Source organism: Massilia frigida (genome assembly GCF_011682175.1).
GTDB lineage: Bacteria > Pseudomonadota > Gammaproteobacteria > Burkholderiales > Burkholderiaceae_D > Telluria_A > Telluria_A frigida.
Genome location: NZ_WHJG01000047.1, coordinates 1 through 48,743, shown reverse-complemented (window position 1 = coordinate 48,743; position 48,743 = coordinate 1). Strand labels below are relative to the sequence as shown.

Below are 48,743 nucleotides of genomic sequence, written 5' to 3'. Positions count from 1 at the left end.
ATGCGCTCGCCGGCGTCGAGGCGGAAGAAATCGCGCGCGACCCGTGTGTGGCGCGCCAGGGCGTCGTGGGTGATGCCAACGCCCTTCGGCTTGCCGGTCGAGCCGGAGGTATACATCACGTAGGCCAACTGCTGGCGATGCACCGTCACGGCGGGATTGTGCGATGGCTGGCCGCCGCAGTCGGGCAGCGTCTCAAGCAGCAGCGCGACGCCGGCATCGTCGGCCATGTAGGCAAGGCGCTCCTGCGGATAGTTGGGGTCGAGCGGGACATAGGCCGCGCCGGCCTTGAGCGTGGCGAGGATGGCGATGACCATGTCCGGGGCGCGTTCCATGCGGATGCCGACGCGCGCGTCGGCACCGGCGCCCGCGCCGATCAGGTGGTGCGCGAGACGGTTCGCCCGCGCATTGAGCTCGGCGTAGCTGAACGCCGTTTCGTCGAATACCAGCGCAATCGCGTCCGGCGTGGCGGCGGCCTGCAATTCGAATGCGCGGTGCACGGGCGGCAGCGCATCCGGAACGGCGTCGGCAAGAGCCCAGTCGCGGGTGACCTGGCGATACTCCTCGTCACCGAGAATCGGCAGCTCGCTGATGCGCGCCTGCGGCGTGGCGGCAATCGCACGCAGCAGGTTGGTGTAGTAACCGGCGAAGCGGCTGGCGGTGGCTGCGTCGAACAGGTCGGTACTGTAGGTCAGGATCGCATCGAGCCGGCCATGACGCTCCACGATGTCGAGCGACAGGTCGAACTGGGCAGCGCCGCTGTCCTGCGACAGCGGCTGCACGCGCACGTTCCCCATCAGCGCGTGAGCGCCGGTCGCCGACGCCTGCACATTGAACATTACCTGGAACAGCGGCGAGTGGGCCAGGTTGCGCTGCGGCTGAAGCGCTTCCACCAACTGCTCGAACGGCAGGTCCGGGTTCGCCTGCGCACCCAGTGCGCATTGCTTGACGCGCGCCAGCGATTCGGCAAAGGTCATGCGGCCGTCCACCTGCACGCGCATTACCTGGGTATTGACGAAGAAGCCGATCACGCCTTCCGTTTCGACGCGATTGCGGTTGGCGGTCGGCACACCGATCCGGATATCTTTTTGACCGGACAGGCGGTGCAGCAGGACGCCGAAGGCTGTCAGCGTCGTCATGAACAGAGTCGCACCTTGCTCGCGCGAGCGCTGGCGCAGGCCGTCGGCCAGCGTGTCGTCCAGCGCGAAGCGGATTCGGCCCCCGCGCCCGCTTTGCACCGGCGGCCGGGCGCGGTCGGCCGGCAGTTCCAGCACCGGATGCTCGTCGCCAAGCTGCGTTTTCCAGTAATCGAGTTGGGTCGCCAGCAGATCGGCGGTCAGCCATTCCTGCTGCCACAGCGCGTAATCGGCATACTGGATGGGCAAGGCATCGCGCCCGGCGCCCTCGCCGGCGTAGTTGGCGGCAAGCTCCTTCATCAGCAGCGTCATCGACCAGCCATCCGCGACGATGTGATGGATGGTCAGGGCCAAGATATGCTCGCTGTCCGCCAGTTTGAACAGGGTGGCGCGCAGCAAGGGGCCGGCGCGCAGGTCGAATGGCTTGGCCGCTTCGGCTTGCAGCAGGCCTGGCGCATCATCGGCCGTCGTGTCGATCACGGACAGCCTGACGTCGACGGCCGGGAGAACGACCTGCCCCGCCCTGCCATCGACATCGCGAAACACGGTGCGCAGCGCCTCGTGGCGGCTGGTCACCGCGCACAACGCGGCCTCCAGCGCCACAACATCGAGCGGACCATCGAGCCTGAGGGCGGCCGGAATATTGTAGGCTGCGCTGTCCGGCTCCAGCTGATCCATGAACCACAGGCGTTGCTGTGCGAACGACAGCGCAACGTGGGCCGGACGCTCCGCCAGCGGCACGATCGGCAGGCTGGCGCCATCGACGCCGCTCTCGCGCAGGCGCTGCCTGAACAAGGCGCGCTTGTCGGGCACCAGGCCGGCGAGACGGCGCGCGATGACCAGCATATCGTGTTTACTATTTTGTTCCATGACTATTCCAATTCATTGAGCAGGTCCGCCATCAGCGACACGTCGCCGGCTTGGCCCTGCATTTCACGCCTGAGCGCAGGCGCCAGTTCCGCAATCGTCGCTTTCTGGAAGATCGTCGCCAGCGCGATTTTTTTGCCGAATACGAGCGAGGCCCGCGACGCGACCTGCATCGCCAGCAGCGAATGGCCGCCGAGGGCGAAGAAATTATCGTGAATGCCCACTTGCCCGACGCCGAGCAGGTCGCTCCAGATGCGCGCCAGCGCCGTTTCGGTGTCATTGCGTGGGGCGGCATACGACTGTGCTGCGGCGCCGTACTCCGGCGCAGGCAGGGCGTTGCGGTCAAGTTTTCCGTTCGGCGTCAACGGCCAGCTCTCGACCCGCACGAACGCCACCGGCACCATGTAGTCGGCCAGATCCAGCGACAGGCGCACCCGCAGCTGGTCGGCCGCAAGGTGCTCGCCCAGGTAGTAGGCCACCAGGCGCTTGTCGCCTGGACGGTCTTCGCGCGCGATCACGACCGCATCCCGCACGCCCTGGCAGGCGGCCAGCCTGGCTTCGATTTCGCCCAGCTCGATCCGGAAACCGCGAATCTTGACCTGGAAGTCGTTTCGCCCCAGGTATTCAATGTCGCCGTTCGCGCGCCACCGTCCCAGGTCTCCCGTCTTGTACAGGCGCGCCTGCGGATCGTCACTGAACGGATCGGCGATGAAGCGTTCGCGCGTCAAATCCGGGCGATTCAGGTAGCCGCGCGCCACGCCGGCGCCGCCGACATACAATTCGCCAGTCACGCCGACCGGGACCGGCCGCCGCTGCCCGTCGAGGATGCAGATCCGCAGGTCGGGAATCGGCCCGCCGACCATGCTGCCGTCGGCCTCGTCGATATCCTGGCGCCGCAAGCGGCGGTAGGTTGCGTGCACGGTGATCTCGGTGATGCCGTACATATTGGTCAGCTGGGTGCGATCCGGATCGTTGCGCTCGATCCAGGGCTTGAGCGTGTGCAGTTCAAGCGCCTCGCCGCCGAAAATGACGTGGCGAAGCGCATGCCTGTCGTCGCTGTGCGCCTGCGCCACGGCCAGCGCACGAAATGCGCTCGGGGTCTGGTTCAGGATGGTGACCCGTTCGCGGCACAGCAGTGCGTGGAACTCGTCAGCCGAGCGCGCGCAGGCTGCCGGCACCACCACCAGCTTGCCGCCGTAGGCAAGCGCACCCCAGATCTCCCACACCGAAAAATCGAATGCGAAGGAATGGAACAGCGTCCAGACATCGCTCGCGCCGAACCCGAACCAGGCGTCGGTGGCCAAGAACAGCCGCGTGACGTTGCGGTGTTCGACCATCACCCCTTTCGGCTTGCCGGTCGAGCCGGAGGTGTAGATGACGTAGGCCAGGTGCTCCGGCCGCAGCCCCACTGCCGCAGGGTCGGGATTGGACGCGGGCTGCCCGGCCAGCGCCGCGGCGTCGTCGTCGACGTACAGCAGCGGTACGCCGGCGGCAGGCAGGCCGGCGCCAAGTGCGCAAGCGGTGATGATCGCCATCGGAGCGCTGTCGTCCAGCATGTAGGCCAGCCGGTCCGCCGGGTAGGCCGGATCGAGCGGCACATAGCCGGCCCCCGACTTCAGCACGCCAATGATCGCCACGACCAGGTCAAGGCCGCGTTCGAGGCAAATGGCGACTCGTGCATCGGCCACCGCACCCAGTTCGATCAGCCGGTGCGCCACCCGGTTCGCGGCCAGATTGAGTTCGCGATACGACATCGCCTGGTCGCCATGCACGAGCGCGACCGCATCCGGCGTTGCCGCGGCCTGGCGCGCGAACCTGTCGTGCACCGCACCGCCGTACGGATAGTCGGCGACGTCCTTGTTCCAGTTCCGGGTCAGGCTGCGCCATTCGGCATCGTCGAGCAAAGGCAGGTCGCCGATGACACGGTTGTCCTGGTCCACCAGGCCTTCCAGTACCCGCAGCAAATGGCCTTGCATGCGCGTGACCGTCGCGTCGTCGAAATGGGCGCGGTCGTGGACGAAGTCGATCCGCAAGCGCTCGCCCGGGACCACCGTCAGCGATAGCGGGTAGCTGGTCAGGTTGTGGGCATGGACGTTTTCAATGGCCAGCCGCGCCTGGCGATGACGCGCGGCCGCGTCGACCGGGTAGTTTTCAAAGACGAACAAGGTGTCGAACAAGGCAGTGCCGCCGCCGCTGCTCCAGCGCTGGATATCCGCCAGCGCCGTGCTCTCATGCTGGCGCAGGGCCGCGTTCGCGCCTTGCAGTTGGCGCAGCCAGGCGCCGATTTCCTGTCCCGGATCGAGCCGCTGGAACATCGGCAGCGTGTTGATGAATAGTCCGAGCATGGCCTCGATGCCCGCCACGTCAGCCGAGCGGCCGGATACGGTGACGCCGAATACGACGTCATCGCGCCCGCTATAGCGCGACAAGAGCAGCGCCCATGCCGCCTGCAGCACGGTATTGAGCGTCACCTGCCCGCCCTGTGCAATGCCTTGAAGGGCGCCGCTCAGCGCGGCCGGCAGGTGCAGCACCTTCTCGCCATGCCCTTGCGGCGCGCCGGATGGCCGCGCCACCGCATCGGCCAGCCGCAGGGGAGCGGACAGGCGGTCCAGCGTGTCGCGCCAAAAGCGCTCCGCCACGTCGTGCGGCTGGCGGCCGATCCATTCGACATAGTCGCGGTAGCGCGCTGGCTGCGCCGTTGGCGCTCCCTGCGCGCCATCGAAATAGCGCGCCAGGATTTCGCCGATCAGACGCGCCGAGCTCCAGCCGTCCAGCAGCAAGTGATGTTTGGTCCAGACGAATTCGGTGGCGCCGTCGTGCCGCGCGATCAGGGCCACGCGGATCAACGGCGCCCGGGCCAGGTCGAAGCCGCACGCACGTTCCTGGTCGAGGAAGTGCGCCAGCCGCGCCTCGTGTTCGGCCGCGTTGAGATCGCGCCAGTCATGCACGGCGAATGGCAGCACGGCGTCGCGCCACACGATCTGGATGGTCTGTCCCGCGCGTTCGGTCAAAAAGCCCGTACGCAGGATCGCATGCTCGCCCACTGCCGCGATCCAGGCCGCCTGGAAGGCATCGACGTCGAGCGCACCTGTCAGGGTGCCGCGCAGCTGATTGACATAGATATCCTGCTGCGGCGCGTACAGGCTGTGGAACAGCATCCCCTGCTGCATGGGCGCCAGCGGATACATGTCCTCGATGGCCGCCACGGGCAAGTGGTCGATTTCGCCCTGCGTCAAGCCGGCGAGCGGGAAATCGGACGGGGTGGCACCGCCTTGCGCGGTCACGCAATGCGCGACCAGGGCGCGCAGCCTTGCCAGGTAATCCACGGCCAGCCTGTCGATCACGCCGCCGTCCACCACATCGGGACTGTAGTTCCAGCTCACGGCCAGGATGCCATCGCTGACCTGCGCCACCACGTCGAGGGCGTGGCTGCGCCGGTTGCCGGCGGCGCGGTTGACACCCGTGCCCTCAGTCGCGAGGCGAAAGCCGTGCGCGCCCTGCTGCGCGCCGAACTGGCCCAGGTAGTTGAAGCACACTTGCGGCCGTGGCAACGCCTCGATCGCGGCGCGTGCCGCAGCATCGCCCCCATGTTTGAGCAAGCCGAAGCCGATGCCCTTGTCCGGAATGGCGCGCAGCTGCTCCTTGACCGACTTGATCGCGTCCGCCGGCTCGCGCGCGGCATCCAGGCAGACCGGAAAGCGGCTGGTGAACCAGCCGACAGTGCGGCTCAGGTCAAGGTCGTCGAACAGGTCTTCACGGCCATGGCCTTCCAGTTCGATCAGGGCATGCGCGCTGCCGCTCCATTCCTGCAGCGTCTGCGCCAGCGCGGTGAGCAGCAAATCATTGATCTGGGTGCGATAGGCGCCCGGCGCCACTTGCAGGAGCTGGCGCGTTGCCTCCGCGTCGAGCGCAAGCTCCACGCGGCGCGCATCACCGGCGCGGCGCTCGCCATCGGCATTCCAGGCCGGCAGCGGCATTGGCCGAAGGGCCGATTGCCAGTAACTGAGCTGCGCTACGGGTGCGTGGCTGCGCAACCTGCCCGCCCAGTCGCGCCAGGAAGTCGGGCTGGCCGGCAAAACGGGCACCTGCCCCGCGCAAGCCTGGGTGTAGGCGGTCTGCAGGTCTTCCAGCAAAATGCGCCACGAGACGCCATCGACGGCCAGGTGGTGCACCGCGATCAGCAGGCGTTCGCCGCCGCTGTCGATGCGCAGGAGCGCGGCCGCCAGCAAGGGACCGTGCGCGATATTCAGGCCGGCCTGCACGCGCGAACAGGCGTCAGCGATGTCGGCTCCGGTGCGCATTGCGATGGTTTGCAGCAGCGTGTCCGGCACCTGCGGGTCATGCCACTGGCGCACCTCAACGCCGTTCTTGACGAAGCGCAGGCGCAAGGCATCGTGATGGCGCACCAGCGCGCGCAGCGCGGCGTCGAGACATGCCGCATCCAGCGCTTCCGGCGCGGCGAGCAGCACCGACTGATTCCAGTGATCCGGTGCGGCCAACCGCTGCTCGAAGAACCATGCCTGGATCGGCGTCAGCGGCACATCCCCGCCCGGCGCGGGCGGCGCCGCCTTCGCCTTGGCAAGCAGCGGCACCGCCACCTGGGCGATGGCGGCAATGGTCGGCTTGTCGAACATCTGTTTCGGGGTCAGCTTCAATCCCTTGGCGCGCGCCTTGGCGATCACTTGCAGCGACAGGATGGAATCGCCACCGAGCGCGAAGAAGCTGTCGAAAACACCCACCTCGTCGAGCTTCAAGACATCGCGCCAGACCATGGCCAGCACGGCTTCCACATCGTTGCGCGGCGCCACCCGGCCGGCACTGGCGGTGGCTGGGGTTTCCGGCGCCGGCAAGGCGCGCCGATCGAGCTTGCCGTTGGCGGTCAACGGCCACGCGTCGAGGCGCACCAGCGCGGACGGCACCATGTAGTCCGGCAGGCGCGCCGCCAGCCGCTCTTTCAGCAGGGCGAGGTCGCAATCCGGCGCCGCCAGAATATAGCCGACCAGGCGCGCCACGTCGCCGGACTTGGCCAGTACCACCACGGCGTCGGTAATGCCGGGTTCCGAGGTCAGCTGCGCGGCGATCTCTCCCGGCTCCACGCGGTAGCCGCGGATCTTGACCTGGTTGTCGGCGCGGTCCATATACTCAACGTTGCCGTCCTCCAGAACGCGGGCGATGTCCCCGGTGCGGTAGAGGCGCGAGCCGTCGCCGAAGGGATTGGGGATGAAGCGCTCCGCCGTCAGGTCCGGGCGCTCAAGGTAGCCGCGCGCCAGCTGCGCGCCCGCCACGTAGATTTCGCCCGGCACGCCGGCCGGTACCGGGTGCAGGTGCGCATCGAGCACGTACACCTGGTTGTTGGCCAGGGGACGGCCAAGGGGCAGGATGCGGCTGTCCGGGCGCGCCGCATCATGAGCGAAGGTCAGCACGCCGACCGTGGTTTCGGTCGGCCCGTAATGGTTCAGCAAACGGCAGCCGGGTGCCAGCATCCGCAACCGTTCGACCAGTTGCCAGCTGCTTGCCTCGCCGCCCAGCACCAGGCAGCGGCGCGGCAGCACCTGCGCCGGATCGGCGGCCTGCAACAAGCCTGCCAGGTGGCTCGGAACGATCTTGAGCGCGTCGATGCGGTGCAGCGCCATGTATTCGGCAAAGCGGTCCGGATCGAAGGCACGCTCCTCGGAAATCACGTGCAGGCATGCGCCGCTGGCCAGCGCCCCGAACAGGACGGTATGCCCCAGGTCCGCAGCCACCGTCGATACCCAGGCCATGCTGGCGATATCGTCTTCGCCGAGACGGGCACGCACGGCCGCGACGTAGTTCGACAGGGCGCCGTGCGTAACGACGACACCCTTGGGTCGTCCGGTCGAACCGGATGTGTAAATAATATAGGCCGCGTTCGACGCGATGCATTGCTGCGGCAGCGGCGTCGCGGCGCAGGCGGTGGCATCGAACGAGGCGTCGATCGTCAGCACGGCACGCGAATCGGCGCGCTGGAAAGCCAGGCGCTCGGCGGGCATCCTGGGGTCGAGTGGCACGGCCACGCCGCCCGCTTTCAGGATCCCTAACAGTGCCACCACCATATCGAGCGAGCGTGGCAGGCAAACGGCAACCCGCACTTCCGGCGCAACGCCGTGCGCGGCCAGGTAGTTGGCCACGCGGCTGGACCGCTGGTCAAGTTCGCGCCAGCTCAGTTGCTGGTCTTCGTAGCGCAGGGCCGGCGCATCCGGCTTGTCGTGCGCGTGATCGGCGATGTGCGCGGCGATGGTGCGGAAAGCGACATCGGTCCGCTCGCCGGCAGCCTGCGCGACGATGCGGCCGCGCTCGGCCTCGCCGCACAGGGTCAGCGACGCCAGGGTCGCATCGGGCCGCAGGCGCAGGGCGGTAAGCACGGCGCCCAACTGGCGCAGCAAGCCCGCGACGACGGGATGGGCAAAGCGGCGGCCATCGTAGGCCAGCAGCAGTTCCATTTCCGCCCCATCCTTGACTATCAGGCTCAATGCGTAGTTGTTGCGGCCGCCCGTGAGGCGCACGCCATCGGCGCCGGCGCTCTGCTGGCCGCGCCGTACATGGCGCATGCGGATCGCCGCGCGCCCCTCCGTCAACGATGCGTCGATCGGATAATTTTCAAAAACGACGATGCTGTCGAACTGCGCCGGCACCTCGCCCGGGGGCAGATAGTCGAACTGGCGCTGCGCAACCGCTTGCTGCTGCAATCCACGCAGCCACTGCGCCACCGGCAGCGCCCCCGGCATGGAGACCCGCAGCGGCTGGGTATTGATGAACAGGCCCGCCATTTCCTCGACGCCGGCCAGATCGGCCGGACGGCCGGACACGGTGCAGCCGAACGTCACTTCATCGTTGCGCGCGTGGCGTCCGAGCAGCACGGCCCATGCGCCCTGCACGACGGTGTTCAGGGTAAGCTGCTGCGCCGCGGCGAAGGCGCGCAGCGCCGCCGTTTCACCCACGGCGAGATGCAGCACTTGTTCCGCATGGCCGTCGCTTGCACTGCCGCCCGACACCGGCAGCGGCGTCGGCTCCGCGCCACCGGCCAGCGCGCCGCGCCAGTAGCTGCGCGCCGCTTCCATGTCCTGGCCTTGCAGCCACTGGAGATAGTCGCGGTAGGGACGCGCGGACGCCAGCTGCGGCGCCGCGCCGCCGGCCGCGCAGCGATAGGCCGCCAGCACGTCGCGCAGGATCAGCGCCAGGCTCCAGCCGTCGAGCGTGATGTGGTGATAACTCCAGACCAGGCACTGGCGCCGCTCGGACAGCCGTACCAGCCGCAGGCGGTTGTCGGCCGCGCGCCGGAAGTCGAATCCCTGTTCCCGCTCCTGCGCCAGCAGTGCCGCCAGCTCGCGATCCTGCCCGGCCTCGCTGTGCTCGCGCAGGTCGAGCGTTTCGCAGTGCGCGGCGCCGGCCCGATACACAATCTGCACCGGCCGCGCGATTTCTTCCCAGCGGTAGTCGGTGCGCAGCACGGGGTACTTGGCCACCACCGCCTGCCACGCCTGCCCGAACGCAGCGATATCGAGTTCGCCCTCGATGTCGAAGGTGGACTGATAAAAGTACGGATCGGCCGTGCCCTCTTGCAGCGCGTGCGCGAGCATGCCTTGCTGAAGGGGCGAGAGATAGCTGATCGCCTCGATATTTTGCTTGTTGCGGAAGTTGCTCATTACAGGATCTCCTCCAGGAAGCGGTCAAGGTCATCCTGTCCAATATCAATATCCGGAAAGTCGGACGGTGTCACATCGCCTTCGGCCACCAGGCAATGGTCGATCAGTGCTTCGAGCGCGTCGCGGTAGGCGTTGGCCAGGCCCTCGATCTGCTCCCGCGTGTGGATGTCCGGGCTGTAGGTCCAGCTCAGGGACAGTGCATGGTTCGCGACCTGTCCATTGACCGTCAGCCAGTGGCTACGCCGCGCCAGCGGGCTGAAAGACTCGCCCGCCCCTTCCGGCGCCAGGGCAAACAGGCCGCCGAAACTGGTGTCGAGCTGGCCGAGGTAGTTGAAGCAGACCTGCGGCTGTGGCAGCGCGCGCACGGCCCGATGCCCGCTTGCATCGAGGACGCCCCAGCCGATTCCCTTGTTCGGAACAGCGCGCAAGCTTTCCTTGACGGCCTTGATGGCCGCGCCGGGATCGGCGTGCGCGGCCAGGCTGACCGGGAAGCGCGAAGTGAACCAGCCGACGCTGCGCGACAGGTCGATGCCATCGAACAGATCCTCGCGGCCATGCCCTTCGACCTCGATCGAGGCCTGCGCACTGCCGCTCCAGCCGCACAGCGCCTGTGCCAGCGCGGCGAGCAGCAGGTCGTTGACCTGGGTGCGGTAGGCGGCCGGCGCCTGTTGCAGCAGCTGGCGCGTGCGCCCGGCGCTTAGTGCGATCTCCACGCGCCGCGCTTGGCCCGCCAGATTGGCGCCCTGTGGATTGGCGGCCGGCAGCGCCATCGGCCGGACGGCAGTGGCCCAGTAGGCCAGTTCGTTCTCGGACGCGTAAGCGCGCACCTGCCCGGCCCACGCCTGATAAGAACTGGTCTTGGCAGGCAGCTTTACCGGCACCCCGGCGTCGAGCTGCCCGTAGGCGCTTTGCAGGTCGTCCAGCAGCACGCGCCATGACACGCCATCGACCACGAGGTGATGAATTGCCAGCAGCAGGCGCTCCTCGCCGTCACTGAGGCGCAGGTGCGCCACGGCCAGCAGCGGACCGCGTGCCAGGTCCAGGCTGCCCTGGATCCGGGTGCAGACCCGGTCCAGCTCCGACGCGGGCACATCGCGCGAGTGCAGCGCGAAGTGCGGCCCCTGGGCGGCGTACGACTGCCGCCAGGCGCCGCCGGCATCGCGCGCGAAACGCAGGCGCAGGCTGTCATGCTGTTCGACCAGTGCATGGAGGGCCGCCTCCAGGCGCGCCACGTCGAGCGCTTGCCGCGCTTGCAGCAACACGGCCTGGTTCCAGTGGTGGGGCTGCGCCTGTTCCTGGCCGAAGAACCAGGCCTGGATCGGCGTCAGCGGCACCTCGCCGCTGGCAGCACCTTGCGCAATGCGCGCACCGGCCTGGCCGGCGACGAGGGCCAGCATGGCCACGGTCTGGTACTGGAACAAGTCCTTCGGCGTGACCGACAGGCCGGCCTGGCGCGCGCGGCTCACCATTTGCAGCGCCAGGATGGAGTCGCCGCCGAGCGCGAAGAAGTTGTCGTGGATGCCGACCTGCCCGACGCCCAGCACATCGCTCCAGGCTTGCGCCAGGAGCGCTTCGGTCTCGTTCGACGGCGCCACGAACTGCCCCGCCGCCGCGCCGTATTCGGGCGCCGGCAAGGCCTTGCGGTCGAGCTTTCCGTTCGCGCTGAGCGGCATCGCGTCCAGCAGCACGAAGGCGGCCGGCACCATCGCCTCGGGCAAGGCTTGCCGCAGGTGGCTGCGCAATTGGTCGTCCGTCACCGCCGCGCTGGCGACCGCATAGGCAACCAGGCGTTTGTCGCCCGCTTTTTCTTCGCGCGCCACCACCACCGCCTCGCCGATGGCCGGATGCGCCAGCAGCCTTGCTTCGATTTCGCCCAGCTCGATGCGCACGCCACGGATCTTGACCTGATGGTCGGTGCGGCCAAGGTAGTCGAGCGCGCCATCGGCACGCCAGCGCGCCAGGTCGCCGCTGCGGTACAGGCGCGCGCCCGGCCGGCCGAATGGGTCGGGCAGGAAGCGTTCGGCCGTCAGCGCCGCGCGCCGGTGATAGCCGCGCGCCAGCTGCACGCCGCCGATGTACAGTTCACCAACCACGCCAACCGGTACCGGATTGAAGCCGGCATCGAGCACATACATCCGGGTATTGGCGATCGGCCGTCCGATCGGCACGCCAGCGCCCGCATCGGCGGCGCTGCACGTCCACGCCGTCACGTCGATCGACGCTTCGGTCGGTCCGTACAGGTTGTAGAGCGTGGCCTCACTCTGCCGCAAGAAGCGCGACAGCAGTTCGGCGGGCAAGGCTTCGCCACTGGCCAGCACGCGCGTCAGCGAGGTGCATTGCGGCAGCGCGCCATGGTCGACAAACGCCTGCAGCATCGAGGGAACGAAGTGCATGGTCGTGATGCCGTGCCGGACCACCAGTGCGGCCAGTGCAGCCGGGTCCTTGTGCGCGCCAGGGCCGGCCATGACGAGCGTGGCGCCGCTGATCAGCGGCCAGAAAAATTCCCAGACCGAGACATCGAAGCCGAACGGCGTCTTTTGCAGGACGCGGTCGCGCGCATCGAGGCGGTATGCTTCCTGCATCCATGCCAGGCGGTTGTTCAGGCCCGCGTGCGGCACGCCGGCGCCCTTGGGCTGCCCGGTCGAACCGGAGGTGTAGATGGTGTAGGCCAGCTGCTGCGGGTGAACCTCGACATGCGGCGCGTCGGCCGGCCAGGCGGCATCGCCATCCAGGTCCAGCGGCAGCACCCGGGCGCGGGTCGCCAGGGCCAGGTGCGCCCACAGCGGCGCTTGGGTGAGCAGCACGTCAAGGCCGGCGTCGTCGATCATGTAGGACAGCCGTTCGGGCGGATGGTCCGGGTCAAGCGGAAGGTAGGCGGCGCCGGCTTTCAGAATGGCGAGCAGGCCGACCACCATCTCCAGCGACCGTTCGGCGCAGACGCCAACCAGGCTGTCGCGCCCCACGCCGGCGGCGGCCAGGCGGTGCGCCAGGCGGTTGGCGGCCATATCGAGTTCGCGGTAAGACAACGAACGCTCTCGGAACACCAGCGCCGGCGCATCGGGCGTTGCCACAGCCTGGCTGGCGAACAGTTGGTGCACCGGTTTGGCTTGCGGGTACGCCCGGTCGGTATCGTTCCAGCCCTGCGTGACCAGGTGACGCTCGGATGGCGCCAGCATCGGCGCGTCGCCGAGGGCCAGTTGCGGCTGGCCGGCAAAGGCTTCCAGCAAGGCGAGATAGCAGGCGCCCATGCGCTCGATGGTCGCGGCGTCAAACAGGTCGGTCCGGTAAGTGATCGCGCCTTCGAGCGCGGCGCCAGCTTCCTTGATGTCGACCGACAGGTCGAACTGCGCCGTGCCGTTCTCGCGCGCCTGCATCTCCAGCTTCAGGCCGGGAATCTGGTCCAGCGCGCTGAAGTCCGGCCGCTGCACGTTGAACATCACCTGGAATAGCGGGGAGCGCGACAGGTCCCGCTCGGGTTGCAGGGCTTCGACCAGCTGCTCGAACGGCAATTCCTGGTGCGCTTGCGCACCCAGCGCGGCTTCCCGCACTTCGGCCAGGAGCACGGCGAACGGCTTGCGCCCGTCGACCATCGCGCGCATCACCTGGGTATTGACGAAAAAGCCGATCAAGCCTTCCAGTTCGACCCGGCCACGGCTGGCGATCGGCACGCCGACCCGAATGTCATGCTGGCCGGTCAGGCGGAACAGCAGCGCGTCGAAGGCCGCTTTCATGGTCATGAACAGGGTCGCGTTCTGGTCGCGCGCCAGCTTGCGCAAGGCGGCGGCGAGCGCCGCGCCCACCACGAAGCGATGCCTGGCGCCGTCCGGGCGCGCCACGGCGGGACGGGGACGGTCGGCCGGCAGTTCGAGCACCGGCTGTTCGCCGCCCAGTTGCGATTTCCAATAGCGCAGTTCGCGTTCGGGCGCTTCGCTGCCCACGGTGGTGCGCTGCCAGGCGGCGAAGTCCGCGTACTGGAGCGGCAGTGCCGGCAATGGGTCCTGGCCACCCGCACGCAAGGCGACATACAGGGCCGAGAACTCGCGCACCAGGATATTGAGCGACCAGCCGTCGGAAACGATGTGGTGCAGCGACATGAGCAGAACGTGCTCTTCCCCGGCCAGCTTGAGCAGGGACAGGCGCAGCAACGGACCGCTGGACAGGTCGAAGGGCTGCGCGGCGTCCTCGCGCGCGCGGCGCTGCACCTGTGCCAGTTGGGCATCGACGGACAAGCCGCGCAGGTCGACCAGCGGCATGGCGACATCCGCATCGGCGCCGATCACCTGCGACGCGATGCCGTCGATTTCCTTGAACGTGGTGCGCAGGATTTCATGACGCGCAACCAGCGCCGCGAATGCGCGTTGCAGCGCCCCGGCATCGAGCGCGCCGGAAAAGCGCAGCAGCGCCGGTACGTTGTAAGCCGCGCTGTCGGGCTCCATGCGGTGCAGGAACCACAGCCGCTGCTGGGAAAACGAGAGCGGCAGCATGCCGTCGCGGGGAGCGCGTGGCAATGGCGCGGCCACTGGCGCCCTGGCGGTGCGCGTCGCGGCGCCCTGATCGAGCAGTTGCGCCAGGCCCGCGATAGTCTGCTGTTCGAACACCTGCTTGGGCAGCAGCTTCAAGCCTTGACGGCGCGCGCGGGCGATGATTTGCAGCGACAGAATCGAGTCCCCGCCGAGTGCGAAGAAATTGTCGTGCGCGCCGACGCGCTCAAGCTTGAGCACTTCTTCCCAGATGGCGGCCAGAATCCGCTCGGTATCGCTGGATGGCGCGACAAAGACGGCTTGCCGCACCGTGTCCGCCTGCGGCAATGCGCTGCGATCGAGCTTGCCGTTGGCCGTCAGCGGCAGCTGCGCCAGCCGCACCAGCAGCGCGGGCACCATGTAATCCGGCAGCCTGCGTGCCAGGTCCTGGCGCAGCGCGTCCAGATCATGGGCGGCCGGCACCACGACATAGGCGACCAGTCGGGCCGCTTCGGCGCTCGTATCGAGCACCACGGCGGCATCGGCGACGCCCGCTTCGGCTTTCAGCTGCGCCGCGATCTCGCCGGGTTCGACGCGGTAGCCGCGGATTTTCACCTGGTCGTCGCGGCGGCCGATGTAGACCAGGTTCCCGTCCGCCAGGAGGCGTGCGGCGTCGCCGCTGCGGTACATGCGCGCGCCGGGCTCGCCGAAGGGATCGGGCACGAAGCGCTCGGCCGTCAGGTCGGGCCGGCCAAGGTAGCCGCGCGCCAGCTGCGCGCCGCCGATATGGAGTTCGCCCACCACGCCGGCCGGCGCCGGATTGAGCGCCTCGTCAAGCACGTACACACGGTTGTTCGCGAGCGGACCGCCCAAGGGCAGACTGTGTCCCCCGGCGCGGCTGGCCGGATCGTGCGGGTGGACCAGCACCCCGACCGTCGTTTCGGTTGGTCCGTAATGGTTGATGATGCGGCAGCCCGGCGCCAGGCGCTCGATCTTGTCGATTAGCGACCAGCTGCTCGCTTCGCCGCCGAGCAGCAGGCAGTGGCGCGGCAGCACCTGTTCGGGAGCGGCTGCCTGCAACAGGCCGGCCAGGTGGCTCGGCACGATCTTGAGGGCGTCGATCCGGTTGGCCGCCATGTACTCGCCAAAGCGATCGGGGTCGAACGCGCATTCTTCGCCCATCAGGTGCAGTGCGCAGCCATTGGCCAGCGCACCGAACAGCACGGTGTGCCCAAGGTCGGCCGCAACCGTCGAGACGAAGGCCATGCGCTCGATGCCGTCGAGCGGCATGCGGGCCGATACAGCGGCCACATAATTGGCGAAGCCGCCGTGTTGCACCACCACGCCCTTGGGCTGCCCGGTGGAGCCGGAGGTGTAGATCACATAGGCGGCATGCTGCGCCATCAGCGCCACCGGCACGGCGGCGTCGCCATGCGCGGCCAAGGGCGCGCCGTCGAACAAGGCCGCGTCGATCACGAGCACGGCGCCGCTGTCGGCGACCTGGAACGCGCGGCGCTCGGCCGGCCACGCCGGATCGAGCGGCACGTAGGCCGCGCCGGCTTTCAGGATGCCGAGGATGGCGACCACTAGGTCGATGCCGCGCGGCAGGCAGACGGCCACCCTGCTCTCCTGGCCCACGCCCTGGGCGGCCAGGTAGCGCGCCATCCGGTTGGCGCGGGCATCGAGTTCGGCGTAGCTGAGGATGTGGCCATCGCACACCAGCGCGGGGGCGTCGGGCCGGCGCACTGCCTGGGCGGCGACCAGCTCCTGCACCGGCTGGAATGGCGTGGCGTCGAGCGGGCCTTGCGCCAGTTCGCGCAGGCGCAGGCACGCGGCGTCGTCGAGCAGCGGCAGGTGCGCGACTGGCGTTTGCGGCGCGTCGGCCAGCGCGGCGAGCAGGATTGTCCAATGCTGCGCCCAGCGTGCGATGGTCGACGCGTCGAACAGGTCCGTCGCATAATTGAACACGCACGCCAGCTCGCCGTCGATCTCCGTCACATCCAGCGCGAGGTCGAAGCGCGCCTGGCGTTCATCGACCGTGTCCACCGTGACCTCCAGGCCGGAGAGCGCGGTCAGGTCGGTCCAGCGCTGCTGCATCGCGAATTTTTCCTGGCACAAGGGCAAATGGCTCAGGCTTCGCTGCGGCTGCAACGCTTCCACCAGCTGCTCGAAGGGCAGGTCCTGGTGCGCCTGCGCGCCCAGGGCCGCCTCGCGCACGCTGCGCAGCAGGGTCGCAAAGCTGTGGCGGCCGTCGACCACCGCGCGCATCACCTGGGTATTGACGAAAAAGCCGATCAAGCCTTCCAGCTCGACCCGGTTGCGCCCCGCGACCGGCACGCCGACACGGATGTCGGACTGGCCCGACAAGCGGTGCAGCAGCACGTCGAATGCGGCAAGCATGACCATGAACAGGGTGGCTCCGTGCTGGTGGCCGAGCTGGTGCAGCCGGGCGGTCAGCGCCGCCGGCAGGCGCAGCCGGTGCGTCGCGCCGCGATGGCTTTGCACGGCGGGGCGCGGCCGGTCGGCCGGCAATGCCAGCACGGGATGCCGGTCGCCCAGTTGCGACTTCCAGTAGGCCAGCTGGCGCTCCTGCACTTCTCCGCTGAGCCATTGACGCTGCCAGTGCGCGTAGTCGGCATATTGAATCGGCAGCGGCGCCAGGTCCGGCGCGGCGCCACGCACCTCGGCATCATAGGCGGCGGCAAACTCGCGCAGCAGGACACTCATGGACCAGCCGTCGGAGACGATATGGTGGGTCACCAGCAGCAGCGCATGCTCCTGTTCGCCCAGCCTGACCAGGCTTGCGCGCAGCAAGGGACCGGTACCGAGGTCGAACGGCTCGGCTGCGCCGCTCTCGGCCAGCGCGCGCAAGGCGGCGGCCGGCGCCAGCGCGGGGTTCAACGCGAGCACCGGCACATCGAAACCGGCGGCGGCGGCGATGACCTGCTCCGGCTGGCCCTCGTCGTCACGGAAGGTGGTGCGCAAGGCTTCATGGCGTTGCAGCAGGCACGCGAATGCGCTGCGCAGCGCGGACAGATCGAGCACGCCGCTCAGGCGCAGCGTCGCCGCGAGATTGTAGGCGGCGCTGTGCGGCGCCATCTGGTGCAGGAACCACAGGCGCTGCTGGGCGAACGAGAGCGCCAGCTTGCCCTCGCGCGCGGCCGGCAGCAGCGGCAGTTGCGCAGTCGGCGCCATGGCGCGCACGCGTTCGGCCAGCTGCGCCACGGTGGGCGCTTCGAACAGGGTACGCGCGGCCACATCCACGCCGAAGCCCTGGCGCAGGCGCGACAGCAGGCGCACGGCCAGCAGCGAATCGCCGCCAAGCTCGAAGAAATTATCATGGATGCCGGCCTGCGGCACGCCCAGCACCTCGCTCCACAAGGCCGCCAGTCGTGCCTGGAGGTCGTCGCGCGGCGCGACATGGCCGGCACCGAGCAGCCAGTCGCGGTCGCGCCGGAACTGGGCCGCCAGCGGCAGGCTGCCATCGAGCCAGCCGCTGCGGCAGGCCGCGCGCTGCAACTTGCCGCTGGACGTTTTCGGCAATTCGCCGGGTGCCAGCAACAGGATCACGCTGGCCGGTTCCTGGTGCTCGAAGGCGATGGCGCGGTGGATCGCACGGAACAGCGCCGGCGCGTCGAGCTTCTTGAGCACCGCGCGCGGCAGTTCGGCCGCAACGCCGATCCCTTCGACGCCGCCGATGTCGACCGGGAAAACGGCCACCCGGCCCTTGCGCACTTCAGGAACGGCGGCTTCGACGCTTTGCTCGACGTCCTGCGGATACACATTCTGGCCACGCAGGATGACGAGATCCTTGAGGCGGCCCGCGATATACAGCTGGCCTTCATGCCAGAAACCGAGGTCGCCGGTGCGCATCCACGCCTGCGTCTCGCCTTGCATGCGGGCGGCGTAGGTGTCGGCGGTGGCTTTGTCGTTGCGCCAGTAGCCTTCGGCGACGCTCGCGCCGCGGACCCAGATTTCGCCGATCCGGCCGTCCGCGCAGGCGCTCATCGTTCCCGGATCGACAATGGATACCTGATGACCGGTCCAGACCAGGCCGCAGGCGACCAGGGCCACGCCCTCGCCGTGCGGCACGACGTCGCCGCGGCCCAGGGCGGCCGGGTCGAAGCGCGTGGCGATCATGCCCGTGCCGCGCACGCCGCCGCTGACGAACACCGTGGCTTCGGCCAGGCCGTAGCACGGGTACAGGGCGTCGGCGCCGAATCCGCCCGGCGCGAATTTGGCGGCGAACTGGCGGAAGGTGGTGTCGCGCACCGGTTCGGCGCCGTTGAAGGCAAGGCGCCACGACGACAGGTCGAGGCCGGCCGCAGCGGCGTCGCCGATGCGTTCCAGGCACAGGCGGTAGGCGAAGTCCGGTCCGCCGCTGATGGTCGCCTTGTGTTCGGCGATGGCTTTCAGCCAGCGCAAGGGCCGCTCCAGGAAGTGGCGCGGCGACATCAGCACCAGCGTGATGCCGCTGAAGATCGGTTGCAACAGGGCGCAGATCAATCCCATGTCGTGGTACAGCGGCAGCCAGCTGACCCACTTGTCCACGCCTTCCTTGACACCGTAAGCGGCGGCAAGCGCCAGCTCGTTGCCGATCAGGTTACGGTGGCTGACCATCACGCCCTTCGGCGTGGCGGTCGAGCCGGAGGTGTATTGCAGGAAGGCGAGCGTGGCTGGCGTGATCGCGGCCGCCTGCCACTGATCCTCGTGGCACTCTTGCGCCAGCGCGTCGGTGGCCAGCATGCGCACGTCGCCGTCGGCAGGCAGCAGGCGCCGCAAGCCCGGCAGGGCCGCGCTGTCGGTCAGGACCAGGCGCGGCGCCGCGTCGTGCAGCATGGCCAGCAGGCGCTTCAGGTGCTGTGGATGGGCCAGTTCGGGCGGATAGGCCGGCACCGCAATGATGCCGGCGTACAGGCAGCCAAAGAAGGCGACCACGTAATCGGGACCGGTCGGATACAGCAGCAAGGCACGCTCGCCATGGCTGGCGTGGCGCTGCAGCCAGGCTGCCATGCGGCGCGCCCTGCGGTCCAGTTCGCCATAGCTCATGTCCAGGCCGACACTGTCGCCATCGAGCAGGAATTGAATCGCGGAGCGATCAGGATGGCGCGCGGCGCGTCCGCGCAGCAAGTCGACGAAGTGTTGCGACGAAACTTCAGGGTGGGTCATGCACTTACCTTTTGAGCAAAAGACGCCCCTCCGTCCCACTAGCGGACAGCGCGGCGATCATCGGGAATGATTGAAAATGGCTTAGCGGACTGCTGGCGGCCTCATGCGCCCTGGCCCTGGGCCATCGCCACCACGACGCGGCGCGCCCCCTTGAACGGTGCGCGTCCGTGGGCGGCCAGCATGTTGTCGAGCATGAGCACGTCGCCCTGCTGCCATGGAAAGCGCACGGTCACGCTGTCATACACGGCACGGATCTGGTCGAGGACCGTTTCCTCGATCGGCGAGCCGTCCCCGTAGTACACGTGACGCGGCAAGTCCTCTTCGTCGACGACCGCCAGCAGCGTATCGCGCACGCTCGCTTCCAGCGCCGAGACATGGAACAGGTGCGCCTGGTTGAACCAGACAGTCTCGCCGGTGCGGGGATGGGTCGCCACGGCCTGGCACAGCTGGCGCGTGCGCAGTTCGCCGTCGTCCTTCCATTCCCATTCGATGTGCTGGCTGCGGCAATAGGCTTCGACCACCGCCGGATCCCCGGTATTGAATACTTGCTGCCATGGCACGTCGAGTCCATTGCCGTAGTTGCGCACATACAGCAAACCCTTGTCGATGAAACGCTGGCGCAGCGCCGGATCGAGCAGGCGATACACCTCGCGGCTGTCGGCAATCGGCGTTTCCCCGCCCTCGGGCGCGGCGGTGTGGCAATAGAACCAGATCCGCATCGGCCACTGGCGCGTATAGGCTTGCTCGTTATGCAGGGGGATCGATTGGTGGGCCGGGTATTCGGTCGAGGTGTACACGCCCTGCTCCACCTTGCTGCGCGGGGTCGAGCCGAATTCGTAGTTGAGCAGCGGGTCGCCGAACGAGGCCGCAAAATCCTTGAATGCCGACACATCCGGCACGGCAAAACCGCGCAACAGGATGCCGCCCACGCGCTCCAGGTGCTCGGCCACCTGGGCTTGAATGTGGTCGTGGGCGCTGCCCAGGTCCATTCCCGGTGCGGGTGGCGTGAGTACCAATGGCAGGTTGATTTTTGAAAACATTGTCAAAACTCCTTCGAAGCGCGATGCTCGGCATACTGACGCAAGCTGTCCTGGATGTCAATGCAAATGAGAACAATTCGTATTTAGATTTACATCTTGGATGAGCGCGTTTATAATCCGGCAAGTTGTTCCGATGACACAATTCAATTAACGTTTGTAGAGGAGAAATCAATGAGCTGGGATAGCGAAGACACCGTTTTTCACGTGGTCGTCAATGGCGAAGAGCAGTATTCGATCTGGCCGACGCACAAGGAGATACCGGCCGGATGGACAACGGCCGGCTTCAGCGGCAAGAAGGCGGACTGCCTTGCGCACATCAACGCCACCTGGACCGACATGCGCCCGTTGAGCCTGCGCGAACACATGGCAGCCGTCTGACAATGAACGGCACCCCCTGGCTGCTGCGCCACGCCGGCAACGGACGGCGCTTTCGCCTGTTCTGCTTTTCGTACGCGGGCGGCAGTGCCGCGCCCTTCCTGGCGTGGCAGGCATCGTTGCCGCCGAGTATTGAAGTGTGCGCCGTCCAGCTGCCTGGGCACGGCGCCCGCTTCGGCGAAGCGCCGTTCCACTCGCTGGCGCAACTGGTCGACGCGCTCGCCCCCGTCATCGCGCGCGAGGCTGGCCTTCCCTTTGCGTTTTTCGGTCATAGCCTGGGTGGCTTGCTTGCCTTCGAGCTGGCCCGCCATTGCCAGCGCCAGCGGCTGGCAATGCCCGAGCATCTGTTCGTATCAGCAAGCAGCGCGCCACGCCAGCGCCGCACCAAGCGCCATTTGCACGGCCTGGACGATGAGGCACTGATCGCCGCACTCGGCGATTACAACGGCACCCCGCCCGCAATCCTGGCCGACCGCGAACTGATGGCATTGCTGCTGCCCGCGATACGCGCGGACTTTGCCATGGTCGAGACCTATGCCTACCGCGACGACGCGCCGCTCGACATCCCCATTACCGTCTTGGCCGGCACGAACGACAGCCATGTCGCCGCTCAGCACCTGCCCTGCTGGCAGAAGGAAACCAGCGATGTTTGTCAGCTGCGCTGGTTCGAGGGCGACCATTTCTTCATCCATAACCGGCAGCAGGAAGTGATCGACTGCATCCTGGACGGCCTGGCTGAACGGCAGGCCGCTTGAATGGGATCTGAATAGTGGCTAGTGGCGCGAGGCCGCGCGGCTAGCCTTTGTTCGGCCAGCACCACGGCGCGAGTACAACTGCGCCGGCATACGGCAGCAAGCAAATCATGAGCAGCCCCAGCACGCCAGCCTGGCACAGCCAGAGCAAGATGCCGAACGACGCTCCGCTGGCAATCACTGCGGCGGCCATGGAGACCAACAGCAAAGTGACTCCGGCCAGGGCCCACGCCAGGCTTTGCGCCGGCGCCTGATCCGGCAAGCCCATGCGGCAGCGCTGGGTGGCCGAGCGCGCGCACAGAACGGCCATTGCAGCCCATGCCGTGATTGCGGAAGCGAGCGAAAGTAAGGTCATCATGCGAGTACCGCCGCGATGGCGCCGGATGCGGCTGACACCGGCCGCGCGGCAAGGCGGCGCGCAGCGCAAACAGCCACCAGCGCCGACGCAAGCAACACCAAATCGGTACCGGCAACCGCCAGGCTGCCGCTCGCAAGCGCGCGCGGCAGGTGGTCGCCAGTGAGCAACCCATTCAGGATCACGGCGAGCACGGCCAGCGCAGCGCTTAGCCAGGCCAGCTCGCGCCAGGCGGTACGCAGGTCGGCCGGGGCGCAGCGGGACAATGCGCGCGTGCTGGCGTGCAGCATCGTCGCACCCCAGGCGCCGAAGAACACCCATTGCTCGCAAGCGGCGCGCGCGCCCATCCCTGCCGGCAGCAATTTGTTAGCCACCAGCATGGACAAGGTGGCCACCAGCACGCCCATCGTCCCCGCCACCGCCACCGCATTGACGACGCGATAGCTGATGCGTCCCGTCTTTTCCTGCCGTGCACGGCGCTTTTCCACCCACAGCAGCAAGCCGGTGCCGATCATCACGCACGAGATGAGCCCCATCACAAAGTACATCCAGCGCAAGCCCCAATGTGCGAACGACAGCATGTGCAAGCCTGAGAAAAAGCGCTGCACCTGGAAGCCGGGAGACAAGCGCTGCCGGGCCAGCACCTCGCCGGTCGGCCCGTCGAAGACCACGGAAACGTTATCGTTGACGACTTGATCGAGCGGCAGGCGCTGCACCTCGACCGTGGCATGTTTGTCCTGTGGATTGCGCACGATAATCCGGCGCACCTCGCCACTGCCCCAGATCGCGCGCGACTGCGCCACCATCGCATCGATGGACGCGAGCTGCCCCGGCTCCCGGGCCGGGGGACGGGAGTAATGGCGAATGCCTTCCTTGAAAATGTTTCCGCCATCGGTGGCATAGACCACGGACACCCCCAGGTCCAGATAGACAAAGAGGAAGATGATCAGGCCGGACAGGGTGATGACGAAGTGAAACGGCAGCAGCAGGATGGACGAGGCATTGTGCAGGTCCAGCGTGGCGCGCTGCATCGCCTTGCGCGGCCGGAAGGTAAAGAAATCGGCGAAGATTCTTTTGTGGATGATGACGCCCGATACCAGCAAGACCAGCATGGCAAGCGCCACCAGTGCCAGCAGCCAGGTGCCGATATCCATCCAGGGGAGATGGAAAGATGTGTGGAAAGGGTAGAAAAAGCCGCTGCCGCCTTTGGTGCCCGGGTCGGCCAGAAGCCGGTCGCGCTCGACGTCGACCAAACGTCTCTCGATGCCCTGCTCGCCGAACCAGCCGAGCGTCATCAGCGGATCGCGAGCGTTTGGATATTCCACGGACCAGGTGCGGGCGTCCGACGCGAGCTGTTGCAGGTGCGGCAATGCGGACCTGTCGAAGGACACGGCGCCCGGCGTCACCAGGCGCGAGGCCGGCATCATCCAGCGGTCGATCTCGCGGTCGAACACGGACAGCGTGCCCATGAAAAATACCAGGAACAGCAGCACCGAGAACAGCACCCCGGCCCAGGTGTGCAGGTAGTCCATCGCGTGCCGCAGCGAGGGCCGCTTATCCATGCAGGCAAATCCATCCCAGCAAGGCGAATCCCGAGGCGCTTCCCAGGCTCCATCCCGCCGCGCGCCGGGCCGAGGCCGCCGCGAACGCGAGCAAGACGGCGCCAGCCCAGACCAGGAAGGCCAGCATCCCGGCCGTCACCACGGCGTCGGCGCGTGCCATCCAGCCGGCGGCCGTGAGCGCCGCAGCAGTGCCGACCATGAAGCAATGGGCAAGCACAACACCGCCGACGACACCGATCAGTGTGCGCATCAGGGCGGATTGCCAGGTCAGGCGCGGGTGGGACACAGCGGCTCCGAAACGATAATGATTATCATTTAAATGATAGCGGGAGATTGCCAACAAGTCAACGATGCCACAGGGGCACTGGCGAACGCGCTGGCAGCGCCCCTTGCACATTGGCTGATGCGGGACGCTGCTGGGGGCGCATCAGTGATCGTTTTCCTCCGACACATCGGTGTACGGAAGATACGAGCGGCGCTCCGGATCCACTCTCACCATGAGCATGCCGGCCGCGCCCACATGCCGGTTCGGGCCAAAGCGCATGGCCGGCAAACCATCAACGTCAAAGCCGCGCATCTGCTCGATGGCATGAACGAAGGTCTCGCGGTCGAGCCTGCGGCCACTGCGTTTGAGTGCCTCGACCAGGATCGCGACCGCGCCGAGCGCCAGGCGTTCTTGCACTGGCCGCGCGGCGCCGGGATAGGATAAGGCGGCCGGCGCGACCAGGCGCAGGCGGCGCGCCGCGTGCGGGGCCAACACGAACACCGTGCGGCCGGCCTGCATCGCCAGCGCATAAATGGGCACCGCCGCTACCTTGTGCGCAACCCCTGCCAGATGGGCGCCGTCACCCAGGGACAATACGGCAACTGCGCCATTGCCACGCGCGTGTACAGCGGCGAGCGGCACCAATGTGAAACCACGCGCCACGGCCCGCGCCTGTAAAGCCCGCACGGTATCGGGCTCGGTGCCGGCGGCGGCCGACAATGCCAGCGTTGCGCCTTTGGGCGCTGCGGCCAGTACCTGATCGAGCATGAAGCGCGCCTGCGCCGCGCTGCCCGGCAACAAGCCGAACGCGGCGGCGCCAGTGCCCGCATCAGGCGCGATCGATGGCGTGGCAGGCGGCACGTCCCTGCCCCAACCCAGCATCGCGAAGACGGCTGCGCCCGGATCAAGCTGCAGCACCAGGCGGCGGCCGTAGATGCCGCCAGCGCCATTGATTTGCGCGAAACACGCCTGCACGGCTGGTACCACGCTCGCATCGAGCCGCGCGCCGATCATCAGCGTATCGGAACCGATGCCGGGATCGGCATCAGCCTCGCTGCCGAGCACGTCGAGATAGGCCGACAGGTCGGCCAGCGCACCGGCATCGAAGCGGTAGCGCGGCATCAGCGGATGCAGTGCGCGTCCTGCGGAAAGACCGTCGTTGACGGCCAGCCGCAGTTCATCGAGGCCGGCCTTCTGCCCCGCAAAACGCTGCAAGGCAGGCGCCGCGACAGACCCTTCGCGGCGCCCTTCGCCGTGCCGGCCATGGCAGCGCGCGCAAGCGGCCGCACCGCTCTGGTACGCCAAACGTCCGCGTTCCACCGGCGCCTGTGCCCCGGCCCAGCCACTCAAGCCGAGCAGGCACACAGCCAGCACGGCGCGGCCAGGTTTCACGGCTGCGCGCCCAGCATCGGCACCACCGCCGCCACGATCTCGGCCGGCGCGCCCAGCGCCATCAGCTTTTTCCATTCACCGGTCCGCAAATTGCCGGCCAGCAGAATGGTGCTGTGATCATCGATCTGTTCGCCGTTGTAGCCGCCGAGCTTGTAGCGCACCCAATCGACGTTCTCCTTCTTGCCAGTCAGGAAAGTCCAGCCCGGCTTGATCTGGAAACGGTGCGCGAAATCGCGCAAGACGGCGGGCGTGTCGGTGCCGGGATCGACCGTGATCGACACCATGTGCACCTCGTGTCCGGCGCGCTCTCCCAGCAAGGCCTGGACCCGCGCCAGATTGGCTGTCATCGGCGTGCAAATGCCAGCACAGGTGGTGAACATGAAATTGATCAGCACCACCTTGTCCTTCAACATGTCGTCGTAAAAGCGCACCGCCCGCCCATCCTGCGTCAGCAGCGGCAAATTGGTGAAATACGTGCCCGCCATATCGCGCCCTGTCTTGACCGGCCCGGCCGCCTTTTGCGCCGCGCGCACGATCTCGGGCGCCGACGCCAGGCCTTCGAGCCGGGTCCAGCTGCCGACGCTGTCGTTGATCACCAATACCAGGCCGCTATGCTCGGCCGGCGCCGCGCCGCCCGCACCCAGCGCCGCCAGCAGCGAATCGACTTCCGGCTTGCGGCCAGTGACAAAGTGCCAGCCCGGCCCGGCGTCGAAGCGCTGGGCAAACGCCTTCAGGCGGGCCGGCACATCGACCGCCGGGTCGATACTGATCGAAATGAGGGCAATATCGCTCCCGACCCGCGCGCCCAGGCTCTTTTGTACCTCGCGCATCGTGGCTGCCTGGGTCGGGCAAATCATGGTGCAACTGGTGAAAATGAAATTGACGATCACGGTCTTGTCCTTGACCAGGTCGCGCTGGAACGCCACCTGGCGCCCATCCTGATCGAGCAAGGATGCTTCCGGCACCGCCTTCGGCGCCGCGTGCGCCATCAGCGCACAGCACCACAATACCCCCATGCACAGCCACTGTGCGTTCATGCATTTACCCATCGTTGCCTCCAAAAGTCTGAATCCGGCCAGCGCTGTTCGCGCCGGTAATAGTGAGCGCGCTGCACCAGGTAATCGGCATACATGCTGCTGATCCGATCCGCGTAGGCCGGCATGGCGCTGGCGTCGCCGCCGAGGGCGGCAGCGAGCGCGCCGGCAGCGGCCAGTCCCTGCTCGAGCGCGCTCACGATGCCCTGCGACGACAGCGGGTCGACACTGGCGGCAGCGTCGCCCACGGCCAGCCAGCCGGCGCCGGCCGCTTGCGCCAGGCAGGCGCTGTAGGCCGGCACGATGGCAGCCGCTGCTTCGGCCTGGCCGCCGTGCTGTACCAGGCGGGCATGCGTCAGCGGCGCACTGTCCGGCCGGGGCGGCCCGGCCAGCGCGCGGCGCGTGTGCCGGCCCGCGTCGGTCATGTACGCCAGCACCAGGCGTGCCTCTGGCAGCGGCGCCGAGTACCACCAGCCATCGCGTTCGGCTTCGATCAGCGTACGGCATTGCACCTTGTTGCCGGCGCCATGATAGGTGACGACCCCGACCAGGTGATCAAGCGGACGGCGCGCGCTGCCGCAGCGCCGCGCCACCGTCGCGCGGCGCCCGGTCGCGTCGACCACGAAGCGCGTGTGCCAGTCCAGCGGACCGTCGGGGCCCGCCAGCCGCAAACGCCAGCCGCCAGCCGCGCGCGCAAGCTGTTCCAGCCGGGTCGCGCCATGCAGCATCGCGCCGCACAACTGCGCCTGCCTGCGCAGGGTGGCGTCGAAGCGGCCGCGCTCCAGATGCCAGCCATTGCCGTAGGGGCTGAACAGGAAGTCGCGTCCAGCCGCCTCCGGTGTGCCCCAGGCCGACATATTGCCCAGCGATTCCAGATGGCCATCGGCGAGGAACGCATCGAACACGCCAAGGCGCTCGAGCGCGACCCGGATGCCCGGACCGACCGATTCGCCAACCGCCAGCCGCGGCCCGGTGTCGCGCTCGGCCAGCAGCACGCGATGCCCTGCGCGCGCCAGCAACAGCGCCACGGCCGCGCCGGCCGGCCCGGCGCCAATCACCGCCACATCGGCGTCACAGGGCGCCATCAATGCGGCGTTCCCATGCCCCAGATGCGGTGCGGCCGCCCCTCCTTGCCCTTGGACAGGTAGTTGGTCGACACCTTGCCCGCATTCGGCACCACCGGTAGCTGCGCCTTGGCGGCCAGACGCACGCTGCGCGCCATCGCGCCCACCGGACAGCCCATCCCGATCCACTGCACGATGATGCTCTTGTAGCTGGCGCCACCGGTATTTGCCGGGATCGCCTGGAACGCGGTCGCCATCGCGCCGTTGCCGGCGAGCATGCTGGTCACCAACGGACTGTTGAGTGGATCGTAGCGCCGCACCCAGCCGTTGCGTTCGCACGCCAGCGCGCGCATCAGGGCGTCGTTGTCCTCCAGGGCGAACCATTCCTGGATCGACATCGATACCAGTGGCGCGTCCTTGGCGGCGGGATCGGCGCCAAGCGGATCCGGGCCTTCCAGCTTGACCCGGTGTCCGCTGACGCCCATTTGGCGCTCACGCATGAAATTGATGGTCGAGTGCATGCAATGCGCAATATCGGTGTCCACCGGCGGCGTCTGCCCGAGATACAGGATATAGTCCTGCCACAGCTTTTGCTCCGCGGCCGAGAACACGTGGTACATCGGCCCGTTAAAACTGATCAGCTGGAGGATGGTGCTGTGCTCCAGATCCCCCGGCACGACCAGGCCGGCCTTCTGCATTTCTTGCAGCAGGCCGAACGGGTCGAGCATCCAGTCGTTGATCAGGTTCGGCCCGAGCATTTTTTCGCGGTGGGCGCGGCTGGCATACGGCGCCTTGGCCTGGATCATCGCCACCACGCGGTCTTCCGGCGTTGGCGGGCTGGTGCTGGCGTTGGCCATGTCGTCGCCCAGCGTTCCCAGCGTGCCGAACGCCACATACCCGGTCCAGATGCGTTTCCAGACCTGCTGCATGGCCGCTTCGCCTTCCGACTCGCGCACCTGGTCGAGGTACATCTCGACGCAAGCCTTGGCGATGGCCCCGTGGCCGGCACTGGCATTGTCGATCCCCAGATGCAGCGCGTAATACAGGGGATTGATGCCCAGCGCTTTCATCTGGTCGACAGAGCTGAGCAGGCCGATCGCACTCCATTCCAGGTACAAGGTCATGCCCAGCAGTTCCGGCATGAATTCATCGCCGAACTGCGAGATCGCCAGCAGGAACACGGGCTGCGTAAAAGCCGAATCGTACAGGTCCGGATTGTCCGCATACTCGCGCGTATGCAAGTCCGGCAGGTAGATGTTCAAGCTCTTGAGCAAGTCGGTGTAGACGTTGGCGTGGTTCTGTTCCACGTTGCCGTCGCCCATCTCGTCCATGCGGATGCTGAACATCATGGAATCGATCGAGCCGATCGGGCCGTCCGGCGTGATGCCGCGCAGCCAGGCGCCATCGAGCTGGTTGAATGGCGCCATCTGGAAGATGCTGTTGATGACGCTTGCGCGGCTGTTGCTCAGGTAACTCTGGTGCGCGGTGCTGCTCTGCGCGACCAGGTACTGCTGCCGGGCTGAACTGAGGCTGGCGTCGCGCACGAAATTGTCGTAGATCAGGTCGAGGCGCGCGTCGAAGCTATCCTTCGTAAAAGGAAAGAACTTCCAGACTTCGTCATGATCTGCCAGTTCCTGATTTTGCCAGGCTTTCTCGAGAAATTCGCCCACCAGGCTGTGCGCGCGCGGCAGGAAATCGCCGTACGACGCGATATTCATCAGGTAGTAGAAGAAGTCGCGCATCGTGCTGCCAAAGTAAGGCGAGCGCTCCGTCTCGATCATCACGCGTTGTCCGTCGACCTGCTTTTGCACGACGAAACCCAGGTCTTTCCAATGTTCGACCATGGCATTGTCGATGTCGGGCGGCGCGGTCGGCAAGCCGCGCGCCCAAGGAACGCGCTTGGCCAGCACTGACGACAAGGGTTCCTTGTTGATCCCGTCGTCCGATGCCACTCCGGCATCCAGCGTCCCGACCGGCACCACGTCGTCCGGACGCTGGGCCGGCCACCAATAGGTGTTGCACTCCGAGAAATCGGCCTGCCATGGCAAGGCCATGTGCATGGTCAGGCCGCCCGGCGGCGTGGCCGGGTTAATGCGGTACAGGCCAGCCCAGGTACTCGCCTCACGCGAAAAATAGGTCATTTCAATGCCGGGATAGAAGGCGCCGCCGACGCACGGTTCGAGCGCGGCGCGGTCAAGCGCGGCCGGTTGTTGCGCCACGGGCAAGGACGACAGCGGCGGCGCCGCGGCTGGCTCGCCCTGCCAGTCGGCGATGAAGTCGCCTTCGGCCCAGCGTTTCATCTTGGCGTATTGCACCGGGCTGAGCGTGAGCCAGGTGACATACACGCCGCTGAGCGGCAGCGGCGTGTTCAGCGACGCGTCGGCCAGCATGGTCGCCTCGCCGCCATCGCCCGACATCTGGGGCATGAACCTGTCGTTCGCGTAGCGCAGGGTTTCCGGCGTATCTTGTGCATCCACATTGGCGGCGACCAGGTTGGGCGGACGCAGGCGGCCGAACACATGGCCGCGCGCATCGCGGAAAGGCTCCTCGTTGCTGTTCGACGCCAGCGCCAGGAACACCGGATTGCTCGCGCCCATGAACGAACCCTGGGCCGTGTCGCTGCCATGGCCCCGATTCGCGGTCTTGTTCAGCCAGGTGAAGGTGTCGAGCCGCTTCAGGATCGGATACACGTCCCGCATGAACGACACCGCGTCGCTCTGCGAGGCGGCGCCCACCGCTTCGCGCGCAATATCGTACAGCGTGGTCAGGGTTTCGGCCGCTGGCACGAACTTGGGCACGGCGCACAGCACCCAGGCCTGGTCCTTCAGCGTCACGCTGGTGCCGTCATGCAGCACCACGGTGGCGCTGACCGGGCCATCGGAGACATCGTCATACCAGTAATCGTTATTGGCAAAGGCGCTGCCCACGTTCAGCAAGCCGATCGGATTGTTCGGAATCAGCGAGCCCGATTTGCCGGCGCCGCCCAATACCAGCAAGCGGCCATCGCTATCGGTGCGCAATTCGCCCAGCGGCACCTCGACCTTGGGCGACTGCGCCACCGGCTTGATCACTTCGCCCGGCGTCCAATACTGCGTTTGCAGCGGCGGCGCTTGATTGTGCAGCACGTCCGATGCCTTGATGTTCATGTAGCCGTCACGGCTGCCTCGCACCCAGTCCGGATCGGCGCCGCCCGGGGCCGGCATCAACACCGTGTAAGGCAACGGCCCGATGGTGCCGCCGTCGAACCTGACCCGCACGGCGGGATCGGTGCCGCCGATCGAACGCGGGCCCGGGTCGATCACCAGCCGTTCGCGCTCGGGCGAACCGGCCGGGATTTGCTGGTTGCGCAGCGGCGCAGCGTCCGGGTCCTTTTCATAAAAATCGGGATACTGGCTCTGCCAGAAGCGTCCCAGGAACATATTGTTGACCGCCTTGCGGTTGGCCAGGTGCACGGTCCAGGTGATGCTGGCGTCGGCCGCCGTCAATTCGCGGATCGGCTGGTCGTTGGCGTCATAGGCGTAAATGCGAAAGCGCGCGGCCTGGCGCTTGATGCGTCCATCGGCATCCTTGTAGCCGCCGGGCGGATCGACCACCTCGCCGGGCGACTCCGGGCCGCAATAGTAGCCGTCCGGGCTGTTGCCGACGCGGGCGATGCCCAGGCCGGGGTGGATGCGGCAATAGGCAATCGCCGGCCCGGCTGCGGGGCTGCTGGTGCTCCTGGGATCTCGATGTGCGCTCACGCGGCTCTCCTGTTGCGACTCGGTTGTGGTGGTTGGTTCATTCGATGGCAGTCAAGACCAGCCGGGCCGGATCGGCCCAGCGCAGGCCCAGCGAGGGGGCCTGGAAATGCATGAAGTACAGGCCCGGCGCGGGCGCGGCGAAGTCGACGCTGTAGGCCCCGTTGCCCTGGGCGCTGGCCAGCAAACGCGTTTGCGAGATGCCGGACGCGTCGAAAATGAGCACTTCGAGGTCGCCCGCCGGCGCCAGCCTGGCCGGCTCGCCGGCGGCGCCTACGCGCAGCCGCAGGCGCTGGGTGCGGCCCGCGGTCAGCGCGCCCTGCCCCGGTTCGAGCGCCACCGCCAGCTGGCGCGCCGGCCGGACCCCGTCCGCAGCGGCGATATCGAGCGCGAAACAGTGCAGCACGCGCGGCTGGTCCAGGTACATCACCAGCTGGTAGGCGCCGGCTGGCGGAAGCCGGGTGTCGACCCGGTACTGTCCGGGGTCGCGCTCTTGCAGGCTGCGATCGACCACCATCAGCGCGCGCGGCGTGCGGCCGTAATTGCGGAACGCGCCGAGCGGCGCGGCCATGCCTTCCTTGTAATAGTAGATGCTGCGGTCGGCCGGATTGGCCAGCAACATGGCGTCGCCATTGGGCGCCGCCGCCATCACGCCGGCCAGGCTGCTGCGCTGGCCGGGCGCCAGCTGGCCGCCGGCGAAACTGGCTACCTTGATCGCTTCGCCGCTGCGCCCCAGGCCGTCGAGCGCGACCATGTGAACCTCGGGCCCGCCCTGGCGGTGGATGTATGCCATGCGCCCGGAAAAAGCCAGCTGGTCCGGGCCGTTGCCGATCTGGGCGCTCTGGACGATCTGGTTGCTGGCGGTGTCGAGCACTTGCAGTTCGCCGGTCTGACCGTTGAGAACCAGCCCCAGCCGGCCCCCGGGCACGAAACCGAGTTCGTTCACGCCGGGCGCACCGGCCAGGCGTGCGGCCACGCGCCCGCCGCTGTCGAGGGCGACGATGCTGCCGTCGCCGCTATCGGCCACATAGACCAGCCGCGCAGCGCCCGACCAGGCCAGCGCCACCGGCGCCGGCCCGGTCGCGACCACCGCGCGCTGGCGCAGCGCCAAGGCATCGATCACGGTCACGCTGCCGGCGCCCCGGTTGCTGACGAAGGCGACCGCGCCATCGTCGCTGAAGGCAATCTCGTGCGGGCCTGCCCCCGTGTCGATGCGCGCGGCCAGCGTGCCGTCGGTGCTGTCGAGCACGGCGACACCGCCGGCGCTAGCGACCCAGACGCGGCCCCCGCGGCCGGGCTGGCGCGCCAGGCGCGCCGGCTGCGCGCCGACCTGCGTGTTGGCGAGCACTTTCCAGCTGCGCGTATCGACCAGCGCCACCGCGCCAGCCTCCGGCATCGAGACCAGCACCCGCTCGCCCTCTTGCAGCCAGTCGGCCCCGGGCGCCTTCAATTCGACCAGTGCCAGCAACTTCGAGCCGCCAAACCCGCTGAGCGGATTGATCACCGAGATCGATGGCTCCGCATTCAGGGCCAGCACGTAATAGGCGTTCAGGTCGAGCGCCGGGGTGTCGAACCAGTTGCCGCCGACGAAGTGCGAGGCTTTGCGCCGGCACTCGCCGACGTCGCCGGCGCTGCCCGGGCGCTGCCGGTCCAGCCACGCGGCCGGCCGCGCACCGCGCAGCGGCGCTCCCTGGCTATCGAGCAGGCGCAAGGTGAAGCCGACATCGGCGCCGTCGCGCAAGGCGCCCGACGCGCTCAGTTGCACACGCACGCCCTCGGGCTCGATCTGGCCCAGCGGCACCGGCTGGGCCAGCAGTGCGCCCGACAGCAGGCAGGCGGCCGCCAGCAGCATCGCGCGGCGCCCCATTATTTCAGCGCGCCGCGACGGCGCGGCGACGAGCGCAACGTGGCCGCGGACCGCGTCAACGGCGGGCTTGATGCGGCTGGCGCGGCCCCATAACGGGCCTGGCCGCCGAAAGGCGAGGCCACCAGCACGGTGTCGGGCAGCGCGGCGCTGGCGCTGTAGGTCCAGCGCCCTTGAGGATCGACCGGCACCCTGGCCTGCCAGCCGTTCGTGTCGCTCAAGGTCAGGCTGCTGGTGCGTACCCGTTCGCCCGGCGCGGCAGCCGGGCGCACCGTGACCGTTCCGCTGATCTGGTAGCCGGCCCCGCTCGGCCGGACGGGGTCGATGGCGATGGTGTCGGGCAGGATGGCGCCGGCAGCGCCCGGCGCGACCCGGAACAAGCCCCACAATCCCGCCTGGTACTGGGCGGCGGTGGCGCTGCGGTACACATAATCGCCCGCCGTCTTGAAGTGCCCGCCGGCCTGGGGAATAACGATATCGAAGTGCGAGGTCGGGCCAACCCCGGTCGTGGCACCGGTCACGGCCGACTGCGGGTTGTGGCCGATTCTGGTCGAGCGGTCGAGATACGGCTGCTCCTGCCACTGGTGTCCGCTCAACTCGAACACTTGCTGGTTGTCGCCGATCCCGGGCGCGTGCAACACGCGAAACCGGACCGGCATGCCGGCCGGGGCGCGGAAGACCGGTGTCACCGGATCGCCTCCCGTCAGCGCGTTCGAGACGGCGCCGCTGGTGTCGATTGCCGAGTACGAGATGAAGCCCATATTTGCCAGATCGGTGGCTTGCAAGTCATACCAGGAAGCCGGTGGCGCCGTGCCGGCTTTTAACCCGGCTGCGGCGTTCACCCCGTAGCGATAGAAAAACGGTTCGCTGCGGTAGTTAAAGGCCGACAGCGGCATGCCCGCGTCGTACAGCGGATTGCCATTGAGTTCCATCGAGATATCGTTCTGGAACATCAGCGTGAAATCGCGGAACACGCCACCGTCGGCGGCGAACACGGTGGCCGAGGTGCGGGTGCCGGGGTCTTCCACCCAGGTCGCGCCCTTCGGCTCGATGACGATCGCGCCGAACAGGCCGCGGTAGGCCTGCATCAAGGGGTCGGCCGGCTGCAGATTGACGGCGCCAAATTCGACCGGCGTTGCGCGCAGATCGCCGTCGGCACCGCGTTCGAGGGTGCCGGCGTACCAGAGATAGTCGCGGAAAGGCACGGCGCAACCGCTGCACGCCGGGTCCCGCGGCGGCACCGTCTGCACCGGGTTGTTGCCCACGTTGGCGCCGTTCGACGAGGTAATGTCAAAGGCCAGCAGTTGCGGATGCAGGCCCACGCTGGAGGAGGTGCTCATCATAATGTCGGCATAGCCAGCCGAATAGGCGGTGGTGCCGTCCGGCCGGCTCGCCGATTCTTTCTTTTTAAACACACTGTCATCGCCATTGACGCGATTGCTCAGGCGCACCTTGATCCAGTCGCCGGCGGCAGCGCGCAACACCAGCGGTTCGAGCGCCGCGCCCGGGCGCAGGCGCCCGCCGTCGAGAAGATCCTCGTCGCGCACATAGACGATGGCGTTGGGATCGTTCAACGGATGGCTGCTATCGTAGGTGTTTGGTCCGACATTGATGCCGCGCTCGTTGTAGGCGAGCGTGCCCTTCTCGCCGAGCAGCTGCTTGACCGTCAGCGCCGAGACATTGAACTGGCGCAGGCAAGGCAGGCCCAGGCTGCAATCGTCCTTGAGATCGCGCGGCAGCCCGGTGGCCAGCGCCGGCGGTGGTGTCAAGTTGCCCGGCAATGGCGCCAGATCCGGCGTCGCCTTGCGGTAGGCGCGCAACAAGCCCCAGGCGCCGTTGGTCAAGCCTTCATAGGAAGCGCTTGGATTGTACAAATAATCGGCGCCGTGCTCGCCCGCAGTGCGCGGCACGGTGAACAAGGCTTCGAAGTGCTCGGACAAGATCATGAACTGGCTGTTGCGAAACCCGGAATTCGGATCGAACGGCGCATGCTGCCACTTCAGGCCGTGCATGGTGAAGTCGTGCATCGACGTGTGCGAGCCGACCAGCATGCGGATCTGGACCGGGTCGTCCTCGTAGGCGCGCAACAACGGCGTATACGGATCGGCCGGGTTCATGCCGGCACTGATCGGCCGGCGCGGGAATCTCAAGCAGTCGCCCGTGCACGCGGGATCGATCCTGGCGCCGCCAACCGGTTGGCTGCTCATCGTGGCATCACTGCGCGGGATCGAGCGCAACACATGGGCCAGATCGGTTTCCACCCCACCCGTGATGGGCGTGACGGGCGAAGGGGCCACGCGGTGCGGCAGCGGCTCGCCCCGGTAATTCATCGACACGATGCCAGGGCCGAAGTCGCTGATCAGAAACGGCTTCGGGCTCGCTGGCGGGCTGGCGGGCGGGCAGCCCGGACAATTTATCGCATGCACCGTGTCGGCCCAGCCGCGGTATTCGGCGCCTGGCGCCAAGGGCTTGCATTGGAAAAATGCTGGAACCTGACCCGGGTAGCAATCGGGCTGCGCGCGGCTGCCCGGCCCGTACGCCAGTTGCAAGTCGCCCCAGGCCAGCGCGAATTCGCGGTAGGCGCGCTGCCCGCCCTTGGGCAGGATGTTGGCCGCATAGCTGGTTGGTCCGCCGTCGGCGCGCCGGCCCGGTCCGCCGGGTGCGCTATTCATCGGACTGCCGTCCAGCATGGTCCAGGTCGAGCCGGCCGGTTCGATCAGCAGGCCGCCGTACAGGCCGGTCATCTGGTGGGTCGACGGTCCGAAATGGTCGTGCGTGAACACGGTCATGAAGGTGCGGTCGGTGCCGCTGCGGTCGAGCAAGGGATCGACCCACCAGCGTTGCACGGTGGCCTGGGCTCCCAGCCATTGGCGCTGGGCTGGCGGCACGTTACCGCAGTCGGGCCTGGCGTCGGCGGCGGCGCGCGGACCGCAGCCCAGCGCGGCGATCGCCTTGGAGCGCAGCAAGCGCGGTTTGCCGCCGCCGTACGGCAGCAGTCCGCCGGCCTGGTTGATGCCGTCGATCCGGCCGCGCACCTCTTCCGGGCTGAAGGTGCCGTCTTCATAGTTAAAGCCGTTGGCCGCGCCATCGGAGGCCAGCACGTCGAATTTGACCAGGTGGATATGCTGGCCGATGATGTCGGTCGGCGTGCGCACCTGGAAATCGTCCAGCTCGTAGTAGGCCGGCACCAGATTGGTGTGCCAGTATTCGACGACGTCGTCGCTGTGGGCGCGGAAGAACAGCGGCTCGGGCGGTTTTTCGCCGCTCAGGATATCTTTCACGTCCCCCCACAAGGCCATCATGCGCTGTTGCGGGTAGTGCCAGCCCTTCTTGTTGAACACGGCATCGACCTGCAAGCTGGCGCCGCGGTAGTGGCGAACCTTGCCATCCACGCCGAGGCCGGGGTTGGCGAACGGCGCGCCCGGCGCCGGCGGCAAGCCATTCATCTTGAAGCGCCCGGCCGTGCCGTCCGGCAGGAAGGTGGCGATGGTTTTTTGCGCATGGGCCGCCATCGCGGCCTTCTCCGCCGGCGTGCCGTCCTCGGGCAATTCGACGGCCTGGGTCCAGCCCAGGTCCTTGCTGAAATCGAGGGTGGTGTGCGCTTCATGCTTCACCTTGGCCTGGGTAATCAGGTGGCGCGGCAAGCCGCCGTCGAGCACTTCCTTGCCGTCGACCGCGAAGTCCATTGGCGGATGGGGTGGGCGGTGGCCAGCGCGGCCGGGCACGAAAAACGGGTAGCCGGGGTTGCCGCCGCCTTCACCCAGTTTCACCTGGCCATTGCTGATCTCGACCGGGGCCGGCCACGGCGCCATCGGCCGGGTTGGCAAGGGCAGCACGGCCGGAATCGGGGTGCCGCGCAGGATTTCCGGGTCCGGCAAGGCGCGCGCCCCCGGGGTCGGGCGCCCGTCGGTCAGCGGCGTGCCCGCCTCGAACACGTCGTGGACCCGGAACAAGGCCCACATGCCGGAAGCGAAATGGGGATAGAAGTGGCAATGGAAGATCGAGTCGCCGGCAGTCAGGTTGCGGTTGCCGCTGCCGTCGTAGACCAGGTCCAGTGTGAACGACGCGCCCGGTCCGATGGCCTGGCTGTCCAGGTAGGCGCTGACGTCGCTGCCCGCGCTTTGCAGCCACTGGTGGGCGTGGTGATGGTGCACGTGGTGCACGGCGGCGCCCGCGTGCAGGATGCGAAAGCGCGCGCGGTCGCCCAGGTAGCTGTGATACACGTTCGACGGATCGTCCGGGAAATAGGCTTTGCTGGCACGGGCTGCGGCCGGTTTGCCTGGCTCGCACGGCGGCTTCAACGAGTTGGGCAACGTTTTTGCGTACTCTTCCAGCTGCCCGGTGGTGCACGGGCTGTTGGCCGGCACATCGACCACCATCGAGGGATCGCCGCCCACCCACGACGAGAGGAAGAACTCCTCGAATTTGCATTCGTCGCAATCGGCGCCCGGGCCGAGCTTCATGCGGTTGGCCAGGATTTCGGCCGCAATGCCGGCCGCGCCGTAGTTGATCGCGAAACTGTCGGCGCCGGCGTTGAGCGTCGTGCTCGAGAGGTTCTTCGTTTGCGAGAACCAGGGGAAGGCCTGCACCACATCTTGCGACTCGTGGTAATGGACCGTCACTTCGCGGTAGGGCGCGCCCTGGTCCGGCAGGGCTGGATTAGCGGGCGCGCCGGCCGGCGGCGGGAAGAAGCGCCCGTGCTTCGGTCCGGTGATCACCGCCGTCAAGTCGCTGTGCACGAGCCGGTTTTTACTGTCGAGCATCTTCAGCACGGGCGTGCCGGCGCGTGGATGGCCGGCCGGATACAGCGCGTCGTAATTGATGATCGGCAGCTTGCTGTTGGGCGCGTGGCCCTGGGTGGCCAGGCGCATATCCTCTTCGCTGACCTGGCTGCGGTACCATTCGGCGTTCTTCGGTTGGACATTGACCGCCCCGAACAAGCCCATGGTCAGCTGGTCGGTGCCAAAACCGTTGAAATCGCCGGCAGTGCTGTAGAGCAGGAACGAGCCCTCTTCCGGCGCGTAAAGATGATACGTGGTGCGATGTCCCGGTGCAACCAGCGGGCCGCCGTCGGCCGGGTTCGGATTTTGGCCGGCATTGATGCCGTCATCGCCGATGCCCTTGACGGCTTGTAAGCCAGCAACGTGGATCGAGGCCGCGCGGGTCAATGGCTGCAGATCGTGCGCCGCACCCACCAGCAAATTGTCAAATTCGATGGTGAGGCAATCGCCTGCATTGACGCGCAACACAATCGGCCTTGGCCGCTTGTCTTTGCGCAACATCACATTGCCGGGAACCAGCCCGGCGCTGGCATCCTTGACGACGACATCGCTGCGCAAGGCGTAGATCATGCCGCCAGGGCGGGCGGCACCCAAGCGGTTGATCATCATCGGCTGGTCGATCGCCACGACCGCTGCCGTCACGGTGCGGGGACAGGAAGCGGGTGCCGCCTGGGCCGCGCAAGCCACCGACAGACCGACTGCCCAGATAGTGCCGAATTTGCTCAATTTGCCCACGAGACGCTCCTTTTGGCGATGTCATCCCAGCGCGAACGTTGCGGAGCATTACTTGGTGCGATGGCGCCCAGGCAGGCCGGCAACGATGTTTTTGCTACCTATCAGACAACATCAACAACCGTCCAGCCCGGCCGAGTGCCCGCGAATGCGCGGGCGCGCACACGGCAGGCAAAGAAAAACTTGCTTCCGACCAATATGGTTTTGTTGATTTTTGCAAGATAATTTACAAATGGCGAAATCGAGAATGCGGCAGTTCCATGGCCGTGGCAAGTTATTATTGACAACAGAGTGCGCAAAACAACGCTATCAAAAAAATAAGGAAGAGGCGGCCATTTGTGATTTCAACGGCGTTTTTTGGGTATATATTTGCAGGCAGCATTTCACAAGTTTTACCCACCGCGATGCGCGTCTCGCATCGATCCCGTCTTGGCTCCACCGTCCCAGTTGCGCAGCGAAACCGGCTTCCCGGTAGCGCCGGCGCCGCTCGTTCGACCACTTGAGGAGAATGAAGATGTCCGCATCAACCGCACCATCCCATCCCTACCGCGTCGGCCAATGGCTGCCTTCGGACCAGCGCATTCTCGACGCCTGGATCGGCAAGCGCCTGGCGCAGGCCACGGCCAACCCGGTCCCGCTGTTGCCCATCATGGAAGAATTCAAGCAACTGATCGAAGGCGACGCCACCATCTACATGCTGTTTCACCAGATGCTCAGTGAGGTGCCGCACTCCAAGCGCTTTCGCCACAATCCGGCCGGCGGCCCGCAAGTGCGCTCCTACCATGTCATGTTGCAGATGATTAATGCGATCCTCACCGAGGCCCCGGAATTCAACACGAGCGGCCTGGTGGGCTTTCCGATCAACGCCATCCTGGACTGGTCGATGGACACGCCGGGCGGCTTTGCCGCCTTCCTGAACGAGAAGGTCAACCGCCAATTCAAGCGCGTCCTCAACGAATGGGCGCGCTTCCTGGGCTCGGCCGATTCGCGCTACATCCTCAATGACGATCCGTGCACCGGCTGGCTGGGCACCGCCGCGATGGCCGCGATGCCCGATTTCGCCGAGCACTTCGTGTGCGACCCGAGCGCGCCGTATTATGGCTTCACGTCCTGGGATGACTTCTTCACCCGTCAATTTCGCGAGGGCCAGCGCCCGGTCGCCGCGCCCGACGACGATAGCGTCATCACCAACGCCTGCGAATCGGCGCCGTACCGGCTTGCCTGCGGCGTCAGGCAGATCGACCGCTTCTGGATCAAGGCCCAGCCGTATTCGCTGACCCATATGCTCGATGGCGATAGCCGGGTTGCCCAGTTCGACGGCGGCACGGTCTACCAGGCCTTCCTGGACGCACTGAGCTACCACCGCTGGCACAGCCCGGTGAATGGGCGCATCGTCAAGGCGGTCGTGATCGACGGCACCTATTATTCGGAAACGCCGGCCGAGGGCGAGGATGACTCGGGCCCGAATGATTCGCAGGCCTACATCACCGAAGTGGCCACGCGGGCACTGGTGTTCATCGAAGCGGACAACCCGGCCATCGGCCTGATGTGCTTCATGGCGGTCGGCATGGCCGAGGTATCAACCTGCCAGATCACGGTGTACGAAGGGCAGCAGGTGCGCAAGGGCCAGCAACTGGGTATGTTCCACTTCGGCGGCTCGACCCATTGCCTGATTTTCCGTCCCGGCGTTGAGCTCGACTTCAACCTGGACGGCAACCGCCCCGGCCTGCATTCGACAAGCATTCCGATCAATTCCCAGATTGCACGCGTCAAATAGCGGCCGATAGCAATCGACGGCGGGGCCGACGCCGGTTGGTCCCGCTTGCCAACGATCCCGCGCCGATTGACGGACAGCAGCGCTCGGGCCGCCCCGCCACCACGGCCGGCATTGCCGTCCTCGCCGCCGGCCCTGCCTCGCGGCGCCATGTCGCAATGACCTTATGTGAAGGCGAGCGCCTCAGACCCCACTGCTCGCAAGCCATTTTCCCAGGCCGCCTGGCCAATCGTGCCGGGCTTCAAAATCAAGTGCATGAACTGGTGAGTGTTCAGCGTCACCACTTGGTGCGGATCTCCGATCGGCCACCGCCGTCCTGCCGGCGCCGCCACGCACCCACGCTTGCGCCCGCTCACGCGTTTGCCATCCGTTCGACCCTACAATCGACGACGAATCGCATCGCGCAGCTGGGAATTGCCAGGCGAAACGCATGTCGAAACATAGCACTCGCGTCATCGGCGACCTGCACTCGCAGGCCACGCGCACAGCGGGTTTTACACGTACCCGTTCGGGAAAAACCTTGCCAGCCATCGCCCCGGCGCATTGGCGTGGCGACCTTGCATTGCGATAGGAGGCGATATGGCTGACCTGCACCTGACAACCATCGAGAGTCACAGAAACGTCGAGATGGCCAACGATGACCACATTTTCTTGCACGGGAAGATCGACGATAACTGCCATGTGGCCCTCCAAAGCCGGCGCGGGAATGTCATCATCTCAGGCAAGATAGACAACAACTGCACGGTGACCTTGATCGCCGCGGGCGACGTGCGGATTGGCACGGAAGGAGAAAGCGGCGCGCGAAAGATCGATAATAACTGCACGGTACAGGTCGAAGCCGGCGGCGCGATCTCGGTGGGGGACGTGATCAATAACCACTGCAACGTAAAGCTCGACGCGCGCGGCGATGTCACTGTCGCCCGAGACGTTGACGACAACAGCCGCGTTGTCATTGAGTCGGGTGGCGCGGTGTCGATCGGGGGCAAGATCGATAATAACAGCGTGCTCGAGCTCAGGGCCGTGGCCGACGTGTCGATCGGCGGCAAGATAGACAACAACTGCAACGCGACCATCGACACGCTTCGAGGAGGCATTACGGCTGCGGGGAAGATCGACGAGAACACCGTCGTTTTCCTGAATGCCGCGCGCGACATCCTGATCGGGGTGACCGGCGGCTCTGGGGACCGTCACATCAACAACGCCTGCCACGTGTTTGCCAGGTCGGGGGGCGAGATCCGGGTGGGAGACAAGCTTGGCGACAACTGTATGATCGAGTTTCGCGCGTGCGGCCCGATCACCATCGAGAGTGTGGTCGAGCGCGGCTGTCGGGCTTTCTTTGAAACCCGCGAAGGCAACAACATCACGGTGCGCAAGCTGCGCGACAACAACACGGAAGTGACCTTCTGGGGCGGACGGCTCGTCGAACGGGAGCCCCGCCATGAAAGCCCGATGGTGCGCAATGAACGATGGGTCGACGCGCCATTGTTCTGCCGTGGGACCGAGGTCAGCGGCGAGTGGTGGCAAAACTGGGGCTGGAAGTACGGCTATGTCGCCCACGAAAAATTCATTCCAGATACTCTCGAAGCGCTGGTCGCATATGTCGCTTCGCTATCCCCCAACCAGAAAACCAAGGCCGTCGGTGGAGGCTGGTCGTTCACCGATGCCGCGCTGCCTTTCGATACCGCTGCGGCCATTGACAACGTGTCGATGGAGAAGCGCGGCATCGGCGGCAAGCAGCCGGTACGCCGGCTACTGGAAGGCGCGCCGGACAGCTATCGGGAGGTTCCCTTCGACAATCATCCGAACACCGTGGTGCGCGACCGCATCGTGTCGACCAGCTGGAATCAGGACCGGCTCACACACGAGGTGCGCAGCGGATTCACCCTGCCAGCCGGCAGGCCCAATGCGTCGATCATCGATACGCGTCGCCTCGCCTCGTCGTTGCAGTCCGGGCTCAGCGCGCTGCTATCGAGCCACGCCCGGGCCAGCGCGGCCGCGGGCCGGCACTTTTTTCACGTCGAGGCGGGCATCACCATGTCGGATCTCAACCTGCTGCTCGATCACCAAAAGCCCCGACTCGCCATCCAGGCAAGTGGCGGGTCCCCGGGCGCCACCCTGGCCGGCACGTTGTCGACCGCGACGCATGGCGGCGAGTTCAAGTGGCCCTTGCTCATGGATCGCGTGAAGGCGATCCATCTGGTCGGCCCGGGCGGCGTGGAGTGGTGGATCGAGGGCAGCGAGACGATCGCAGAACAGTCCGCACTCGCGGCGGTCTACCCCAACATCGATTCCGCCCACTTCATCGCCGGCGCCTGGACCCATTCCGAATGCGGGCAGACGTACATCGCCGAAGACGTATTGCGCGCCGTCACCGTGTCGATGGGCACCATGGGCGTGATTTACTCCGTTGTGCTGGAGGTGGTGCCGGCTTACGCCATTCAGCAAAAGGTCAAGCGCATCGACACCTGGCACCAGCTGCTGAACGCAGCGCAAGTGAAAGACGGTCAACTACGGGCCCGCAACGGAGCGGCGAATCGACGGTTATTGGATTTCCTCCTGGACGGCGCGCGCAACGGTACGGGCATTGCGCGCAGGGAGAACGTCTATGTCGACCTCGCGCTCAATCCGATCACGCAGCAATGCTGGATCATCAACCGCCGCGTGATCGCGGGACTGCCCAGGGAGCCGAACGAGCTGAACGTGTCGATCGGGCAGTACGAAAAATCGTTTCGCAGGGAAATGACCAATCACGAAGCGAGTATTTTCCGCCTCGTCAACGACGAGATGCTTGCGCGTATCATGGATTTTTTGAACTACGGACGCAGTGTCACGGATATACCGAACGACATCCCCCAGTTGGGACGACTGCTGACCTTTCTCCTGGAGCGGCCGCCGTTGTTGGCCACCGCGCTGTCGACGGTCAATGCTCAGCTGGTTTTGAATGAGCTGCATCGCGGCGAGGAGAGCCGCAAGCGGGCCTTCCTGGGCGATCTCCTCACGGGTCTGTTGAATACATTGATGGGGACGGTGGCGAAGGACGTGTCCGACCTGACCGGCCTGAGCTACAAGGTCGGTGCGATCGGTTGGACCGACGAAGGGTTGCCGGGCAAAGGGGTGGAGATTGCCCTGCCCGCCGACATCGCGTTCAGTTTTCTGCAGTCGGAGATCATCGACCGGCTGGCGCGACCCGCAGCCGCTCCGCTGCTCGGCTACGTTTCAATCCGCGTTTGCCCTCCGACCCAGGCCTTGATGGGGATGCAACAGTTCGGAAATTTCTCAGTGATGATCGAGCCCGTCGGATTCCGCACGCCCGCATCCCTGGGGCTGTTCCGGGAGATCCTGGACGCCCTTGCCGACTGGAACAGCCGCTTCAATGCCGGCGGCATGCTCCATTGGGGGCTTGAGAACGACACGCTGGACCGCGCGCGCTTCGAACAAAGCGCGGTGACGCGCCCTACCGGGCAGGGACGCATGTCTCGAAACTGGTCGCGTTCAAGGCCATCCGGGCCATGCTGCGCGGAAGTCACCCTGCTGTTTTCGACAACTATTTCGTCAAGCGGCTGGGACTGGACGACTATCCGGAGCTGGCTTTGCCAATCGCAAGAACTAGACAACCCCCGAAGATCAAGAAAGATTCCCGCAGCCTCCATCAGTTCATCAGCTGAGCTACAGCCGGTCTCCTCCAATACCATCTTCACGGTCCCGTGATCGTTTAGCGCCGAGAACGCAGCGCCGGCCAGCAGTGCCTTGTATGCTGGCGGCAATGAGGCGACCGCTTTGTCGAACCACGCCGCAGCACGATGCAATTTATTTTCTTGGCTCATCATGTCTTTCCTCCTCGGCAGCGGCACGATGCGGGACGCCGGGAAATTCCGTCGTTCGTCCAACAATGCGACAGAACCCTGAAGGGTGCTGCTTGACGCGGCGCGGGGGCGCCGCCTGCTTGCCTTACGGCTTGCTCAAATTAACCGTATCGAGGTTGAACTGATAGATGCCGTAGGCGTTCGCGGGCACATAAATGTCTTTGCCGAGTACGCTGACCTGAGCGCCCCAGTTGGCGGTCGGGAAAAATGCCTGGGCGAACGGGGCCGCGGTACTCACGTCATACAGCAGGAAACCATAGCCGGCCTGTACCAGCACCTTGCCCGGACCGGCATCATGCAGCATCGGGTAGAAGGGCACATCGAGCGTGGCTTTGCGGGTCAGCGACTGGCTGCCCACCTCGATGACCGCCAGCGCGTTCTTGCCGGTCCCATTCTCGGCAAGGGCCAGCACCAGGTTCTTGCCCTCGATGCTCAGGTCGCGCGCGTACTGCCCTCCCAGCGCCTGGGATGCTTGCAGATATGCCAGATTGTCACGCACGATCAGCATATTGACCGAGTTTGTCACGGTCTTGTCGCCCCAGGACTCGTCCACTGTATACATGACGTCGCCAACGACGGCCATCACCCGACCCGGCACGTTGATGGCACTGCCCAGTTTGGGGGCGCTGGCGTTCGATACGTCGAGCGCCTTGACGAAGTATTTCGCCTGCGCCTGGCCGCTGCCCGTAACTGCCTCGGCTTGCTTGTAATTGACCCACACCGCGTTGCCGCTCTTGACCAGGCCGACGGCCTGTTCATTCTCGGCCATGGCGATTTTTGGCAGCAGCACAGGTTGCGCAGGCTTGCTCAAGTCGAGCACGTGCAGCGTGTAGCTGGAGGAATAATATCCGTAAGGCAGCGAACTCATGGCCAGAGCGGCAGCAGGCTGCGGTCCGCGCAACAGGATCGGTGTTACCTGGGTGGCAAATACCAGGGCATTGCCCACCACGGTGGCATCGGGCGTGCCGTACCAGCCACCGCACGGCCCGATCATGGGGCAGATGGCTTGACCCATCATCGGATAGATGTTGGTCTGCGCCAGCTCTGTGGTGGTGAGCGAACCGAGCCGCACCGGCTTGGCGGCATCGGCCAGGTCGTAGGTGGTGATGGTGGTGTTCACGGTGCCATCGTTTCCGCCGGCGCTGGACACGACGACCAGCTTCTCGGCCACGTTGTAGAGCTTGGCGTTGCTCGGTACCGTGATGCTGGACAAGGGCGCGGCGCCATCCGGATCGGCCAGCGGTACCAGTTCCACCTGATCGGTGCGGGCCGCAGTGCTTGACCACCACTGATTGTCGTTGACGTGATAACGCACGTCGACATTCTTGAACAGCACCAACTGACCATAGTTCGGCGCCAGGGGCAGGCGGCCCTTGACTTGCGGCGAGTCGGCATTGACGATGCTGAACAGGGACAGCTCGCTGTCGGACAGATTGGCCGCCAGGTTATTGGCCGTATCGCCCATGAAACTGCGCCGCACTTCCGTGTCCTGTTTCATGATGCCGCGCCGGGTGACGGTGCTGGCGGAGAAGGTGAAGATCTGTACGCCGGCGCTGTTTTCCCGGGTGTTGGCATTGAAGCCGGTAAAGGGCAGCAGAATCAGACCGGTTTCGCGCGTCTTGCCATCGGGAGCGATGGCGTTCGCGGCGTTTTCCAGCACGGTGAATGCGCGGTCATCCCAGTTGGCCTGGGACCAGCTGTTGGCCAGATCGACGTCGGCGCGCATCAGCAGCGGCTTGGTGTTCTTCAGGTCGGTCACATCGTACAGGCTGATGGCCAGGCTGCGCCGGTCATTCTCGTCGTTGTGGCCCACCCCGATCAAGCGCGTCTGGTTTTGCACCGGCACGAAGAAATCGTTCCAGCCAGAGACGATAAACTCGCTCTCTTCCTTCATGGTACCGTCAGGCGTGATCGAAAACGCGTGGAACGGGTCTTTGCGCAAATAGGTCACGAAGAATGCCTTGTCGGCGAAGAAGGAGGTGCCGAACAACTGCTGGCCGGCGCCGAAGGTGTCGTGGTCGATGGGCTTCGGACGCCCGATGTCGGCCATATTGAAGGTTTCGACATGATTCACATTGGCGCCGGAGGACCACCAGTTGCCGGACACGACGCGCAGCACGTCGCCGTGCATGTGCATATTGGTCTTCTTCTGCACCACGCCGCTGACGCCCACATCGGCGCCCTGGACCATCACGCCATCCGGGCTGGAGATATCGATCAGCGCCACCCGCGAGCCGCTCTGGCGACCCAGGTCGTCGGCCGCGCGCGCAACCATCAGGCGATCGCCCGAGGCTTGGACCGCGTGCACATTGCCGCCCAGCTGCAGGGTCGATTTGCTGATCAGCTGACCCTGTTCGTTGATGCTGTAGCTCAGGACGTGCGTCTTGCTCACTGCCGGGTAATACAAGGATGACGTAGCAGGCACGACATCCATCGGCATCACCGAGGCGGTGTAGTCGCTGGCAGCGACGTACAAGGCATTCTTGCCGGCGCCGCTGGTCAGGCGCGAGGTGTCAATGTTGCCAGGCACGCGCGCCGCGGCCAGAATTTTCGGGGCCGACAGATCGGCAATATCGACCGTGATCACGGCGCCGCCGCTGAACTGATCGAGCGATTCGGCACCCCCCTTGGCGATGCGCTTGTACTCGGTCCAGTTATTGAGCAAGATGTACACGCGGTTGCCCACCCGGTACATTTCCACCGGCTCGCCATTGATGGCGGCACGGCCCATAACGCGCGGACTCGCCGTGTTGCTGATATCGATGATCTGCAGGCCGCGGAAGCGGTTCAGGCTAAGAATGGATTTGCCGTTCTCCAGCATGCGGAAAATGTCGCCCTCCTGCACGGTGCGGGTGGGCGCAGCGGCGACGGGCACGGCGGCGGGCGGGACAGCGGAGTCGGCGACGGTCAGCCTGAGCGTGCCGTCCAGGCCGAGGGTGGGCTGGTTGGCGCCGCTGTCGGCCGAAACGAAACTGGTGCGCCCGCTCAACACTGCGGGAGGAGGCGGGACCGGTTCCGGCGTTGGCTGGGGAGCGCTGGTGCCGCCGCACGCGCTCAAGAACAGCGCGAGGCAGAGTGTCACTCCGGCAGGCAGGTGCTTACTAGATAGTCGTTGCATGGCATTGTCCTGTTGGGTATTTGGAGAAAATAAATACTGGCAGGACATTATGGCGAATAAATACAATCAATCTGTCGTGGAATTGTACAGGTTCAATCGCGTTGTTGAACGAACGACGGATTTTCCTTGGCTCACTGTTTTACTCGACGGCCGTTGGCGTACATTGCATATGGTAAAGATCGCACCTATCGTCGTGTTTTAGCAAGGTAAATCCACACCGCCGAAAAAAGACCATACGCTTCTCACCTTCGCATGTCACATCAATCGATCTGCCTAATGGTACGGCTGCCTTGGCCTCTTCGATGATCTGTGTGCCAATGCCCATCTCGTTATACACAACTCAGGCACCTTCCTCCCGTAGTGCCTGCAATGTTTGAGCTGCGGTCATCACTTGGTCCAATCCTCGCCAGATGGTCTTGACGCCGGGCTCGCCATCGCTTTTGCGGGCAAGGAAGCCACCAATCTGGGCAATCAGGCGGACGACCTCGTTCAAGCGCGGTGATTGCGTCGGCTTTGGCGTCTTCGACAGCAAATAAGTACCGCGAATTTCGTCAGCCGAGAAGAACAGCGTAGCATCAAGGTCAGGGCAATTTCTTCCAAGGCGCATCAAGTAGGTGATCCGCCAAGCTACGACCATGAACAGCGCCAGGGCTCGCTCGACCCGATCAATCGCCCCCAGTTGCAGGGTTTCCACTTCGCAGCCATTTTTCAACACATGGAAATATAGGCAAGTCGGCCGGAGGAACTGCCCCTCCGGCCTCTCACAGAACGGTGCGTGAACCTCTCAATTCACACCGCTCCCATCAAGCAAACCCTCCAACCATTCCTTTCTGCCAATGTACGAAGAGGTGCGGCTGTTTCGTCGCCAGTTGATCGAGAAACATACAAGCCCGCGTCTTGTGATGTTTAAACCTGCGATACTTCTTCCTCGCCCAAGCCACCAACGTCATGTTGAAATGCCTGAACACGGGATACATCGCCGAGCGGCAGAATTTTCCGTAATACTGTAACCAGCCCCGCAGGACCGGGTTGTAAGACCGGGCAATATCGGCCAAGCTCAGATCCGTAAGATTCCGGAAATTTCGCTTGCGTGTCGTTTGACGCATTGCTTTGACCGCCTTGTTGCTGACCGCCGGAGTGAAGCTTACAAACATGATATTTCGTTTGCTGTTCTTCGCCAACCTTGGCCTGAATGTGTATCCGAGGAAATCGAACTGGGTCACCGGATATTTCTTCTTGCGATCTCTATCTTTGCAATACACGATCTTGGTCTTGTCCGGATGCATTTGAAGCTGACATTGCGCGAACCTCGCATCGAGCGCCGCCATCAGGGCCAGTGCTTCTTGTTCGGTCCTGCAATGTGCCAGTCCATCATCCGCATACCGACACCAGGGAACGCCTGGATAATGTTTGTTCATCCAGACATCGAATGTATAGTGCAGGAACAGGTTGGCTAACACTGGACTGATCACGCCGCCTTGCGGTGTGCCTCGGTTTCGCTCCACCAAAGTTCCATCCGCCATTTGCAGCGGTGCCGTCAGCCAGCGTTTGATATACAGCATGGCCCATTCGCACTCCACATCCTTTTCGAGGGCCTTCAGTAACAGCGAGTGATCCCCCTGTGTCAGGATAGATGTCGCGTGATTTAATTCATAAAAACCGCACCGGGGGCGGAGTAAAGACATGTTGTGAATCGTTATCCCGCAGAGCGCAAGGAATCCATTTTAAGGCAGATGATGCCG

19 protein-coding genes and 1 pseudogene are annotated in these 48,743 nt (G+C 65.9%); 4 read left to right on the top strand and 16 right to left on the bottom strand.

The features are described from left to right. The 4 genes from F2P44_RS29470 to F2P44_RS29455 all read right to left on the bottom strand — a co-directional run. Window positions 1–2,003 (bottom strand): condensation domain-containing protein (locus F2P44_RS29470; protein WP_167092786.1); only part of this gene is annotated, 2,003 nt, incomplete at its 3' end. Between the two features lie 2 nt (window positions 2,004–2,005). Then, complete coding sequence (locus F2P44_RS29465) at window positions 2,006–9,664, bottom strand: non-ribosomal peptide synthetase (RefSeq protein ID WP_167092783.1); 7,659 nt, start codon at window positions 9,662–9,664, stop codon at window positions 2,006–2,008. After that, window positions 9,664–19,293, bottom strand: a complete 9,630-nt coding sequence (locus F2P44_RS29460) for a non-ribosomal peptide synthetase (protein WP_167092780.1) — start codon at window positions 19,291–19,293, stop codon at window positions 9,664–9,666. Before F2P44_RS29460 ends, F2P44_RS29465 begins: the two co-directional genes overlap by 1 nt. A gap of 101 nt (window positions 19,294–19,394) precedes the next feature. Further along, a complete protein-coding gene (locus F2P44_RS29455) occupies window positions 19,395–20,333 on the bottom strand; it encodes a TauD/TfdA family dioxygenase (RefSeq protein ID WP_167092777.1) in 939 nt (312 codons plus the stop codon). A 171-nt stretch (window positions 20,334–20,504) separates the two neighbouring features. Here F2P44_RS29455 and F2P44_RS29450 point away from each other — a divergent pair, with 171 nt between their 5' ends. Both F2P44_RS29450 and F2P44_RS29445 read left to right on the top strand, forming a co-directional pair. Then, entirely contained in the window at window positions 20,505–20,711 is a 207-nt protein-coding gene (locus tag F2P44_RS29450) for an MbtH family protein (protein WP_167092774.1), read from the top strand. A 2-nt stretch (window positions 20,712–20,713) separates the two neighbouring features. Continuing rightward, window positions 20,714–21,463, top strand: coding sequence for a thioesterase II family protein (locus F2P44_RS29445; protein ID WP_167092761.1), 750 nt, complete (start codon window positions 20,714–20,716; stop codon window positions 21,461–21,463). Window positions 21,464–21,503: 40 nt separating this feature from the next. Here F2P44_RS29445 and F2P44_RS29440 read toward each other — a convergent pair whose 3' ends face one another. The 9 genes from F2P44_RS29440 to F2P44_RS29400 all read right to left on the bottom strand — a co-directional run bounded on the left by F2P44_RS29440 (window position 21,504) and on the right by F2P44_RS29400 (window position 38,249). After that, window positions 21,504–21,818, bottom strand: coding sequence for a DUF3325 family protein (locus tag F2P44_RS29440; RefSeq protein WP_167092759.1), 315 nt, complete (start codon window positions 21,816–21,818; stop codon window positions 21,504–21,506). Continuing rightward, window positions 21,815–23,377: a PepSY-associated TM helix domain-containing protein gene (locus F2P44_RS29435; protein WP_167092758.1), complete on the bottom strand. Its 1,563-nt coding sequence runs from the start codon at window positions 23,375–23,377 to the stop codon at window positions 21,815–21,817. The genes F2P44_RS29440 and F2P44_RS29435 overlap by 4 nt, the downstream gene beginning before the upstream one ends. After that, window positions 23,370–23,663: a hypothetical protein gene (locus tag F2P44_RS29430; protein WP_167092756.1), complete on the bottom strand. Its 294-nt coding sequence runs from the start codon at window positions 23,661–23,663 to the stop codon at window positions 23,370–23,372. The genes F2P44_RS29435 and F2P44_RS29430 overlap by 8 nt, the downstream gene beginning before the upstream one ends. Before the next feature lie 141 nt (window positions 23,664–23,804). After that, complete coding sequence (locus F2P44_RS29425; RefSeq protein ID WP_167092753.1) at window positions 23,805–25,034, bottom strand: cytochrome c/ABC transporter substrate-binding protein; 1,230 nt, start codon at window positions 25,032–25,034, stop codon at window positions 23,805–23,807. Then, window positions 25,031–26,071, bottom strand: coding sequence for an SCO family protein (locus F2P44_RS29420; protein WP_223165121.1), 1,041 nt, complete (start codon window positions 26,069–26,071; stop codon window positions 25,031–25,033). The genes F2P44_RS29425 and F2P44_RS29420 overlap by 4 nt, the downstream gene beginning before the upstream one ends. Then, complete coding sequence (locus tag F2P44_RS29415) at window positions 26,068–27,153, bottom strand: NAD(P)/FAD-dependent oxidoreductase (protein WP_229423825.1); 1,086 nt, start codon at window positions 27,151–27,153, stop codon at window positions 26,068–26,070. The genes F2P44_RS29420 and F2P44_RS29415 overlap by 4 nt, the downstream gene beginning before the upstream one ends. Further along, entirely contained in the window at window positions 27,153–30,872 is a 3,720-nt protein-coding gene (locus F2P44_RS29410) for a LodA/GoxA family CTQ-dependent oxidase (protein ID WP_167092745.1), read from the bottom strand. The genes F2P44_RS29415 and F2P44_RS29410 overlap by 1 nt, the downstream gene beginning before the upstream one ends. Window positions 30,873–30,909: 37 nt before the next feature. After that, window positions 30,910–32,736, bottom strand: coding sequence for a YncE family protein (locus F2P44_RS29405; protein WP_167092742.1), 1,827 nt, complete (start codon window positions 32,734–32,736; stop codon window positions 30,910–30,912). Next, on the bottom strand, window positions 32,736–38,249 hold the full coding sequence (locus tag F2P44_RS29400) for a copper oxidase (RefSeq protein ID WP_167092739.1): 5,514 nt from the start codon (window positions 38,247–38,249) through the stop codon (window positions 32,736–32,738). The genes F2P44_RS29405 and F2P44_RS29400 overlap by 1 nt, the downstream gene beginning before the upstream one ends. Window positions 38,250–38,760: 511 nt before the next feature. Between F2P44_RS29400 and F2P44_RS29395 the strand changes: the two genes are divergently transcribed. After that, window positions 38,761–40,023 carry a phosphatidylserine decarboxylase family protein gene (locus F2P44_RS29395; RefSeq protein WP_167092736.1) on the top strand — a complete coding sequence of 421 codons (1,263 nt, stop codon included), beginning with the start codon at window positions 38,761–38,763 and terminating at the stop codon, window positions 40,021–40,023. A 576-nt stretch (window positions 40,024–40,599) separates the two neighbouring features. After that, complete coding sequence (locus F2P44_RS29390) at window positions 40,600–43,728, top strand: hypothetical protein (RefSeq protein WP_167092733.1); 3,129 nt, start codon at window positions 40,600–40,602, stop codon at window positions 43,726–43,728. A gap of 240 nt (window positions 43,729–43,968) precedes the next feature. Here F2P44_RS29390 and F2P44_RS29385 read toward each other — a convergent pair whose 3' ends face one another. From F2P44_RS29385 to F2P44_RS29375, 3 genes and pseudogenes are all read right to left on the bottom strand, one after another. Then, window positions 43,969–47,001, bottom strand: a complete 3,033-nt coding sequence (locus F2P44_RS29385) for a beta-propeller domain-containing protein (protein ID WP_167092730.1) — start codon at window positions 46,999–47,001, stop codon at window positions 43,969–43,971. 340 nt (window positions 47,002–47,341) lie between these two features. After that, window positions 47,342–47,725 (bottom strand): annotated as a pseudogene (locus tag F2P44_RS29380) (IS4 family transposase); the annotation flags it as partial. Window positions 47,726–47,804: 79 nt separating this feature from the next. Then, the gene (locus F2P44_RS29375; protein WP_167092696.1) at window positions 47,805–48,686 is read right to left on the bottom strand and encodes a reverse transcriptase domain-containing protein; all 882 of its coding nucleotides are present in this window, start codon (window positions 48,684–48,686) and stop codon (window positions 47,805–47,807) included. Between the last annotated feature and the right edge of the window lie 57 nt (window positions 48,687–48,743).

Excerpts from the sequence above, each read along its gene's own strand:
- F2P44_RS29465 (WP_167092783.1), bottom strand. The coding sequence starts at position 9,664 with ATGAGCAACTTCCGCAACAAGCAAAATATCGAGGCGATCAGCTATCTC.
- F2P44_RS29395 (WP_167092736.1), top strand. The coding sequence starts at position 38,761 with ATGTCCGCATCAACCGCACCATCCCATCCCTACCGCGTCGGCCAATGG.
- F2P44_RS29405 (WP_167092742.1), bottom strand. The coding sequence starts at position 32,736 with ATGGGGCGCCGCGCGATGCTGCTGGCGGCCGCCTGCCTGCTGTCGGGC.
- F2P44_RS29460 (WP_167092780.1), bottom strand. The coding sequence starts at position 19,293 with ATGACCCACCCTGAAGTTTCGTCGCAACACTTCGTCGACTTGCTGCGC.
- F2P44_RS29390 (WP_167092733.1), top strand. The coding sequence starts at position 40,600 with ATGGCTGACCTGCACCTGACAACCATCGAGAGTCACAGAAACGTCGAG.
- F2P44_RS29450 (WP_167092774.1), top strand. The coding sequence starts at position 20,505 with ATGAGCTGGGATAGCGAAGACACCGTTTTTCACGTGGTCGTCAATGGC.
- F2P44_RS29440 (WP_167092759.1), bottom strand. The coding sequence starts at position 21,818 with ATGATGACCTTACTTTCGCTCGCTTCCGCAATCACGGCATGGGCTGCA.
- F2P44_RS29375 (WP_167092696.1), bottom strand. The coding sequence starts at position 48,686 with ATGTCTTTACTCCGCCCCCGGTGCGGTTTTTATGAATTAAATCACGCG.
- F2P44_RS29420 (WP_223165121.1), bottom strand. The coding sequence starts at position 26,071 with ATGAACGCACAGTGGCTGTGCATGGGGGTATTGTGGTGCTGTGCGCTG.
- F2P44_RS29415 (WP_229423825.1), bottom strand. The coding sequence starts at position 27,153 with ATGGCGCCCTGTGACGCCGATGTGGCGGTGATTGGCGCCGGGCCGGCC.
- F2P44_RS29435 (WP_167092758.1), bottom strand. The coding sequence starts at position 23,377 with ATGGATAAGCGGCCCTCGCTGCGGCACGCGATGGACTACCTGCACACC.
- F2P44_RS29455 (WP_167092777.1), bottom strand. The coding sequence starts at position 20,333 with ATGTTTTCAAAAATCAACCTGCCATTGGTACTCACGCCACCCGCACCG.
- F2P44_RS29445 (WP_167092761.1), top strand. The coding sequence starts at position 20,714 with ATGAACGGCACCCCCTGGCTGCTGCGCCACGCCGGCAACGGACGGCGC.
- F2P44_RS29385 (WP_167092730.1), bottom strand. The coding sequence starts at position 47,001 with ATGCAACGACTATCTAGTAAGCACCTGCCTGCCGGAGTGACACTCTGC.